Here is a 57,671-nt window from a genome sequence, read left to right as displayed (position 1 = left end):
CCGGTTCGGCGTCCAGCGCAGCGGCTGCTCGGGCTGGGGCTACCTGGCCGACCTGGCCCGCGAGCAACGCCCCGGCGACACCGTGTTCGAGCAGGACGGCGTGCGCATCTACGTCGACGCCGACAGCCTGGCGCAGGTCGACGGCACCCGGATCGATTTCCTCAAGAGCGGGCTGAACGAGCAGTTCGTGTTCGACAACCCCAATGTCGCCGCCGCCTGCGGCTGCGGCGAGTCGTTCACCACCGACCCCGGGCGCGCCGCCTAGGCAGGTCCGGGACGGTTGCCGTCATCCCCGTTTTCGCGGGATGACAATCCCAAGGCGGGGCGCCCAGGTCCCGGGTGGATCCAATGCCGGCGGGTGCCGGCGCGCCGTTCGCGGCAGGCCATTGCCCGCGACCGGGCCGCTGGCTTGCGTGCGACGGTGCCGGGCGACGGTCGCCGCCTTGCCCACAAGTCCTTGAACCTGCCATAATTTCCGGCTTCCCGGCGTCCCTGCCGGGGAGCCCTTGCCCCACCGCGTCCGCCCCGGCCGACGGGGGGCTGCCGGGCCCGGATCCGCGCGATCCCGGGCCGCATCCACAAGGAAACCCACATGCGTCATTACGAAATCGTGTTCCTGGTCCACCCGGACCAGAGCGAGCAGGTGCCGGCGATGATCGAGCGTTACAAGACGCTGATCGAAGGCGGCAACGGCAAGATCCACCGCCTCGAGGACTGGGGCCGCCGCCAGCTGGCCTATCCGATCGACAACCTGGTCAAGGCCCACTACGTGCTGCTGAACATCGAGACCGACCAGACCGTGCTCAATGAGCTGGTCGACGGCTTCCGTTTCAACGACGCGGTGCTGCGCCATCTGGTGATCCGTCGCGACGAGGCGGTCACCGAGCAGTCCCTGATCATGAAGAACAAGGACGAGAAGAACGACAAGCCCGAGCGCAGCGAGCGCCGCCGCCGCGACGAAGACGAGAGCGCCAACGGCACTGCCGAAGCCGCCGACGACGCCGCCGAAGCCGCCTGACCATCGTCCTCTAGGAGCCGCATCCCATGTCCAAGTTCTTCCGCCGCCGCAAGTTCTGCAAGTTCACCGCCGAGGGCGTCAAGGAGATCGATTACAAGGATCTCAACACCCTGCGCCAGAACATCAGCGAGAACGGCAAGATCGTGCCGAGCCGCATCACCGGCACCAAGTCGCGCTACCAGCGCCAGCTGGCTACCGCGGTCAAGCGCGCGCGTTTCCTGGCGCTGATCCCCTACACCGACAACCACAACGTGTGACCCGGTCCCGCCGCACCGGCGGGTCGCGCCACCACACCGTCCATTCGGACAGCCAACAGTTGCGGCGCCCGTGCGGCGCCGCTAACGAATACGGAGCAATGCCATGGAACTGATCCTGCTGCAGAAAGTGACCAACCTCGGCGGCCTGGGCGACAAGGTCAACGTCAAGCCCGGCTACGGCCGCAACTTCCTGGTGCCGCAGGGCAAGGCGGTGCCGGCCACTGCCGCCAACATCGCCGAGTTCGAGGCCAAGCGCGCCGAGTACGAGGCCAAGGCGCAGGCGCTGCTGGGCGACGCCGAGGCCCGCCGCGCCAAGCTCGAGGGCGCCAGCGTCACCATCTACGCCAATGCCTCCACCGAGGGCAAGCTGTACGGTTCGGTCGGCCCGCGTGAGATCGCCGAGGCGCTGACCAAGCTCGGCATGCCGGTCGAGAAGTCGGAAGTGGTGATGGGCGAGGGCGCGATCCGCAATGTCGGCGAAAACGAAGTCGTCGTGCACCTGCATGCCGACGTCACGGTGCCGGTCAAGGTCGTGGTCGAGGCCGAAGCCGCGTAACCGTCGTCGTACCGCAAGACCCCGGACGGGCGCCCATGTGGCGCCCGTCCTGTTTCTGGTTCTGCCCCCGACCGTGCGGATCGGTTTCGGCTGGAGTCACCGCACGGTGGGCGGGGATGCTGTGCCCTCCCGACGATCTTCTGTAAGTCGAGTCGTTCGGGCATCTTCGGCTTCGGACGGAGTCGCCGCCCGACGGGCTGGGGGTGCTGCGCCCTCCTGACGACCTCCTGTCTTTAAGTCGGGTCGTGGACCATCCATGGTCCACTCTCCGCACCCCCAGCCCGCCGGACGGCGACTTGGCGAGCGTGGAGGCTCGCCGCTTCGGCTAGTTTTTTCTGCAAGCGCCAACTTACTTGCTTGGAAGCCGGTGGCCCGGCCTGTGCGGGACCGTCGGCGGCATGGATGCCGCCGAGGAGCCTACAGGGACGTATTCACGGCGTGTCCCGCACAGGCCGGGCCGCCGGCTTCCCCTCGCAGAAGCTTCCACGCTTGAAGGGGGGGTTTACGACGCACCCCGTAGAGGCAGGACCGCCGGCTTCCCCGCAGAGGTTTCCGCACAAAAAAAGTGTGGAGATGCACGCTTGCGATACCCGTGCGGGGGAACGCCCGGGTCAAGGCAGGAGTGCCGGCGACATGGATGTCGCCGCCAGGCCCACATGGATGTGTTTGTGGCGTGTCCTGCCTTGGCCCGGGTTTCTCCGCGCAGGATCTGCAGGAACGCGATGAACCAGTCGCAAGGTGTGCGATTCCCACCGGTTATCCACAGAGTTGTCTGCAACGCTTGCGCGGTGGCGCGACTAGGATGACGACCGCAGGACGACAACAACAGGGCCGCGACGACGGCCCGCCCGGGGGAGTCACCAGTTTGATGAGCGCACGCCAGGGCTTTCGCACCGAGCCGCCGTTGCACGGGCGGGGCGACAACCGCATCGAGCAGCTGCGGGTGCCGCCGCAGTCGGTGGAGGCCGAGCAGGCGGTGCTGGGCGGGCTGATGCTGGCGCCCGATGCGTTCGACCGGGTCGCCGACATCCTGACCGACAGCGACTTCTACCGCCGCGACCACCAGCTGATCTACCGCGCCATCCGCGAGCTGGCGGAAAAGAACCGCCCCTACGACGCGGTCACCCTGGGCGAATGGTTCGAATCGATGGGCCAGGCCGAGCAGGTCGCCGGCGGCGCCTACCTGGTGGAACTGGCCAGCACCACGCCCTCGGCCGCCAACATCGCCGCCTACGCCGAGATCGTGCGCGACAAGGCGGTGCTGCGGCAGCTGATCGAGGTCGGTACCGGGATCGTCAACGACGGCTTCCAGCCCGACGGCCGCGAGACCCGCGAGATCCTCGACGCCGCCGAGTCCAGCGTGCTGGCGATCGCCGAGCACAGCGCCAAGGGGCGGATGGACTACGTCTCCGTGCACAGCGCGCTGGCCGAGGCTTTCGACGTGCTGCAGAAGCGCTACGAGAGCGGCGGCAGCGTCACCGGCCTGCCCACCGGCTACACCGAGTTCGACGAGATGACCGCCGGGCTGCAGCCGACCGACCTGCTGATCCTGGCCGCGCGCCCGTCGATGGGCAAGACCACGCTGGCGCTGAACATGGCCGAGTACGCGGCGATGAAGTCCAAGCAGCCGGTGGCGATCTTCTCGATGGAAATGTCGGCCAGCCAGCTGGCGCTGCGCCTGATCTCCTCGGTCGGCCGCATCAACGCCACCCGCCTGCGCACCGGACAGCTGGAGGACGAGGACTGGAGCCGCGTCACCAGCGCGATCCGGCTGCTGCGCGAGGCCAAGATCTTCATCGACGACGAACCGGCGCTGTCGCCGGAAAAACTGCGTGCCAAGGCCCGCCGGATCAAGAAGGAGCACGGCCTCGGCCTGATCGTCATCGACTACCTGCAGCTGATGGCGGTGCCCGGCAACAGCGAGAACCGGGCGACGGAAATCTCCGAAATTTCGCGCTCGCTCAAGGGCCTGGCCAAGGAGCTCAACGTGCCGGTGATCGCGCTGAGCCAGCTCAACCGCTCGCTGGAGACGCGCACCGACAAGCGCCCGATGATGGCCGACCTGCGCGAATCCGGCGCCATCGAGCAGGACGCCGACGTGATCGTCTTCATCTACCGCGACGAGTACTACAACAAGGACAACTCGCCGGACAAGGGCCTGGCCGAGATCATCATCGGCAAGCAGCGCAACGGCCCGACCGGGGCGATCAAGCTCAAGTTCTTCGGCGAATACACCCGCTTCGACAACCTGGCGCACGACGCGGTCGGCAGCTTCGAGTAGCCGGCGTCGGCCGCGCAGCCGGCTTCGGGTAGGTCGCCGCGCCGGCCCGGGCGCACCTCGCCGCGGGGGCTCCGCGTCCGGCTGCGACGCGCGGCCGCAGGCTCGATTCGCTGCACGGGTCGGGCCGGTCCGACGCGTCGCGGCGGGCGTTCGCCCAGGCCGCGCGGCAGTGCGCGCGCAGACGCGGGCCAGCACGACGGCTTTCGCGACCGTGGCGCTCCCGACTTGGGCGAAGGGCGGGACGAGCGCACTCCCCCTCATGCTCTCGCTAGACTAATGCGATGAGCGCCCCCGCCAGCGAACGCCCGACCCGGATCCTGGTCGACCTCGATGCGATCGCGCACAACCTGCGTGCGATCCGTGCGCACGTGCGGGTGCCGGTGATGGCGATCGTCAAGGCCAATGCCTACGGCCACGGGCTGGTGCCGGTGGCGCGGCACCTGCAGGCGCAGGGCGTCGAGCAGCTCGGGGTGGCGTTCCTGGAGGAGGGCATCGCGCTGCGACAGGCCGGCATCACCGTGCCGATCCTGGTATTGGGCGGGATCTTCGGCCCGCAGGTGGCGCAGTTCATCGCCCACGACCTGGAAGTCACCGTGTCCTCGCTGGACAAGCTGCACCAGGTCGAGGCTGCCGCGCAGGCGCTGGGGCGCAAGGCGACCGTCCACCTGAAGATCGACACCGGGATGGAGCGGATCGGCGTGCACAGCTATTCCTGCGGGCCGTTCATCGCGGCGGCGGTGGCCTCGCGCTGGTGCACGATCAAGGGCATCTATTCGCACCTGGCCTGCGCCGACGATCCCGGATCGGAGATGACCGCACTGCAGGTGCAGCGCTTCGCCGAGGCCTGCGCGCACTTCGAACGCCTCGGTGCGCCGATGCCGCTGCGGCACCTGGCCAATTCCGGCGGTGTGCTGCATTTCCCGCAGACGCACCTGGACATGGTGCGCCCCGGCATCGTGCTGTACGGCGTGCAGCCGGACCCGGCATCAAAGCGCACGCTGGACCTGCGCCCGGCGCTGTCGCTGGTGTCGCAGGTGGTGTACTTCAAGGTGGTCAAGGCCGGGCATCCGGTCAGTTACGGCGCGACCTGGGCGCCGGCGCACGACACCCGCGTGGTCACCGTGCCCCTGGGCTACGGCGACGGCTATCCGCGGGCGCTGTCCGCGCGCGGCGAGGTGCTGATCCGGGGCCACCGCCATCCCATCGTCGGGCGCATCTGCATGGACCAGTTCATGGTCGACATCGGCCAGGACAGTGCCTGGAACGAGGACGAAGTCGTGCTGATCGGCCGCCAGGGCGATGCCGCGATCCCGGTGGAAGCCGTGGCGCAGGCGGCCGGCACCATCCCTTACGAGATCCTGACCGGCCTCAACGCCCGTATCCCGCGCCTGTACCGCGGCGGTTGACGCCGCCCGATGCCGGCGCGCGCGGGGCGCGTCGCAGCCGGCGCTGCCGGCTTGCGCAGCGATTGCGACTGCGTCCGGCCGGACGCCAGCGCCGGCGCGTTCGCGACGACCGGATCGACGCCTGGCCTGTGCGCTGCGTCGAGGATCGCGCCGCGGCCGGCCGCGGCGGCATGTCTGGCGTGGCCGGACAGCGATCCTGCGCACACCCGCTGCGCGGCGTCCTGGGGTATACAGGTGGGCCGCCGCCGCCGGGCGGTCCTGAGGAGCGACGCCGCTGCATGGACGAGGCCAGGGGATCCCGGTTGTCGTTGGCCGCACGCCTGCGTGAGGCTGCGCTGGTCACGGCCGTCTATGCGCTGACGGCATTGCTGGCGCTGTACGCCAGCCCTGCGCTGGGCGGCGACACGATGCTCTGGATCGGCAACGGCGTGCTGCTGGGGTGGATGCTGCACCGCGTCGACCGCCACGTGCTGTGGTGGCTGCTGCCCTGCGCCCTGGTCGATGGCGGCGCGCGTCTGCTGTTCGACGCCACGCCGCCGCTGGCCGCGGGCCTGGCGCTGGTCGACACGCTGGAGGTGGCGCTGGCCTGGGCGGTGCTGCGTCGCTGGCATGCGGGCGGCGGGGCGCTGGACGAAGCCGCAGTCGCGGCCTTGCTGGGCGTCGGCGTGCTGGCGCCGCTGGCCGCTGCGCTGCCGGCGGCGCTGGCCCTGCAGCAGTTCGGTGGCCTGCCGCTGCGCGAGGCGCTGCTGGCGTGGTGGCCGGGACACGCGCTCGGCCTGCTGGCGGTCACGCCGGTGGTCGCGGTCTGGCGCAGTGCGGATCGCGCAGCGCTGCCGCGGGCGTTCTGGGGATTTCTCGCCGTGGTCCTGGCGGTTCCTGCAGTCGCGCTGTCGGGGATGACGCCGGTCCTGGTGGCGCTGCTGCTGTTGCTTGCGGCCGGCCGCGTCGGCGTCTTCGGCAGTGCCGCGCTGGGCACGTGCGCGGTGGCGGCGACCATGGGCTGGGCGGCGTTGTCGGCGGACGTGGCGATTGCGGGGCTGCCGGCGGGCGTGCCACCGGCGCTCGCGTTGGGTCTTGCGCTCGCGCTGCTGGCGCTGGCGCCGCTGCTGGTCGCGGTGCTGGTCGCGCAGCGCGCGGCCGCCCGGACGCAGGCGCAGCTGGCCGGCCAGCGCTTCGCGGTGGTCGCCGAGCATGCCCCCGGGTTGCTGGCGCAACTGGACCGCGACCTGCGCTATCGCTACGCCAACGACAATTTCCTGCAATGGCACGGTCTCACGGCCGCGCAGGTGCTGGGGCGCAGCGTGCACGAAAGCCTCGCCCCGGACGTGGCCGCGCGCCTGGCCAGCCGCATGCGCCGGGCGCTGGCCGGCCAGCCGCAGCAGTTCGACCTGCCCATGCCCGACGGCCGCCAGCTGCAGACGCGGCTGCAGCCGCAGTTCGGCGGCGACGGCAGCGTCGACGGGTTCTACCTGGTCGCCGAGGACGTCAGTTGGCGCGGGCAGGGCGAGCGCCGGTTCGAGGCCCTGCTGACGGCGGCCGAACCGATGCTGCTGCTGGAGGCGTCCGGCCGCATCGCGCAGGCCAACGCCGCGGCGACGCAGCTGCTGGGCGAGACCGCCGACGCGCTGCTGCAGCGGCCGTTCGCGGAGCTGCTGGGCGAGGCGTCGCGGGACGCGCTGCAGGCGACCCTGGAACGCCTGCGGGCAGCCCCTGCGGAGAGCGCACAGGAAACGCTGGCGGTGTGGACGCGGCCCCACGACGGCGCGGCCGCGGCCGGGCAGCCGCTGGAATTGCGGCTGGCGCCGCTGCCCGGCAACGACGGCACGCTCGCGGCGAGCCTGCGCGACCTGGGCACGCAGCTGCAGCTGGAACAGGCGCTGCAGCACGAGCAGGCGCTGGCGCGCGCGGTGCTGGCGACCATCGGCGACGCGGTCATCGCCTGCGACGCCGGGCGCCGGATCGTGCTGCTCAACCCGATCGCCGAGGAACTCAGCGGCTGGTCCCGGGCCGAGGCGCTGGGGCGTCCGCTGGAAGAAGTGGTGCGGCTGTGCGCCCAGGAGTCGGGCGAGGCGTTGCGCTCGCCGCTGCTGCTGGCGCTGGAATCCAACCGCGCGGTCGGCCTGCAGCCGGATTCGGCGCTGCTGCGTCGCGACGGCAGCCGCCGGCCGGTGGAAAGCGCCGCCGCCCCGGTGCAGGACGACGACGGCAATGCGCTGGGCGCGGTGATGGTGTTCCACGACGTCAGCGAAACCCGGGCGATGGCGATGAAGATGTCGCACCTGGCCCAGCACGACTATCTCACCGACCTGCCCAACCGGGTCCTGCTGCACGACCGCCTGTCGCAGGCGCTGGCCGCGGCCGAGCGCGGCGCCAAGGGCGCGCTGCTGTTCGTGGACCTGGATTTCTTCAAGCACATCAACGACACCCTCGGCCACCAGGCCGGCGACAAGGTGCTGCAGGAGGTGGCGCGGCGGCTGGTGGAGGCGGTGCGCGCGGACGACACCGTCAGCCGCCAGGGCGGCGACGAGTTCGTGCTGCTGCTGGTGCGCCTGGCCGACCCGCGCGACGCCGCGCGCGTGGCCGAAAAGCTGATCCTGGCGATCGAGCAGCCATTCCACGTCGAGGGCCAGGTGCTGCACATCTCCGCCAGCGTCGGCATCGCGCTGTTCCCGCAGGACGCGCGCGACATCAAGACCCTGATGAAGCAGGCCGACACCGCGCTGTACCACGCCAAGGAGGCCGGCCGCGGCCGCTACAGCTATTTCACCGGGATCATGAGCGAGCGCGCCGACCAGCGCATGCGCACCGAGCACGACCTGCGCTTCGCCCTGGCCAACGAGGATTTCTTCCTCGCCTACCAGCCCAAGGTGCGGCTGCCGGAAGGCCGCATCACCGGGATGGAAGCGCTGGTGCGCTGGCGCCGCTCCGACACTGGCGAGGTGGTGCCGCCGGGCGAGTTCATCCCGGTGGCCGAGGAGACCGGCCTGATCGTGGCGCTGGACGAGTGGGTGATGCACGAGGCCTGCCGCCAGAACCGCGCCTGGCAGGACGCGGGGCTGCCGCAGGTGCCGGTCTCGGTCAACGTGTCGCTGGCGCGCTTCGACCCGGAGCGGCTGATCGCGCACGTGCGCAAGACCCTGGCCGACACCGGCATGGCGCCGCAGTGGCTGGAGATCGAGTTCACCGAGAGCCAGATGTTCACTCACCTGGAGCGCGCGCAGGAGCTGATCGCGCAGCTCAAGGCGCTGGGCGTGCAGGTGGCGGTCGACGATTTCGGCACCGGCTATTCCAGCCTGGCCTACCTGGTGCGCTACAAGTTCGACGCGCTGAAGATCGACCGCTCCTTCGTGCAGGGCCTGCCGGACGATCCCAAGCACAGCGCGATCGTGCAGGCGATCGTCGGCATGGCGCGGGCGCTGGATTACCGGGTGATCGCCGAAGGGGTGGAGACCTGCGCCCAGGCCGATGCCCTGCAGCGCCACGGCTGCCACGAGATGCAGGGGTTCCTGCACGGCCGCCCGGTGGCGGCCGCGGAGTTCGCCGCGTTGCTGCAGCGCGGCTCGGTGGCGGCGACGACCGCGGCGCGTTCCTCGCGGGAGGCCTGACCGGCGCGCGTTGACGCTGTTCGCCGGCGCATGCTTCACTCGCGGCAATCACCGGAGAGGGTCGATGGCCACGCCCAAGCCGCGCCAGCGCGCCAGCCGCGCCCCCGACGGGCGGCGCGAAGCCATGTCCCGGGTCGACACCGCGTGGCTGCGGATGGAACGGCCGACCAACCCGATGATGATCACCGGCGTGCTGATGTTCGCCGAGCCGATGTCGCTGGCGCGGCTGAAGCGGGTGATCGCGCAACGCTTCCTGGCGTATCCGCGGTTCCGGCAGACGCCGCTGGACAACGGCGCCGGCGCGGTCTGGTGCGAGAGCGGGGATTTCGACCTCGACCGGCACGTGCGCGCGGCGAAGTTGCCCGGGCGTGCCGCCTCGGGTCCGGCGCAGAAGCGCGCGCTGGAGCGCTTCGCCAGCAAGCTCGCCTCCACCCCGCTGGAAAAAGGGCGGCCGCTGTGGCGCTTCGACCTGGTCGCCGACTACCAGGGCGGCTCGGCGCTGGTGGCGCGCATCCACCACTGTTATGCCGACGGCATCGCCCTGGTGCAGGTGCTGCTGTCGCTGACCGATACCACGCGGCAGGCGCTGCGCGGCAGCGAGCTGGACAAGGCCTGGCTCAAGCACGACGGCGCGCGGGTGGCGCGCCGGGTCGGCGCCCTCGACCGCTACCGCGAGCTGGGCGGCAAGGTGCTGGAGCAGGGCATCGCCCTGGCGCGCGATCCGTCGCTGGCGGCGATCCTGGCCTGGGAGGGCGGCGCGATCGCGCGCGAGTTCGTCGGCACGCTGCTGCTGCCGGACGATCCGCCATCGCTGCTGCGCGGGGCGCTGGGCCCCGACAAGCGCGTGGCCTGGGCCGAGCCGCTGGACCTGGAAGAGGTCAAGGCGGTCGGCCGCGCCAGCGGCTGCACCGTCAACGACGTGCTGATGGCCGCGGCCGCGGGCGCGCTGCGCAGCTACATGCTGGCGCGCGGCGAATCCCTGGACGGCACCGTGGTGCGCGCCACCGTGCCGGTCAACCTGCGCCCGCTGGAGCACGCGCGCCAGCTCGGCAACCATTTCGGGCTGGTGTTCCTGGAGCTGCCGGTGGGCGAGGCCAACCCGGTGCGGCGGCTGCGGCACGTGGCCGCGTGCATGGACCAGCTCAAGTCCTCGCGCCAGGCGATCATGGCGTTCGGCGTGCTGGCGGCGCTGGGGATGGCGCCGCCGATGCTCCAGGACGTGGCCCTGGAAATATTCAGCCGCAAGGCGAGCGCGGTTGCGACCAACGTGCCCGGACCGCAGCAGCCGCTGTACATGGCCGGCTGCATGTTGCGCGAGATGATGTTCTGGGTGCCGCAAACCGGCTCGGTCGGCGTCGGCATCTCGATCCTGAGCTACAACGGCCGCGTGCATTTCGGACTGATCGCCGATGCCGGCTTGATTCCCGACCCGGACGCGGTGGCGGGTCGCTTCGGCGCCGAGTTCGACAAGCTGCTGTACCTGGCGCTGATGGGCGACTGGCAGCGGACGCTCGACGCCGCCATGGCCGACGCGCTGGTCCCGGCCGCGCCGATCCCCACCGCTGGCTAAACGCCGGCCGTTGCCGTCACCCGTCGGTGACGCTTCCATGGTTACCTTGATCGCGCATTCAGGTCTGCCGGCGGATCCTTCGGCAGGCCATCCCCCGTGATTCAGGAGATCCTCATGACCAAGCTCGCCACGACCGGACTCTGCGCCGCCCTTGCCGGCGCGATGCTGTTGACCAGTTGCGCCACCTACACCGGCCAGACCAGCGATCCCAACGACCCCAACCGCACCCGCACCGGGGCGCTGATCGGCGCCGGCATCGGCGCGGTCGCCGGCCTGCTCAGCGGCGGCGACGCGGTCGAACGCCGCCAGCGTGCGCTGGTCGGCGCCGGCATCGGCGGCCTCGCCGGCGCCGGCATCGGCGCCTACCAGGATCGCCAGGAAGCCGCGCTGCGGCGCGAACTGGCCGGCAGCGGCGTGGACGTGGTCCGCCAGGGCGACAACATCGTCCTCAACATGCCGGGCAACATCACCTTCGCCTTCGACAGCGCCAACCTGCAGCCGCAGTTCTATCCGGTGCTGGACAACGTTGCCGGCACCCTCAACCAGTACAACCAGACCGTGATCGAGGTCGCCGGCCACACCGACAGCGTCGGCACCGACGCCTACAACCAGGCGCTGTCGCAGCGCCGCGCCAATGCGGTGGCCGGCTATCTGGGCAGCCGCGGCGTGATGCAGCAGCGCATGATCGTGGTCGGCGCCGGCGAGACCCGCCCGATCGCCAGCAACGACACCGAGGCCGGCCGCGCCCAGAACCGCCGGGTCGAGATCACCATCGTGCCGGTGCAGTCGTAACGCAGCGCCCGGTTGCCCGCACCCCGTGGTGCGGAGCCGGGCAAAAGCGGCAGTTTCGCGAACGGGTCGCCCACCGGCGGCCCGTTCGCGTTTCGACAGGACGACCATGCCTTAACCGTCGATCTGGTATGCAGGCCGTGTGTCGTACCCGCGAGGGCGTAGGCAAATCGGCTTTGGCGCCGACTCCCGCGCAAGCGGCAATCCGGGGTTTCAATTCCGGGCCCCGGAGAGGGCAACAACGATTCAAGCCCTCCCGGCGCGCACGCGCCCCCCACGCATGGAGCGAGCGTTGAGCAATCCTCCCGCACAGTCCGATGCCCTGGTGCTGTTCGGCGCCACCGGCGATCTGGCCTACAAGAAGATCTTTCCCGCGCTGCAGGCGCTGGTGCGCGACGGCGAGCTGGACATGCCGGTGGTCGGCGTCGCCCGGGATCGCTGGAACCTGCAGCGACTGCGCGAGCACGTGCGCGACAGCCTGGTGCACGCGGAAGGCGGCATCGACCGGGCCGCGTTCGCCCGGCTGGCCGCGCAGTTGCGCTTCGTCGAGGGCGACTACGGCGATCCGGGCACCTTCCAGCGGCTGCGGCGCGCGCTCGACGGCACCCGGCGGCCGCTGCATTACCTGGCCATCCCGCCGGCGTTGTTCGCCACCGTGGTGCAGGCGCTGGCGCAGTCGGGCTGCGCGGACGGCGCGCGGGTGGTGGTGGAGAAGCCCTTCGGCCGCGACCTGGCTTCGGCGCAGGCGCTCAACCGCACCCTGCACGCGGTGTTCGACGAGGACGCGGTCTTCCGCATCGACCATTTCCTGGGCAAGGAGGCGGTGCGGAACCTGCTGTATTTCCGCTTCGCCAACGCCTTCCTGGAGCCGGTGTGGAACCGCAACTACGTCGACAACGTGCAGATCACCATGGCCGAACGCTTCGGCGTGGAGGGCCGCGGCAGCTTCTACGAAGGCGTCGGCGCGCTGCGCGACGTGGTCCAGAATCACCTGCTGCAAGTGGTGGCGCTGCTGGCGATGGACGCGCCGATCGGCGACGACGCGAGTGCGATCCAGGCCGAGAAGCTGCGCCTGTTCCGGGCGATGAAGCCGCTGCAGCCGGGGCAGGTGGTGCGCGGGCAGTTCCGCGGCTACCGCGACGAGGCCGGCGTTGCCGCCGGTTCCGACGTCGAGACCTTCGCCGCGCTGAAGCTGGAGATCGACACCTGGCGCTGGGCCGGAGTGCCGTTCTACATCCGCGCCGGCAAGCGCCTGCCGATCACCGCCACCGAGGTCGTGGTCGACCTCAAGCGGCCGCCGCTGGCGCTGTTCGACGACGATCGCGCGGGCGCCCTGCCGGCGCCCGGCAACTACTTCCGCTTCCGCCTCGGCCCGGAAGTGGTGATCGCCACCGGCGCGCGGGTCAAGCGCGCGGGCGAGGCGATGCGCGGCGAGGCGGTGGAACTGGTCGCCCGCCACCAGCCCGCCGCCGCCGCGCCGGCGTACGAGCGGCTGCTCGGCGATGCGTTGCATGGCGACGCCAGCCTGTTCACCCGCGACGCCGCGGTGGAAGCGGCCTGGCACGTGGTCGACCCGGTGCTGGCCGCGCCCGCCCCGGTGGAGATCTACGACGCCGGCAGCTGGGGGCCGGCCGCGGCGCGCGCGGTGATCCAGGGCGGAGCGGGCTGGCACGATCCCCGCCCCGAAGGCAGTGCCCCCTGCTGATGCCGGCAGCCGCAGCGGTACCATCGGCGCCATGCCGGAGAAGACGCCGGAGCTCTCCCCGATGCACGACCGGGACATTGCAGGAGCCGCTACGCACGCCATGGATCGCACTTTCCAGCACGATACGAATGCCGGCACGGCACTGACCCGGCGCCCGCAATGGCAGGCGTTGCTGCGGCACGCGCAGGGCACCGGCGACCGCAGCCTGCGCGAGCTGTTCGCCGCCGACCCGCACCGCGGCGAGCGCCTGGCCGCCGAAGCCGCCGGCCTGTACCTGGACTATTCCAAGCAGCGGGTCGGCGACGACACCCTGCGCCTGCTGCGGGAGCTGGCCGACGCCTGCGGCCTGCGCGCGCGGATCGATGCGATGTTCGCCGGCGAACCCATCAACGCCACCGAGGGCCGCGCCGCGCTGCACGTCGCCCTGCGCGCGCCGCCCGGCGAGCGCATCGAAGTGGATGGCCACGACGTGGTGCCGGACGTGCATGCGGTGCTGACGCGCATGGCGGCCTTCGCCGACCAGGTCCGCGACGGCCGCTGGGTCGGCCACACCGGCCAGCGCATCCGCACCGTCGTCAACATCGGCATCGGCGGCTCCGACCTCGGCCCGACGATGGCGTACGAAGCGCTGCGGCACTACAGCCAGCGCGACCTGGCGTTCCGCTTCGTCTCCAACGTCGACCCCGCCGACTTCCTCGAGGCCACCCGCGACCTCGATCCCGCGCAGACGCTGTTCATCGTCTGCTCCAAGACCTTCACCACCCAGGAGACCCTGGCCAACGCCCACGCCGCGCGCGCCTGGTGCCTGGCGGCGCTGCACGACGAGGCCGCGGTCGCCCGGCACTTCGTCGCGGTCTCGACCAATGCCGACGGCGTGCGCGCGTTCGGCATCGACCCGGGCAACATGTTCGGCTTCTGGGACTGGGTCGGCGGCCGCTACTCGATGGACTCGGCGATCGGGCTGTCGACCATGATCGCGATCGGCCCGGCGCGGTTCCGCGAGATGCTGGCCGGCTTCCACGCCATGGACGTGCATTTCCGCGACGCCCCGTTCGACCGCAACCTGCCGGTGCTGATGGGCCTGCTGGGCATCTGGAACAACAACTTCCTCGGCGCGGCCACGGTCGCGGTGCTGCCGTACGCGCAGTACCTCGGGCGCTTTCCGGCCTACCTGCAGCAGCTGGCGATGGAGAGCAACGGCAAGCACGTCACCCTGGACGGCCGCCGCGTCGAGGTCCACACCGGCCCGATCCACTGGGGCGAGCCCGGCACCAACGGCCAGCATTCGTTCTACCAGCTGCTGCACCAGGGCACGCGACTGGTGCCGTGCGATTTCATCGGCTTCTGCCAGCCGCTCGACCCGGGCAACGCGCAGCACGACCTGCTGATGGCCAACCTGTTCGCGCAGGGCGAGGCGCTGGCGTTCGGCAAGAGCGCGCAGCAGGTGCGCGCCGAAGGCACGGCCGAGGCGCTGGTGCCGCATCGCGTGTTCGAAGGCAACCGGCCCAGCAGCACGATCCTCGCCGACCGGCTCACGCCGCACAGCCTCGGTGCGCTGGTGGCGCTGTACGAGCACAGCGTGTTCGTGCAGGGCGCGATCTGGAACATCGACAGCTTCGACCAGTGGGGCGTGGAACTGGGCAAGCAACTGGCGAAAACCACCGAAGCCGAACTTGCCACCGCCGCGCCGCAGCTGCAACACGACAGCTCCACCAACGCGCTGATCCGGCACTACCGCGAACGCCGCGGACCGGGCTGACCCCGCTCCGACCGCCGCTCCGGTTCCGCCCCGGCCCGGCGGGCGTATCGTCGGACCAACCGGCGGGCGGGCGACGTCGCGATCGCCGCTGTCGCCGCCGCGCCCCGAGGAGACGCCATGTCCCGCAAATTCAAGCCCGGCGACCACGTGCGCTGGAATTCCGAAGCCGGCCACGTCGGCGGCACCATTACTCGTGTCCACACCCGCGACTTCCAGTGGCACGGCTACACCCGCCACTGCAGCGAGGACGACCCGCAATACGAAATCAAGAGCGACAAGACCGACCACGTCGCCGTGCACAAGGGCGGCGCGCTGCACAAGGCCTGACGGCGGGAATCCCGCACGGGCCAGCCTTCACGCGCCGTCCCCGCGAAAGCGGCTTGCGGCTGACGCAGGGCGGCCCCGACCGCAGACGCCGGCGGAGCCGCCCTGCGCCAGCGGTCGGCAACGGCTCGAAGGCACCGGATCCCGCGTTCGCGGGGCGGCCACGTCCCGATCCCCCGGCCGCGCTACTCCGGCTTGATCGCGTGTCCGCCGAACTCGTTGCGCATCGCCGCCAGCAGACGGTCGGCGAAGGACGCGCTGTCGCGCGAGCGCAGCCGCGCCATCAGCGACAACGCGATCACCGGCGCCGGCACGTCCAGATCGATCGCCTCGGCCACCGTCCAGCGGCCTTCGCCGGAATCGGCCACCCACGGCGCGATCCCGTCCAGGGTCGGGTTTTTGCCCAGCGCCTCGGCGGTCAGATCCAGCAACCACGAGCGCACCACGCTGCCCTGGCGCCAGATCTGCGCCACCTGGTGCAGGTCCAGCGCGAACTCGCGCTTGTGCTGCAGGATCGAGAAGCCCTCGGCATAGGCCTGCATCAGCCCGTACTCGATGCCGTTGTGGACCATCTTGACGAAGTGGCCGCTGCCGACCGGGCCGACATGCCCCCAGCCCGCATCCGCGGCCGGCGCCAGCGTCGCGAACAGCGGCCGCAACCGCGCCACCACCGCCGCGTCGCCGCCGATCATCAGGCTGTAGCCCTCGGCCAGCCCCCACACCCCGCCGCTGGTGCCGCAATCCACGTAATCGATGCGCTGGCCGGCCAGCGCCTGCGCGTGCCGCAGCGTGTCCTGGTAGTGGGAGTTGCCGCCGTCGATGATCACGTCGCCCGGCGCCAGCAGCCCGGCCAGCGCGTCGACGGTGTCGTCGGTGATCCGGCCGGCCGGCAGCATCAGCCACACCGCGCGCGGCGCGGGCAAGGCCGCGACCAGCGCCGGCAGCGAGTCCGCCACGCCGCCGCCTGCGTCTGCCAGCGCCTTGCGCGCCCCGGCATCCGGGTCGAAACCGACCACCGTGTGCCCGCCGCGCAGCAACCGCCGCGCCATGTTGCCGCCCATCCGGCCCAGCCCGATCATGCCCAGTTCCATGCCACCTCCCGATGTGCGTCGGCCGCATCCATGATGCTCCAGGGCCTGTTGCCGTCATGCGATGTTGCCGATCGGCGCAGGCGATCGACCGGATCAGGCCAGCAGATCGGGGCGGTTGGCTTGCAGCCATGCGACCGTTCGCACGAGCAGGTTGTCCGCTTGCGCGATGCATTCGCGTACCGCGTCCGGTTCCATCAGTTCGCCGGAATAGCCGTTGACGTTGCGCTTCCTGCGCCATCGATCCGGTCCGCCGGCGGCAGCAGCGCCACGCGCAGCACCAGGCCCGCGGTCTTGCGGATCAGACCGGTCAGTTCGGGCAGCACCGGAGAATCCGGATTGGCCTGATAGAACACCTGGCGCCCGACGCCCTCGCGCCGGAGCACGCCGTACGCCACCAGCGCCTTGAGTTCCCGGTGGAGGGAGCCGGGCGACGCGCCGGTCATGCGCACCAGCGCGCGCACATGCAGCGGCCGCTCCGGTCGCAACAGCAGCGCGGCCAGGATCGCCGTCCGGGTTTCGCCCAGGAGGTGGTGGATGAGTAATTTCATGTCTCAATTCGAGAACATTTGTACTCAATTTGAGAACATGGCGCAAAGCAGCCCCAGTGAAGGGGAGAGACAGAGACTGGGGCGAACCGTGAGAGGAGCCACAGTTGGTGCAACTTGGCGACTACGGGCACTATTGCAGGGGGGAGGGGCCACGATGCTGTTTTGGTTGGGCGTTACCGATAACCGCTGGTTTCGCCACGTGGCGCGATCACGTAGCGACGAAGTCAATTTCTGGCAGCCCTCCGCCCGCGCTCCATTCACGGGGCTGCCCGAAGGAACACTGTTCCTGTTCAAGCTCAAGGCGCCACACAACCACGTGGTCGGCGGCGGGCGCTTCGTGCGTTTCACGCGATTGCCTCTGGTTACCGCATGGGAGGTTTTCGAGCAGCAGAACGGCGCGTCGAGCCTGTCCGAACTGTGCTCTTTGATCAGTAGCCACCGCGCCGAGCCAGCCTCCCTGGATACGGAAATCGGCTGCACAGTGCTGACGGATGTGTTCTACCTCAGGCCCGAGCAGTGGTTCGAGGTCGGAGACAGGTTCAACCGCAACATCATGGTGGGAAAGAAGTACGACAGCACGGAGTTGGTCGGCGCGAGTTTGTTGGCCGACTTGCAATCCGCCACCAACGGGCAATGGGTAGCTGACGAAAGTGAAGTAGCTCAAGGCGGATTCGGCAAGCCATTCCTGCAGCGTGCCCGTTTGGGGCAAGGCTCGTTCCGCACCTTGGTCATTGATGCCTACCAGCGTCGCTGCGCCATTACCGGGGAACATACGCTGCCTGTCCTCGAGGCTGCGCACATCAAGCCCTATTCCATCGAGCCGGTTCATCACATCAGCAATGGGATGCTTCTGCGCTCGGATTTCCACAAGCTCTTCGATGCCGGGCTGGTGACTGTCGAACCCGACCTCAAGGTGCGCGTAAGCGGGCGGATCCGCGACCGGTATTTCAATGGCAAGGCGTACTACCGCCTGCATGGCCAGACACTCGCGGCCTTACCGCTGGAAAGCATCGACCATCCGAATGCCGCTTATCTGCGCTGGCACAACGAGAACAGATTCGTGGAGTAGGAATGATCAGCGACAAGCTAAAGACGAAGTTGCTTGAATTCCGTGCGGAGCGGGAGTGGGAACAGTTCCACAACCTGCGGACGCTTTCGACCTCGATCGCCCTAGAAGCTGCCGAGTTGGCCGAGTTCACCCAGTGGGCGCGAGACGACCAGATTCTTGACATTACGCGTGAAAAGAAAATGGATATTGCGCGAGAGATTGCGGATATCGTGATTCTTGTCAGTTATCTCGTCCATGACATGGGAATTGATCTCGAGAAAGCGGTGGCGGACAAGCTTGAATTGAATGGGCAACATTACCCTGTCGAAAAGGCGCGTGGATCTGCCAAAAAGTACGATCAATTTGATTTCTGATCCATCCTTTTCGCTTCGGGAAGACTTTACCGACCACAGTGTTTCCCGCGTCCCATCGAGAGGAAGTGCGGGGTCTCAGGGACATTTTGTCGAAGCACGTGTCGGCGAATGAATCGAAATACCGGCGTAAGCGGATGAAACGGCACGTGTTCCCGGGGCCGCATCCGAGATGTAGCGCTGCGCCTTTCACTGCAGGAGGGTAGGTCCATGAGGCACAACATCCTGAAGTACGGCGTGATCGCGGGGCTGGTGGTGGCCGCCGGCATGTGGGGCACCCTGCTGGCGTTCCGCGGCGACATGCCGCACGGCTGGCTCGGCATGGCGTTGGGCTACCTGAGCATGCTGGTGGCGCTGAGCGCGGTGTTCGTCGGCATCAAGCACCATCGCGACGTGGACCGCGGCGGGGTAGTCGGCTTCTGGCCGGCGTTCGGCCTGGGGCTGGGGATTTCTGCGATCGCGGCGATCTTCTACGTCTTTGCCTGGGAGCTGGCGCAGGCCACGGTGGTGGGCGACTTTGCCGGCCACTACGCCACCGCGGCGATCGCGCAGGCGAAGGCAGACGGTGCGGACGCGGCCGCGCTCGCCAGGCTCACCGCGCAGATGGAGTCGTTCCGGCTGCAGTACGCCGATCCGCTGTTCCGGCTGCCGATGACGTTCGCGGAGATCTTCCCCGTCGGGGTGCTGGTGTCGCTGGTGTCGGCGGCGGTGTTGCGCAATCCGCGGGGGTTGTCGGCGCGGGGGTGAGGCCCATATGGGTGGCCAACAGAGAATGCGGTATCCGACGTATCGATCGCCATGCACCGACGGAGCGACTGCCATGAACAACCCCGACATCGCCACCACCTTCCTGCGGATGTGTGCGCGCGGCGAGGTGCGTGAAGCCTACGACCGCTACGTGGCGGCGGATTTCGTGCACCACAACGCCTGGTTTCCGGGCGACCGCGAGTCGCTGCTGCGGGCGATGGAGGCCAGCGCGGCGGCGGAGCCGAACAAGGCGTTCGAGGTGAAGCAGGTGGTCGATGGCGGCGACCTGGTGGCGGTGCTGTCGCACCTCGTTCGGGCGGGGACCGGTGCCGAGTATGCGGTGGTGCACATCGCGCGGTTCGTGGACGGCCGGATCGCGGAGCTGTGGGACCTGGGGCAGGAGATCCCGAAGGATTCGCCGAACGCGCTGGGGATGTTCTAGGCCGCCCGGGAGCGCCATTCGCCTTCGCGCTCTGGCACACTGCGGTTGCGGCCGGGAGGCGGGTCCATGCCAGCAGATGCCACGCGCGACGTCGTGAATGCAGCCAGTCTTGCGCGCGACCGCAGCGGGTCGATCCTCGCGCAGGTGCCGCCGTCGCTGCAGGACGCCTTCCGCGACTACGGGCGCTGGTACGGCTGGTCGGTGGTCGACGCCGGCGCGCGGGTGGTGCTGGTGGTGTTTCCGCTGCTGCAGCTGGCCGAGTACCTGCTGGATCCCAGCGTCAGCCGCGATGCGTGGATGCACGCGGCCATCCGCGCGCCGGCGGTGCTGCTGGCGCTGACGCTGCTGCTCGTGCGCCATCGCGGCCGGCGGCAATGGCATACGCGCACCGCCGGGGCCGGGCTGGCCCTGGTCACCGTGGTCAGCGCCTGGTGGATGGTGGTCTACCACTTTCCCGACGGCAGCGGCCATCTGCATGCGGCATCGGCTGCGCTCACCATCGCCATCGTCGCGGTGTCGGTGCTGTGCGCCGGCGGGCGCCACGATGCGGCGTGGGTCTACGTCCCGGCGCTGCTGCTGGCGATGGCGCTGCTGGCCCGCAGCGGACAGCCGCTGCGCCTGCTGGTCGACGCCACCCTATACCCGGTGCTGGCGGTGGCGATCGGCATGGTGATCGCGCGCATGCTGCACGACGAGCGCGTGCGCACCTTCCTCAGCGAGCGCCAGCTGGAAGCCCACGCGCTCACCGACGCGCTGACCGGGCTGGACAACCGCCGCGCCCTGGAAGACGCGCTGCAGGGCGAGCACGCCCACGCGCAGCGCCATGCCGGCAGCTATGCGGTGGCGATGGCCGACCTGGACCGCTTCAAGCGGGTCAACGACACCTACGGCCACGACGTCGGCGACGAGGTGCTGCGCGAGGTGGCGCGACGCATGCGGGCGGCGCTGCGCGCCGACGACCGCCTGGGGCGCTGGGGCGGCGAGGAATTCCTGCTGTTGCTGCGCGGGGCGAACGAGACCCAGGCGTTCGAGACCGCCGAGAAACTGCGCGAAGCCATCGCCGGGCAGCCGATCGACACCAGCGCCGGTCCGCTGCCGGTGACCGTGAGCCTGGGGGTGGCGGTGCTGCGCGGGGAGACGCTGCCCGGACGCGTGGTCACCCGCTCCGACCAGGCCCTGTATGCGGCCAAGGCGGCGGGCCGCAACCGGACCCACGTGGCCTGAGCCGCGCGGCCGCGGCAGGCCGGGCGACGGCGCGGCGCAGCGCAAGTGCCGCGCGGCGGCGATGCCAGCTGCCCCGACGGGCCCGGCGGTCGGATGCGTCGGCGTGGGGTGCGGTGTCGGCGGCGCAGGGCCGCGCAGGACCTGCGCTGGCAGTCGCAGGCCCGCCACGCTCATCCGGGCTTCGGGCTGTGCGCAGGCGTGAACAGGCACGCAAACCTTTACACATGCGGATATGGTGATTTGCAGCAGGGCTGCGACAGTGACCCCGTGACCGCAACCTGGGGGACTGTCATGAGACTGCTCGCACCCGCGCCCGTGCCGGCGCTGGACCTGGTGGACATCTACGGCCAGCCGATCCGGATCGGCGGCAATGGCCACCGCACGCTGCTGTCGTTCTTCCGCGACGCGGCGTGCCCGTTCTGCAATTTCCGCGTCTACGAGCTCACCCAGCACCACCAGGCCCTGGCGGCGCTGGGGCTGGACATCGTCGCGGTGTTCGGGTCCTCGCAGGCCGAGGTGCTGCGCTTCGTCGCCCGCCACCCGCGGCCGTTCCGCATCGCCGCCGACCCGACCGGCGCCTCGCACGCGCGGTTCGGCATCCAGAGCTCGCGCTGGCGCAAGTTCAAGGCGGTGCTGCTGCGGCTGCCGACCCTGATCCGCGGGCTGCGCATGGTCGGCCTGGCCGGACTCAAGACCAACAACCTGATGCCGGCGGATTTCCTGATCGACGAGCACGGCCGCATCGTCGAAACCTATTACGGCAGCGACGCCGGCGACCGCATCCCGCTGGAGCGGGTCGAACTGTTCCTCGCCCGCGGGTTGATGCAGCGCGGACTGATGCCGCAGGCGGCCTGAGCGGCGCGGGGCCGGATCTGCAGGATCGGCGCTGCGCGGGCCGCTGCGGCTGGCCGGCCCTGCCTGGATCGAAGCTGGCGACGTCGCCCGGGCAGCCGCCACGCGGGCGGGGCGACGCCAGTTTCGTGAGCCGGCTGGTCGACCTGGCCACGCGCGCCCGACATGATCGCCGGGCAAGAAAAACCCCAACCGGGAACGGCTGGGGTTTTGTTGTTGGTGGAGGTGGGCGGAGTCGAACCGCCGTCCGAAGGCACTCCATGCCCGGCACTACATGCTTAGCCCGTTGTTCGATCTCGGATGGCGGCAACACAACGTGCGAGGCACACCGTCATCCACACCCGCTTTGATTTCGGCATCGGTTGACGGGTCGCCGCCAAAGCCTATCCCTTGATGATGACCCTACATCCACGAGCAAGGGCACAAGTGGGTTCGGGGCTTACGCCTTAAGCGGCGAGAGCGTAGACGTCGTCGTTGGCGTCTGGGTTTTTGCAGCTGGATTAACGAGGAAAGCTACCCCCTCGGCATGCGCCAGACGATTTCGCGACCCCCGTCGAAGCCAGTGCACCCCCGGGAAGCGTCGATGTCGCCGACGCCGCCAGTATAGGGGCGGGCAGGGGGGGCGCAAGGGCGCCGGGGCGGCGGTGCAGGGGCGGTTCACCCGGCGCGGCCGGCCGCCAGCGGCTATGCTCCCGACCATGCGGCAGACTCCGGCCGACGACACCGATCCGCGCATTCCCGCCAGTGCCCGGGGCGGCTACGTGCTGGCCGGGCTGGTGCTGGCGGCTTCCCTGGTGCTGGTGTTCCTGTACTGGCGCAACGCCCATGCCCGCGAAGTGCAGGCCGCCGAAGCCGAATTCGCCGCGCGCGTGGACGAGACCTCGGCCCAGCTGGCCCAGCGCCTGGCCACTTACGAACTGGTGGCCCGCGGCGGGGTCGCGCTGTTCGCCTCGGTGGCGCGCCCCAGCCGCAGGCAATGGCAGGATTACGTCGATGGCCTGAACCTGCGCACGCGCTATCCCGAACTGGTGGGCCTGGGCTTCGCCAACTACGCCACCGCGGTGCAGCTGTCGGCCCTGCAGCAGCTGATGCGCGACAGCGGCGAGGGCCTGTTCAGCGTATGGCCGCATGGCGTGCGCGAGCGCTACGGCGCGGTCCTGTACATGGATCCCAGGACCCGCGAGAACCTCGCCACCATCGGTTACGACATGTATTCCGACCCGGTGCGGCAGGAGGCGATGGCGGCCGCCCGCGACAGCGGCCGGCCGCGCATGAGCGGCCGGGTGCAGCTGGTGCGCGACGACGGCAAGCCGGGGCCGGCGCTGCTGCTGTTCCTGCCGGTCTACCGTGCCGGCGACCATCCTGGCAGCATCGCGGCGCGGCGCGAGTCGATGCAGGGCTGGGTCTACAGCCCGTTGCGGGTGCCCGGCTTCGTCGATGCCACGCTGGACAAGGTCGCCTACCGTCCGGGACTGCGGATCGTCGACGTCACCGCCGGCGAGGAGCTGCTGTACGCCGATCCGCCCCCCGCGGGGGCGCCGGCGTTCGCCAAGAGCACCACGCTGGAGGCCTATGGCCGGCGCTGGCGGCTGGATTTCTCGTCCGAGCCGTGGGCGGCGATCGATGCGCGGATGACCGGGCTGCGCACGACCCTGGCGGTGGGCATGCTGGCTTCGCTGCTGCTGTTCGGGATCGCGCTGGTGCTGGCGCGCACCCAGTTGCGGGCCGAGCGCCTGGCCGCGCGCATGACCGAATCCTACCGCCGCAGCGAGCTGCGCTTCCGCAGCGCGATGGAATACTCGGCCATCGGCAAGGCGCTGCTGGACCATGCCGGCCACATCGTCGATCTCAATCCCTCGCTGGCGCGGATCCTCGGCCGCACCCGCGCGCAATTGCTGGGCACGGCCTTCGACGGCCACTTCGTCGACGGCGCGGACCAGCCTCAGCGCGGCCGCGAGCGCGACCTGGCGGCCGGCGAGGGTGTCTACCGCGGCACCCGCACCCTGCTGCGCGACGACGGCAGCCTGCGCCAGGCGCAGCTGACCTTCTCGCCGGTGCCGGGCAACATCGGCCAGGACATCACCCGCCTGGTGCAGGTCGAGGATGTCACCGACCGCCTGCGCGCCGAAGCCCAGGTGCTGGCGCTCAACCGCACCCTGGAAGCGCGGGTGGCGGCGCGCACCCGCGAGCTGACCCTGGCCAACCGCGAGCTGGAATCCTTCGCCTACGGCGTCTCCCACGACCTGCGTGCGCCGCTGCGCGCGATCGACGGTTTCAGCCGCCTGCTGGAGGAGCGTTACGGCGCCGCGCTCGGCGCGGAGGGGCGCGACTACCTGGCGCGGGTGCGCAACGCCGCCGCGCGCATGGGGTCGCTGATCGAGGCGCTGCTGAAGATGGCGCGGCTGGGCCGCGGCGGGATCAAGCCGGTGCCGCTGGACCTGAGCCGCATGGCCGCGGAGATCCTCGCCGAATTGCGCGCCGGCGAGCCCGGGCGCACGGTCGAAGTCGAGATCGCGCCGGGACTGCAGGCGACCGGGGACGCCAGCCTGGTGCGCAACCTGCTGCAGAACCTGCTCGGCAACGCCTGGAAGTTCACCCGCGACCGCCCCGATGCCCGGATCGAGTTCGGGCGCGAGGCCGACGGCGCGTTCTTCGTGCGCGACAACGGCGCCGGGTTCGCGGCGGAGTACGCCGACAAGCTGTTCCGGCCGTTCCAGCGCCTGCACAGCCAGGAGCAGTTCGCCGGCGACGGCATCGGGCTGGCGACGGTCAAGCGCATCGTCGAGCGCCATGGCGGCGAAGTCCACGCCGAGGGCGCCGTCGATGCGGGCGCCACGTTCCGGTTCACGCTGCCGGCGCAGGCGCCCGACGAGGTGTGAGGGCGGGCGTACCGGCGCTGCAAAAGCGGCACCCCTCATCCGCCCTTCGGGCACCTTCTCCCCGCAGGCGGGGAGAAGGGACGGGCCGGGTTCCGTGGGCGCGGGCAGGGAAGGCCGGCCGCTGCCGCGGCGCGCCTGCGCGCTGTAAAAGCGGCACCCCTCATCCGCCCTTCGGGCACCCTCTCCCCGCAGGCGGGGAGAAGGGACGGGCCGGGTTCCGTGGGCGTGGGCAGGGAAGGCCGGCCGCTGCCGCGGCGCGGCTACGCGTCCTTGTTGTGCCGGCGCAGCACCCGCTGCTTTTCGCGGTTCCAGTCGCGCTCCTTGCTGGCCTCGCGCTTGTCGTGGGTCTGCTTGCCCTTGGCCAGCGCCAGTTCCGCCTTGACCTTGTTGCCCTTCCAGTACAGCGCGGTCGGCACCAGGGTGTAGCCCTCGCGCTGCACGTTCCCGATCAGCCGCTCGATCTCGCGCTTGTGCAGCAGCAGCTTGCGGGTGCGGTGGGCGTCGGCGACGACATGGGTGGAAGCCGAGATCAGCGGTGTCATCTGCGCACCGAACAGGAACAGCTCGCCGTCGCGGATCAGCGCATAGGCCTCGGTGATGTTGGCGCGGCCGGCGCGGATCGACTTCAGCTCCCAGCCCTGCAGCGCGAGGCCGGCCTCGAAGCGCTGCTCCAGGTGGTATTCGTGGCGCGCGCGCTTGTTCAGCGCGATGGTCTTGACCGCCGCGCCGGAACCGCCGGCGTTTGCCTTATCCTTGGTCGACTTCCTGCTCATCGTGCCCATTGTCCCCGAAAGGCGGACGTCCGGGTGGACCACGCCGCCGATGCCGATCATCCAACGCAGCGCCCTTGTCGAGCACTCGGCTGCGCGCATGTTCGCCCTGGTCAACGACATCGCCGCCTATCCGCGCCGCTTCCACTGGTGCGAGGCCGCGCAGGTGCTGGAGGCCGATGCCGCGCACGTGGTCGCGCGCCTGGACCTGGGGCTGGGGGCGCTGCGCACCTGGTTCACGACCTGGAACACGCTGTCGCCGCCGCACCACATCGACATGCAGTTGCGCGACGGCCCGTTCCGCAAGCTGTCCGGCTGCTGGCAGTTCCATGCCCTGGACGAGTCGGCGTGCAAGGTTTCCCTGCTGCTGGAGTTCGAGCCCCAGAGCCGGCTGCTGGCGCCGGCGCTGACGCTGGGTTTCCAGGGGCTGGCCGACCGCATGGTGGACGATTTCGTGCGCGTCGCCGACGCCCGCGAGCCGCGGCCGTGATCCGGGTCGAGGTGGTGCAGGCCTGGCCGCGCCGGCAGCGGTCGGCGGTGCTGCAACTGGCCGACGGCGCCACCGTCGCCGAGGCGCTGGCGGCCTGCGGCTGGTCGCTGGCGGGGATCAGCGGGCAGGCGATCTTCGGCGAGACGGCGACGCCGGCGACGGTGCTGCGCGATGGCGACCGCCTGGAGCTGCTGCGCCCGCTGGTGATCGATCCCAAGGAAGCGCGACGGCGCCGGGCCGGCAGCGGCTGAGGTGCGTCCGCCCGGCGCGAGGCCGGTCCACGGCGGGGACGACGGGGCCGGCTAGCGGCCCTTCTTCTTGTCGTCCTTGGACAGGTTGCCGTATTGGGCCATCCGCACGGCCAGCGCCTGGTCCTGTTCCGGGAAGTACTCGCCCTCCCACCTGCTGACCACGCCGTTGTCGAACCAGACCGTGAAGGTCTTGACTTCGATGTGGCCGAGGCGGTCGGTGCGCTCGCTGGCGGTGTAGTCCCAGCGGTCGTGGTGGAAGGGATCGGCGATCGACGGCGTGCCCAGCAGCGCCTGCACCTGCTGCATGCTCATGCCCGCCTGCAACTGCTCCACGGCCGTTTGTTCCATCAGGTTGCCCTGGTAGATCGGCTGCTTGTACAGGATGCCGCAGCCGGCGGTGGAGAGCGCCACCAGGGCGGCAAGCGTGAGGGGCAGGGGGAGCTGGCGCATGCGGGATTCGCGGAAGTGGGAAATCCGACCGATAATACACGCAAGCCCCGATCCGTAACCGCGCCCAGCCTGCCGGGCACGGCCACGAGAGAACCAGGAGCCACCATGGAACTGCACGAGCTGCGCAAGGCCGGACTCAAGGTCACTCATCCGCGGATGCGGATCCTCGCATTGCTCGACCAGATCAAGCCGCGGCACATGACCGCCGAGGACATCTACCGGCAACTGCTCGAGCAGGGCGACGAGATCGGGCTGGCCACGGTGTACCGGGTGCTGACCCAGTTCGAGGCCGCGGGGCTGGTGCTCAAGCACAACTTCGAGGGCGGACACGCGGTGTACGAGCTGGACCGCGGCGAGCACCACGACCACATGGTCGACGTGGACAGCGGCAAGGTCATCGAATTCCACAGCGAGGAAATCGAGCAGCTGCAGCACAAGATCGCGGCCCAGCACGGCTACCGGATCGAGGACCACGCGCTGGTGCTGTACGTGCGCAAGCAGCGCTGACGCCATTCCCCGCCATGCGGGGAGAGGAACGGCTTCGCGCAGCGAAGCAGGGTGGGGGGTGCGTGTTCAACCCCTGTCGAAAAGCGGCACCCCTCATCCGCCCTTCGGGCACGTTACATCGGCGACATCCCTGTCGCCGACCCCCGCGGGGCGGCTGCGCCGTGCAAATCGGCATCCTGCCGATTTGAGCTCCCCGCAAGCGGGTAGAAGGGAAATCACCCCGCGTCGCGCAGCAGCCGGCGGGCCGCGGCGCGGGCCTCCTTGCCGACCTCCACGCCGCCGAGCATGCGCGCCAGCTCCGCCTCGCGCTGCCGGGCGTCCAGCAGCTGCACCGCGCTCTGGGTCATGCCCGAGCGCTCGGCCTTGCTGACCGCGTAGTGCGTATGGCCCTGCGCCGCGACCTGCGGCAGGTGGGTCACGCACAGCGTCTGGCGGGTGGCCCCCAGCGCGCGCAGCTTCTGTCCGACGATCTGCGCGACCGCGCCGCCGATGCCCGAATCGACCTCGTCGAACACCATCGTCGGCACCGCGTCCAGGCCCAGCGCGGCGACCTCGATCGCCAGGCTGATGCGCGACAGCTCGCCGCCCGACGCCACCTTGCGCAGCGGCCGCGGCGGCTGCCCGGCATTGGCGGCGACCAGGAATTCGACCCGTTCGGCGCCCTGCGGATCGGGGCGGCCTTCGGGGGCCTGCGCATCGGTCGTGGGCTCCAGCGCGACCTCGAAGCGGCCGCCGCCCATGCCCAGCTCGGCGATCAGCGCGGTGGTCGCCTGCGACAGGGCCGCAGCGGCGCGACCGCGGACGGCGCTCAGGGCCTGCGCCGCGGTCCGCCAGTGCGCCGCCGCGGCTGCGATCTCCGCGTCCAGCACGCGCGCGCGCTTGCCGGCGCCCCGCAGCGCGTCGAGTTCGGCGTCGAGGGCATCGCGCTGCGCGGCCAGGCCTTCCGGCGCGGTCCGGTGCTTGCGCGCGAGCTCGTGCAGGCGGGCGAGGCGGCGGTCGAGCGCGTCGAAGGCGGCCGGGTCCAGGTCCAGGTCGGCGCGGACCTGGTCCAGCAGCGCCAGCGCCTCGTCCAGCTGGATCGCGGCCGAATCGAGCATCGCGTCGACCTCGCCCAGCCGCGGTTCGTGCTCGCGCTGGCGCGCCAGCTCGGCGCGGACCTGCTGCAGCTGCCGGCCGAGCGCCGGGCCGTCGTCGTCGCCCAGGCGGGCCAGGGCGCTGTCGCAAGCGCCGATCAGGGCCGCCGAGTGCGCGTGGCGGCGATGCGCGGCGACCAGCTCGGCGATGGCTTCGGGTTCCAGCGCCTCGCGCTGCAGTTCCTCCAGCTGGTGTTCCAGCCAGTCGATGCGCTCGCCGACGTCGCCCTGCCGCGCCAGCGCGTCGCGCTCGCGCAGCAGCACGCTCCAGGCCTGCGCCGCCGCGCGCACGGCGGCCAGTTCGGCGTCGCTGCGGCCGTAGGCGTCCAGCAACGCCAGCTGGCTGGCCCGCGACAGCAGCGCCTGGTGCTCGTGCTGGCCGTGGATCTCGACCAGGCATTGCGCCAGCGCGCCCAGCTGCGCCAGGGTCGCCGGGCGGCCGTTGATCCAGGCGCGCGAGCCGCCGTCGGCACGCAGGGTGCGGCGCAGCTGGCAGTCGTCGCCGTCGTCGAACTCGGCTTCGCGCAGCCAGGCCTGCGCCGCCGGGGCGTCGCCCAGGTCGAAGGCGGCGACCAGCTCGGCGCGTTCGGCGCCGTGGCGGACCACGCCGCTGTCGGCGCGCAGCCCGGAGAGGAAGCCCAGGGCATCCACCAGCAGCGATTTGCCGGCGCCGGTTTCCCCGGAAATGACGGTCAGGCCCGGCCCGAACTCCAGTTCGGCGCTGGCGACCACGGCGAAGTCGCGGATGGCAAGGCGGGTCAGCATCGCAATAGCCTAAGAGATTGCGGTCGCAAACGCTGCGCCGGCCCGGCCGCCGCCGACGACTTGCGCCGGCCGGCGCCCGGGCCTATATCCACCCCATGGCCCGCGTCTTCGCCGACGACAACACCCTGGACCCGCGTGCGCGGCAATTGCTGCGCACGCTGATCGCGCGCTACATCCGCGACGGCGAGCCGGTCGGCTCGCAGACCCTGGCGCGGCATGCGGGGCTGGACGTGAGCCCGGCGACGATCCGCAACATCCTCGCCGACCTGGAGGAGATCGGCCTGCTGAGCTCGCCGCACACCTCGGCCGGGCGGGTGCCCACCGCGCAGGGCTACCGCGTGTTCGTCGACTCGCTGCTGCGGCTGCGGCCGCTGCCCGAGGGCGAGATGGCGCGGCTGCGGCAGGAGCTGCCGGCCGGCGGCGGCACCCAGGCGCTGCTGGGCAACGCCTCGGAACTGCTGTCGGCGATGAGCCGGTTCGTCGGCGTGGTCAGCGTGCCGCGGCGCGAGCAGTTTGCCTTCCGCCACATCGACTTCGTGCCGCTGGACGCGCAGCGGGTGCTGGCGATCCTGGTGTTCGCCGACAACGACGTGCAGAACCGCATCATCCGCACCCGCCGCGCGTTCGACGCGGGCGAGCTGGAGCGGGTGTCCAACTACCTCAACCGGCACTTCGCCGGACACCCGCTGGCGGACATCCGCAGCGCCTTGCTGCACGAGCTCCAGGCCGCGCGCAGCGAGATGGAAACCCTGCTGGCGCACAGCGTCGAGCTGGCCGAGCAGGCCCTGGGCGCGGGCGAGGAGGGCGGCGATGACACGCTCAGCGAAGGCATGGTGCTCGCCGGCCAGACCCGGCTGATGGCGGTGCAGGACCTGTCGGACCTGGAGCGCCTGCGCGAGCTGTTCGAGGCGTTCGCCCGCAAGCGCGAGATCCTGCAGCTGCTGGAGCGGACCATGCGCGCCCCCGGGGTGCGCATCTTCATCGGCGAGGAGACCGGGCTGGCGCCGCTGGAGGGCATGTCGCTGGTGACCGCGCCGTACGCCGCCGGCGACCGCACGCTGGGCGTGCTCGGCGTGATCGGGCCCTCGCGGATGGCCTACGACCGGGTCATCCCGGTGGTCCAGGCCGCAGCCGAGGTACTCGGCGCGGCGCTGAAGACCCCGGCCTGAACGGCGCCGGCAGACTCAGGCGACCGGACGGTCCCGGCGCGGCCCGGGTTGAAACCTGCCGCGGAGGCCCTAATACCTGCCGGATGAGCGCGGCATGGGTGCCGCGGACGGATGCCGAGCATGAGCAATACACCGATGCAGGACGCCGGGGCGGCGGGCGCGGCCGAGGAGGCCGAGGTCGACAACCCGCTGGCCGCCGAATTGGAGGCCCTGCGGGGCGAGGTCGAGCAGCTGCGCGCCGAGTCGCTGCGCGAACGCGCCGACCTGGACAACCAGCGCAAGCGCCTGGCGCGCGAGCTCGAGAACGCGCGCCGCTTCGCCAACGAGCGCCTGCTGAGCGAACTGCTGCCGCTGTTCGACAGCATGGAAGCGGGCCTGGCCGCCGCGGCCCCGGCCGACCCGCTGCGCGAGGGCCTGGAGCTGACCCTGCGCCAGCTGCACCGGATCGCCGCCGGCAACGGCCTCACCGAGGTCGCGCCGGCGCCGGGCGACAGCTTCGACCCCGAACGCCACCAGGCGATGAGCATGATCGAGACCGGCGACGTGCCGCCCGGCAGCATCGCGCAGCTGTTCCAGAAGGGCTACGCGCTGAACGAGCGGCTGCTGCGGCCGGCGCTGGTGGTGGTGGCGCAGCACGGGGATTGACCCGCTTTCGCAGGGGCGGCGCCAGCCGCGACCGACCGCCGGGCCGACCGCGAGCCACAGCGCTCCCGCAGCAAAACCGGCCGCTTGAACTGCATCGACCGGCCCCCAGATAACGACCATCGGCGGTTGCGCCGCCACCCAGACAACGTATCGAGAGGGAGCACCATCATGGGCAAGATCATCGGCATCGACCTCGGCACGACCAACTCGTGCGTGGCGGTCATGGAGGGCGGCAAGGCCCGCGTCATCGAGAACAGCGAAGGCGACCGCACCACGCCGTCGATCGTCGCCTGGACCAAGGACGGCGAGGTCCTGGTCGGCGCCTCGGCCAAGCGCCAGGCGGTCACCAACCCCAAGAACACCTTCTACGCGGTCAAGCGCCTGATCGGCCGCAAGTTCACCGACACCGAGGTGCAGAAGGACCTCGGCCTGGTGCCGTACGCGGTCACCCAGCACGACAACGGCGACGCCTGGGTGGCGCTGGCCGACGGCAAGAAGATGGCGCCGCAGGAAGTCTCGGCCAAGGTGCTGGAGAAGATGAAGAAGACCGCCGAGGCCTACCTCGGCGAGACCGTCACCGAGGCCGTGATCACGGTGCCGGCCTACTTCAACGACTCCCAGCGCCAGGCGACCAAGGACGCCGGCCGCATCGCCGGCCTCGACGTCAAGCGCATCATCAACGAGCCGACCGCGGCCGCGCTGGCCTACGGCATGGACAAGAAGGGCGGCGACCGCAAGATCGCGGTCTACGACCTGGGCGGCGGCACCTTCGACGTGTCGATCATCGAGATCGCCTCGGTCGACGCCGAGATGCAGGTCGAAGTGCTGTCCACCAACGGCGACACCTTCCTCGGCGGCGAGGACTTCGACAAGCGCGTGATCGACTACCTGGTGGAGGAATTCCAGAAGGACCAGGGCATCGACCTGCGCAAGGACCCGCTGGCCCTGCAGCGCCTGAAGGACGCGGCCGAGCGCGCCAAGATCGAGCTCTCCGGCGCGCAGCAGACCGAGGTCAACCTGCCGTATGTGACCGCCGACGCTTCCGGCCCCAAGCACCTGAACATCAAGCTCACCCGGGCCAAGCTCGAAGCGCTGGTGGACGACCTGATCCGCAAGACCATCGAGCCGTGCCGGATCGCGCTCAACGACGCCGGCCTGCGCGCCAGCGACATCAACGAGGTGATCCTGGTCGGCGGCCAGACCCGCATGCCGAAGGTGCAGCAGGCGGTCGGCGAGTTCTTCGGCAAGGACCCGCGCAAGGACGTCAATCCGGACGAGGCGGTGGCGATCGGCGCCGCGATCCAGGGCGGCGTGCTGGCCGGCGACGTCAAGGACGTGCTGCTGCTCGACGTGACCCCGCTGAGCCTGGGCATCGAGACCCTGGGCGGCGTGTTCACCAAGATCATCGAGAAGAACACCACCATCCCGACCAAGGCCTCGCAGACCTTCAGCACCGCCGAGGACAACCAGTCCGCGGTCACCGTGCACGTGCTGCAGGGCGAGCGCGAGCAGGCCCGCTACAACAAGTCGCTGGCCAAGTTCGACCTCGCCGGGATCGAGCCGGCGCCGCGCGGCATGCCGCAGGTGGAGGTGTCCTTCGACATCGACGCCAACGGCATCCTGCACGTGTCGGCCAAGGACAAGAAGACCGGCAAGGAGCAGAAGGTCGAGATCAAGGCCGGCTCCGGCCTGTCGGACGACGAGATCCAGCGCATGGTCGCCGACGCCGAGTCGCACCGTGAGGAGGACAAGAAGTTCCACGAGCTGGTGCAGGCGCGCAACCACGCCGACGCCCTGATCCACACCGCGCGCAGCGCGATCAAGGACAGCGGCGACAAGGTCGGCGGCGAGGTGATCGGCCGCACCGAGGGTGCGATCGCCGAGCTGGAGACCGCGATGAAGGGCGACGACAAGGCGCAGATCGAGGCCAAGTCCAAGGCACTGGAGGAGGCCGCGCAGTCGCTGTTCGCCGCCGCGGCCGCCGCCGCGCAGCCGGCCGGCGGCGAGCAGGCTGCCGGCGGCGAAGGCGCGCCGCGCAACGAGGACGTGGTCGACGCCGAGTTCACCGAAGTCAAGGACGACGACAAGCAGGCCTGACCGGTCGGCCTGCCGCTACCGGCAGGCCGCGTCGAACACTGGACCGGTGTATACCGGTGTATCGACGGGCAGGCGCCGCGCCTGCCCGTCGCCTTTAGGGGAGCGGCTGTCCGCGCATGAGCAAACGCGATTACTACGAGATCCTGGGCGTGGCCCGCACCGCCTCTGCCGAGGAGCTGAAAAAGGCCTACCGGCGCTGCGCGATGAAGTACCACCCTGACCGCAATCCGGGCGACGCGGCAGCGGTGGAGTCGTTCAAGGAGTGCAAGGAAGCCTACGAAGTGCTGTCGGAGCCGGGCAAGCGCCGGCTCTACGACGCCCACGGCCATGCCGCCTTCGAGCAGGGCATGGGCGGCGCCGGCCCGGGACCCGGATTCGGCGACATGGGCGACATCTTCGGCGACATCTTCGGCAATATCTTCGGTGGCGGCGGCCCCGGGCGCGGCCCGCGCCGCGGCGCCGACATCGGCTACGTGATGGAGCTGGACCTGGAGGACGCCGTCGCCGGCGTCGAGAAGCGCATCGAGATCCCCACGCTGGCGGCCTGCGCGCCGTGCAAGGGCACCGGCTCGGCCGACGGCCGGCTCGAGACCTGCGCCACCTGCCACGGCCGCGGCCAGATCCGCATGCAGCGCGGCATCTTCACCATGCAGCAGCCGTGCCCGCATTGCGGCGGCCGTGGCCAGACTATCGCCAACCCCTGTCCCGAATGCCACGGCAACGGCCGGGTCGAGGAGGAGAAGGTGCTGTCGGTGAAGATCCCCGCCGGGGTCGACAACGGCGACCGCATCCGCCTGGCGGGCGAGGGCGAAGCCGGCCCGGCCGGGACCGCGCCCGGCGATCTGTACGTCGAGGTCCGGGTGCGCCCGCACGCGATCTTCGTGCGCGACGGCGACGACCTGCACTGCGACGTGCCGATCCGGATCGCGCAGGCGGCGCTGGGCGACAGCGTGCGCGTGCCCACGCTCGGCGGCGAGGCCGAAATCCGGATCCCGGCCGAGACCCAGACCGGCAAGGTGTTCCGCCTGCGCGACAAGGGCGTCAAGTCGGTGCGCAGCCGCAAGCCCGGCGACCTGTACTGCAAGGTGGTGGTGGAGACGCCGGTCAACCTCACCAACGAGCAGCGCGCGCTGCTGGAGCAGTTCGAGGCCACCTTCGTCGGTGAGGGCGCGCGCCGGCATTCGCCCAAGTCGAGCACGTTCCTCGACGGAGTCAAGGGCTTCTGGGACCGCATGGTGTCGTAGCCGGCTGCGGCGGCCGCGCCCGCCGCCCGCCCGCCCGGCTTGTCGCGCGCCGGCCGCCCGGCTAGCCTGCCGGCCATGAGCGAGCCGATCCGGGTGTTGATCCACGGCGCTTCCGGGCGCATGGGCCGGGCGCTGCTGCGGCTGTGCGCGCAGGCACCGGTGCTGGCGGTGGCCGGCGCGGTGTCGCGCAAGCCTGCGCAGCGGGTGATCGACGGCGTGCCGCAATTCGCCGCCAGCGAACTGTCCGGGGTGCCGGCGTTCGACGTCGCCATCGACTTCAGCCGCCCGGAGGCCTTCGACCGCGTCCTCGCCCTGTGCGTGGAGCGCGGCGTGGCGCTGGTGTCGGGCACCACCGGGCTGGGCGAGGACCAGCGCGACGCGTTGCAGGCCGCCGGCGCGCGCATCCCGGTGCTGTGGGCCGCCAATTTCAGCCTCGGCGTGGCGGTGCTGGCGGAACTGGTCGAACGCGCCGCGCACGCGTTGCAAGGCTGGGACTGCGACATCGTCGAGGCGCACCACGCCGGCAAGCAGGACGCGCCCTCGGGCACCGCGCTGGCGCTGGGCGCCGCCGCCGGCCGGGGCGGGGCGCAGCCGCGCTATGCCTCGCTGCGCGCCGGCGACATCGTCGGCGAGCACACGGTGCAGTTCGCCACCGTCGGCGAGCGCATCGAACTGGTGCATCGCGCGAGCAGCCGCGACATCTTCGCCCGCGGCGCGCTGCATGCGGCCACGCGCCTGGCGGCGCGCGCGCCGGGGCTGTACCGGCTGGCCGACCTGGTCGCCTGAACGCCGCGGCGCTGGCGCCCGGTCGTTCGCGTCGGTAGAATTCCCGCTCGCCCTGATTCCCCGATCTGGCACGTCCCGCCAGCACGGACCGGTTGACCACCGCGTCCGCGCTTTGCTGCAACCTGCGCATTCGCAGGCGCTGGCGGCGACGGATCACCATAGCCAAGGCGACGCCCGTGACCCAGCCCGCAATCCTCGCGCTCGAAGACGGCACCGTGTTCGAGGGCGATTCCGTCGGCGCGCCCGGCCTGGCGGTCGGCGAGGTGGTGTTCAACACCGCCATGACCGGCTACCAGGAGATCCTCACCGACCCGTCCTACGCCCGCCAACTGGTCACGCTGACCTACCCGCACATCGGCAACACCGGCTGCAACGCCGCCGACGACGAATCCACCCGCGCCTGGGCCGCCGGCCTGATCGTGCGCGACGTGCCGCGGCGGCCGTCGAACTGGCGCAACCAGGTCGCGCTGCCGCAGTGGCTGCGCGAGCGCAACGTGGTCGCCATCAGCGGCATCGACACCCGCAAGCTGACCCGCATCCTGCGCGACCGCGGCGCGCAGCACGCCGCGCTGGCGGCCGGCGAGGACATCGACGTCGATGCCGCGATCGAGGCCGCGCGCAAGTTCCCCGGCCTCCAGGGCATGGACCTGGCCAAGGTCGTGTCCACGGCGCAGGCCCACCCGTGGCGCGACGGCCGGCTCGATCTCGATGCCAACGCCTTCGTCCGGGTCGAGCCGAAATACCGCGTCGTGGTCTACGACTTCGGCGTCAAGCACACCATCCTGCGCATGCTCGCCGAGCGCGGCTGCGAGGTGACCGTGGTGCCGGCGCAGACCGGCGCCGCCGAGGCGCTGGCGCTGCGGCCCGACGGCATCTGCCTGTCCAACGGTCCGGGCGACCCGGCCGCCTGCGATTACGCGATCGCCGCCACCCGCGAGTTCGTCGCCAAGCGGATCCCGCTGTACGGCATCTGCCTGGGCCACCAGCTGCTGGGTCTGGCGATCGGCGCCCGCACCGTGAAGATGAAATTTGGCCACCACGGCGCCAACCACCCGGTGATCGACCTCGACACGGGGCGCGTGCTGATCACCAGCCAGAACCACGGCTTCGCGGTCGACGAGGCGAGCCTGCCCGGCAACGCCCGCGTCACCCACCGCTCGCTGTTCGACGGCTCCAACCAGGGCATCGCGCTGACCGACGCTCCGGCGTTCTCGTTCCAGGGCCATCCCGAGGCGAGCCCCGGGCCGCACGACGTGGCCTACCTCTTCGATCGTTTCATTGCGTCCATGGAGGCGCGCTGACATGCCCAAGCGCACCGACATCAAGACCGTGCTGATCATCGGCGCCGGCCCGATCGTGATCGGCCAGGCCTGCGAGTTCGACTACTCCGGCGCGCAGGCCTGCAAGGCGCTGCGCGAGGAAGGTTTCCGCGTGGTGCTGGTCAACTCCAACCCGGCCACGATCATGACCGATCCGGACATGGCCGACGCGGTCTACATCGAGCCGATCAACTGGCAGTCGCTCGAGAAGATCATCGCCAAGGAGAAACCCGACGCGCTGTTGCCGACGATGGGCGGGCAGACCGCGCTCAACTGCGCGCTCGACCTCGCCGACCACGGCGTGCTGGAGCACTACGGGGTCGAGTTGATCGGCGCCTCGCGCGATGCGATCCGGATGGCCGAGGACCGCGAGCTGTTCAAGCAGGCAATGTCGGAGATCGGGCTGGAAAGCCCGAAGTCGGAAGTCGCGCGCAGCTTCGAGCAGGCGCTCGACATCCAGACCCGGCTCGGCTATCCGACCATCATCCGCCCGAGCTTCACCCTCGGCGGCACCGGCGGCGGCATCGCCTACAACAGGGAAGAGTTCGAGGAGATCGTCAAGCGCGGACTCGAGCTCTCGCCCACCCATGAAGTGCTGATCGACGAATCGGTGCTGGGCTGGAAAGAATTCGAGATGGAGGTGGTCCGCGACCACGCGGACAACTGCATCATCGTCTGCTCGATCGAGAACCTGGATCCGATGGGTGTGCACACCGGCGACTCGATCACCGTCGCTCCGGCGCAGACCCTGACCGACAAGGAATACCAGCGCCTGCGCGACGCCTCGATCGCGGTGCTGCGCAAGATCGGCGTCGACACCGGCGGCTCCAACGTGCAGTTCGGCGTGAACGCCGAAACCGGGCGCGTGGTGGTGATCGAGATGAACCCGCGGGTATCGCGTTCCTCGGCGCTGGCCTCCAAGGCCACCGGCTTCCCGATCGCCAAGGTCGCGGCCAAGCTCGCCGTCGGCTACACCCTGGACGAGCTGAAGAACGAGATCACCGGCGGCCTGACCCCGGCCTCGTTCGAGCCGAGCATCGACTACGTCGTCACCAAGATCCCGCGCTTCGCGTTCGAGAAGTTCCCGGCCGCCGACGCGCGCCTGACCACGCAGATGAAATCCGTGGGCGAGGTGATGGCGATCGGCCGCAGCTTCCAGGAATCGCTGCAGAAGGCCCTGCGCGGGCTGGAGATCGGCAAGGTCGGACTCGACCCGACCGGCCTGGACCTGGCCGACGAAGCCGACCTGGCGACCCTGCGCCGCGAGGTCAAGGAAGCCGGCCCGGAGCGGATCTTCTACCTCGCCGACGCGTTCCGCGCGGGCATGTCGGTCGAGGACGTGCACGCGCTGTCGTTCGTCGATCCCTGGTTCCTCGACCAGATCGAGGAACTGGCGGCGGTCGAGGCCGAGGTCGCCGCCGCCGGCCTGGAGGCGCTCGACGCCAGGCGCCTGCGCGCGCTCAAGCGCCGCGGCTTCTCCGACGCCCGCCTGGCCCAGCTCACCGGCACCAGCGAATCGGCGCTGCGCGCGCTGCGCAAGGCTTTCGGCGTGCGTCCGGTGTACAAGCGCGTGGATTCCTGCGCGGGCGAGTTCGCCACCGGCACCGCCTACCTGTATTCGACCTACGAGGACGAGTGCGAGGCGGCGCCGACCGACCGCAGGAAAATCATCGTCCTCGGCGGCGGCCCCAACCGCATCGGCCAGGGCATCGAGTTCGACTACTGCTGCGTGCATGCGGCCCTCGCCCTGCGCGAGGACGGGTACGAGACCATCATGGTCAACTGCAACCCGGAAACCGTCTCCACCGACTACGACACCTCCGACCGCCTGTACTTCGAGCCGCTGACGCTGGAGGACGTGCTGGAGATCGTCGAGCTGGAGAAGCCGGTCGGGGTGATCGTGCAGTACGGCGGCCAGACTCCGCTGAAGCTGGCGCAGGCGCTGCAGGACAACGGCGTGCCGGTGATCGGCACCTCGCCGGACTCGATCGACCTGGCCGAGGACCGCGAGCGCTTCCAGCACCTGGTCGAGCAGCTGGGCCTGCGGCAGCCGCCCAACCGCACCGCGCGCAACCCGGACGAGGCGCTGGCGCTGGCGCGCGAGATCGGCTATCCGCTGGTGGTGCGCCCGAGCTACGTGCTCGGCGGCCGCGCCATGGAAGTGGTGCATTCCGACGCCGACCTGTCGCGCTACATCCGCGACGCGGTCCGGGTGTCCAACGATTCGCCGGTGCTGCTGGACCGCTTCCTCGACAACGCGGTCGAGGTCGACGTCGACGTGATCGCCGACAAGGACGGCAACGTGCTGATCGGCGGCGTCATGGAGCACATCGAGGAGGCCGGCGTGCATTCCGGCGACTCGTCCTGCTCGCTGCCGCCGTATTCGCTGCCGCAAGCGGTGCAGTCGCAGCTGCGCGAGCAGGTGGTGGCGCTGGCCCGCGCGTTGCACGTGGTCGGGCTGATGAACACCCAGTTCGCGGTGCAGGCCAACGGCGAGGGCGAAGCGGTGGTGTTCCTGCTGGAGGTCAATCCGCGCGCCTCGCGCACGGTGCCGTTCGTGTCCAAGGCCACCGGCGTGGCGCTGGCCAAGATCGCGGCGCGCTGCATGGCCGGCAGGACCCTGGCCGAGCAGGGCGCCACGGCCGAAGTCGTGCCGGAGTACTTCTCGGTCAAGGAGGCGATCTTCCCGTTCGCCAAGTTCCAGGGCGTGGACCCGATCCTCGGCCCGGAAATGCGTTCCACCGGCGAGGTGATGGGCGTGGGTCGCAGCTTCGGCGCGGCGTTCGCGCGCGCCGAGGAAGCGGCCGGCATCCGCGCGCCGGCGGCCGGCAAGGCGTTCCTCTCGGTGCGCGACCCGGACAAGACCCGGGTACTGCCGGTCGCGCACGACCTGGTGCGCCGCGGCTACCGGCTGGTGGCGACCCGGGGCACGGCGGCGTTCCTGCGCGAGCAGGGCCTGGAATGCGAGCAGGTCAACAAGGTGATCGAAGGCCGCCCGCACATCGTCGACCTGATCAAGAACGGCGAGATCGTGTACATCGTCAACACCACCGAGGGGCGGCAGGCGATCGCCGACTCGTTCTCGATCCGGCGCGAGGCGCTGCAGCAGCGCGTGACCTATTCGACCACCATCGCCGGGGCCAAGGCGCTGCTGCATTCGCTGGACTACCGCGACAGCGGCCCGGTATGGTCGCTGCAGGAACTCCACGCCGGAATCGGCGCATAGTCGGAACGGGCCGCCGCCCGCGCCCGGAACCCGGGCGTGCGGCGAGGCTTCGGGCAATACAGACGCAAAGGACATCCATTCATGCGGGCACCACTGACCACCAAGGGCGCGCAACGGCTGCGCGCGGAACTCGAGGAACTCAAGTCGGTGAAGCGGCCGGCGGTGATCGCCGCGATCGCCGAGGCGCGCGCCCACGGCGATCTCAAGGAGAACGCCGAGTACCACGCCGCGCGCGAGCAGCAGGGCTTCATCGAGGGCCGGATCAAGCAGCTCGAGGCCGAGCTGTCGCACGCGCAGGTGATCGACGTGTCCACCCTCAACGCCGGTTCCAAGGTCGTGTTCGGCGCCACCGTGGCGTTGGTGGACGCGGAGACCGACGAGGAGAAGACCTATCAGATCGTCGGCGACCTGGAGGCCGACATCAAGCAGGGCTTGATCGCGATTTCCTCGCCGGTGGCGCGCGCGCTGATCGGCAAGTACGAAGGCGACGCCATCACCATCGACGCCCCGGGCGGGCAGCGCGAATACGAGATCGCCAGCGTCCGTTACGAAGGCTGACACGACCTTGGCCTCGGCGACGCTGCTGCTGCCTGCGCGCACGCGTCTTGTCGGCGCGCCGCTGCCGGAGACCATGGCGCGCGCGCTCGGACGCGCCGACCGCCTGTCCGGCGGCGAACCCGGCGAACGCGCGCAGCTGCTGCGCCATTTCCAGTTGCTGCCGCGCGGCTGGCCGGCCGCGGCACTGACCCGCCAGATGGACGTGGGCGACGCCGCCGGGGCGCAATGGCTGCGCGCCGACCCGGCGTGGGTGCGCCCGGACATCAACGGCGCGCGCCTGTTCGCCTGCGCCGAAGGCATGCAGCTGGTCCAGGCCGACGTCGACGCATTGCTGCCGGCGCTGCGGCCGCTGTTCGGCGATCTGGGCTTTCCCATCGATGCGCCGAATCCCGCACGCTGGTACCTGCGGCTGCCGCCGGGGACGCCGTTGCCGGTGTTCGTGGCCCCGGAAGACGCGCTCGGCGCCGATTTGCTGGACTCCCTGGACGCCACCACCACCGGCGCCGATGCCGTGAGCCGGCGCTGGCGCGTGCTGCTGAACGAGGCGCAGGTGGTGCTGCACACCCACCCCTGGAACGAGCGCCGCGTCGCTGCCGGCAAGCCGCCGGTGAACTCGCTGTGGTTCTGGGGCGGCGGCCAGCTGCCCGATCACGTGTCCAGCCCCCACGCCGCGGTGCAGGCCGACGACACGCTGCTGCGGGCGCTGGCGGCGCAAGCGGGGCTGGCGCTGGCGCCGTACGCGCCGCGATTCCGCTTGCCGGCGACGGCCGCCCTGTGCGACCTGCGCGAGCTGCGCGACCCCGACGCACTGTGCGCCGACTGGCTGGCGCCGGCGCTGGACGCGCTGCGGCGCGGGGAGCTTGCGCGGCTGCAGCTGGATTTCGCCGATGGCGAGGGCTATCTGCTGCTGCGTCCGCAGCGCTGGCGGTGGTGGCGACGTCCCGTGCGGGAGTTCGCCGCCGCGCCGGCGCGGCCGACGTCGGCGTGACCGCGAGCCGCACGATCCGCCGCCGTGCGGCGGCGCCCGTCACCGGCGACTGGGGGACGATGCCGCCGCTGCTGCAGCGCCTGCACGCGGCGCGCGGCTCCAGCGATCCGGCGCAGGCGCTGCCGAAGCTGGCGCAGCTGCTGCCGCCGGATACGCTCGGCGGGCTCGACGCCGCGGTGCGGCTGCTGGACGCGGCGATCGCCGCCGACCGCCATATCGTCGTGGTCGGGGATTTCGACTGCGACGGCGCCACCGCCTGCGCGGTCGGCGTGCGCGGGCTGCGCCTGCTCGGCGCGCGCCGCGTCTCGCATGCGGTGCCCAACCGCCTGCGGCATGGCTATGGCCTGTCGCCGGGCCTGGTGGAGGACCTGGCCGCCCTGCAGCCCGAGCTGCTGGTCACCGTCGATCACGGCATCGCCTGCCATGCCGGCATCGCCGCGGCCAGGGCGCGCGGCTGGCAGGTGCTGGTCACCGATCACCACCTGCCGGGCGATGCGCTGCCGCCGGCCGACGCCATCGTCAACCCCAACCTGCGCGGCGACGCCTTCCCCAGCAAGGCGCTGGCCGGGGTCGGGGTGATGTTCTACGTGCTGCTGGCGCTGCGCCGTTACCTTTGCGATCGTCCTGATCGCGAGGATCCGACAGCGGCCATCCATGGTCGCACTGCTCGACAACACCGGCCCGACCTCTCCGCGCTGTTGGACCTGGTCGCCGTCGGCACGGTCGCCGACCTGGTGCCGCTGGACCGCAACAACCGCGCCCTGGTCGGCGCCGGCCTGCGACGTCTGCGCGCCGGGCAGGGCGGTGCCGGCCTGCGCGCCCTGATCGAAGTCGCCGGTCGCGATCCGGCCACGCTGTCGGCGGCCGACATCGGCTTTGCGCTGGCGCCGCGGCTCAACGCCGCCGGCCGCCTGGAGGACATGGCGCTGGGGATCGAATGCCTGCTCAGCGACGACCCCGGCCACGCGCGCGCACTCGCGACGACGCTGGACCGGATCAACGCCGAGCGCCGCGCCGTGCAGCAGCAGATGACCGAGGACGCCGAGCGCGCGCTGGCGCGGATCGCCCTGGACGGGACGTTGCCGCCGGCGCTGTGCCTGTTCGATCCGCAATGGCACCCGGGCGTGGTCGGGCTGGTGGCGTCCCGGCTCAAGGATCGGGTGCAGCGGCCGGTGTTCGCGTTCGCGCCGGCGCAGCCCGGCGGCGACGCGCTGCGCGGCTCGGCGCGCTCGATCCCGGGACTGCACATCCGCGACCTGCTGGCGGCGGTGGACAGCGCGCAGCCGGGCCTGATCGAGCGCTTCGGCGGCCACGCGATGGCCGCCGGCCTGAGCCTGGCCCGCGCCGCGCTGCCGCGCTTCGAGCAGGCCCTGCATCTCCAGGCCGCGCGGCTGCTGGATCCGGCGCTGCTGCAGGCCGAGCTGCTCAGCGACGGCGAGCTGCAGCCGCACGAATTCGACATTGCCCACGCCCGTCTGCTGCGCGACGGCGGCCCCTGGGGGCAGGGCTATCCCGAGCCGCTGTTCGATGGCGAATTCGCGGTCAGCGCCTGGCGCGTGGTCGGCGAGCGCCATCTCAAATTGGAACTTGACCACCACGGCCGCCGCCTCGACGCGATCGAGTTCGGTGGCTGGGACGGCACCCCGCCGCCAGGCCGCGTGCGCCTGGCCTATCGGCTGCAGCCCGACGACTATCGCGGCGGCGACGCCATCCAGCTGGTCGCCGTACACCGCGAGCCGGCTTGATCCGGCCGGAACCGGCCCGACGCATCCGGCCGGCCCGCGCAGCCGGTTCGCGCGGCGCGATTCAGCCGGCGGCCTCGACGCCGGCTTGCGGTGCCGAGGCGCGCGCGCGCAGCGTCTTCAGGCCGAACAATGGCCGCAGCCAGCCGACGCGGCGGATGAGCTCGTAGCCGAGCAGGCACGCCCCGAAGGTGGCGACGACCAGCAGCGGCCCCTCCACGGCCGGGGACAGGCCCAACGGCTGCAGGCGGTGCGCCAGCACCACGATCACCGTCTGGTGCAGGATGTAGAACGGAAACACGGCCAGGGTCAGGTAGCGCAGCAGGCGGCTATCGCGCGGTGCCAGCTGCCGGCCGAAGCCGAGGATGGCGGCGATCGTGCACCACTGGAATGCCGCCCAGATGCCGCGCTGCGCGAAACGCAGCGCGTCGGCGGGCGGATGGGCGTGGTCGAAGCGGCCGAAGTACCAGGCAATGAACGCATAGCTCATGGCCGAAATCGCCAGCGCAGGCCAGCGCAGCCGGCGCAGCCGTTCCCACACCGCATCGGCCTGCGCGATCCAGTAGCCGAGCAGGAACACCGGCAGGTACTGCGCGTGGTTGTACCAATCGTCCACCAGGGCGTGGGTGGATCCGAATCGCGGCGCCAGCGTCACCCGCGCCACGGCGAGCAGCAGCGCCGGCCACAGCAGCACGCCCCAGGCGGACGCCAGACGCGCCGCGACCCAGCCGCCGCCGCGCGCCAGCGTCCCCGGCAGCAGGCGGTGCGCGAACCACAACAGCACGCTGTAGACCCACAAGTAGGCCACGAACCACAGGTGGTTCCAGGTCGGCACGATCAGGCAGCCGTCGGCGTCGCAGAACGTGGCGTCGGCGGCGAGGTAGCGGCCCCAGAACGCCAGATAGCCATCGCCGTAGCACAGCGCCTCGACCACCTCGTAATAGGCCTGCGGCGGCACCACCACCAGCATGCCGAAAACCAGCGGCAGCAGCAGTCGTCCGCTGCGCGGGCCGAGGAAGGGGCGGTCCGGGCGCTGGAGCATGAAGGCCGTGGCCGCGCCGGAGACCAGGAACAGCAGCGCCAGCCGCCAGGGCGAGGTTGCGAGCATCAGCGGCTCGAGGGCGGCGCTGGCGAAGGGGCTTTTGACGTGCCAATCCCAGGTCACGTAGTACATGCCGACGTGGTAGAGGATCAGCAGGCCGAAAGCGAGGACGCGGATCCAGTCGAGGTCGTGGCGGCGGGTGCTGGCGGCGGGGGCGGGCGGAGTCATGGCGGGGCCGTGGATGGAGGACGCGGCCATCCTTCCCGGGCGCTCGCGGACTTGCCACGCCCGGGTGACGGGCTGCGCGGTCCACGGGACGAACCGGGGGCAGGCGGGGACGAATGCCGGAAGGCTGCGACCGCCATCGCTAGAATGCGCGCATGCCGAGCCCCGCCGCGACCGCCTACCGCCGTTTCCTGCCGTGGAAACCATGGCTGGAAGCGGGGTTCTGGCTGGCCGCCACCGCCATCAACGCGTTCGCCAACAGCGCCGTGGCGATACTGGAATACCAGCGCCGGGGCGAACCCATGGCGACCTGGGAGCCGCTGGCCTGGGAATGGTCGAGCAACCTCATGGTGCTGGCGCTGGTCCCGGCGACCGCCTGGTTCACCCGGCGCTGGGCCCTGCATTGGGACACCTGGCGCCGTCGCTGGCCCTTGTACCTGGCCGCCAGCGGTGTCTGGTCGCTGCTCCACATCGGCGGCATGGCGGCGCTGCGTCACGCCGCTTACGCCGCGCACGGCGAGCGCTACGTGTTCGGCTACTGGCCCCGCGAGATCGCGTACGAGTATCTCAAGGATCTGCGCTCGTTCCTGCTGATCGCCGGGATCATGCTCGCCTACCGCTGGTTGCTGCGCAGCTGGCAGGGCGAAGCCCGTCTGCTGGACGCGCCTGATGAAGGCGCGGCGGCGGAGCCCGTCGAGCGCCCCGAGCGCTTCCTGGTGCGCAAACTGGGGCGCGAATTCCTGGTATCGACGGCGGACATCGAATGGCTGCAGGCCGCCGGCAACTACGTCAACCTGCGTGTGCGCGGCCACGACTACCCCTTGCGCAGCACCATCGCCGGCATCCAGATGCGGCTCGACCCGGCGCGCTTCGCGCGCATCCACCGCAGCTACATCGTCAACCTCGATCAACTCGCCGCGATCGAGCCGCTGGACACCGGCGATGCCCGGGTGCACCTGAAGGACGGCACGGCGCTGCCGTGCAGCCGCCGCCACCGCGACGCGCTGCGCGAACGCGCGGGAGCGGGGGAGCCGCTGTCGGCGCGGCCGCCCGCCTAGCCCGTCCGCCGGACGCGGCCCGGGCCGGCGGATTCGCTGTGCGCACCGCGGCGTCGGCGGCCGGGGTTCCCGGTCGCGGCTGCTATCATTCGCACCCTTCCCACGTCGGCGGATCGGCAATGATCGAACTCAATCCCGTGCGCCAGCGCATCGACGACCTCCGCGGCCGGCTGGATGCGCTCAGGGGGTATCTTTGACTACGACAGCAAGGTAGAGCGGCTGGAGGAAGTCAACCGCGAGCTGGAAAGCCCCGACATCTGGAACGATTCCGCACGCGCGCAGGCGCTGGGGCGCGAGCGCTCGCTGCTGGACAAGACCGTCACCGGCATCCGCGAGCTGAGCCAGGGCCTGGTCGGTGCCGAGGAACTGCTGGAGTTGGTGGAGGCCGAGGACGACCAGGACGCCGCCAACGCCGTCGCCGCCGATGTGGAGCGCTATGCGCGCGGCGTCGACCAGCTCGAGTTCCAGCGCATGTTCTCCGGGCCGATGGACGCCAATGCCGCGTTCGTCGACATCCAGGCCGGTGCCGGCGGCACCGAGGCGCAGGACTGGGCCGAGATGCTGCTGCGCATGTACCTGCGCTGGGCCGAATCGCGCGGCTGGAAGACCGAGCTGCTGGAGGTCAGCGGCGGCGACGTCGCCGGGATCAAGTCGGCGACCTTCCGCGTGGAGGGCGACTACGCCTACGGCTGGCTCAAGACCGAGATCGGCGTGCACCGGCTGGTGCGCAAGTCGCCGTTCGACTCCGACAACCGCCGCCACACCAGCTTCACCTCGGTGTTCGTGTCGCCGGAAGTCGACGACGACATCGACATCGACATCAACCCGGCGGACCTGAAGACCGACGTCTACCGCTCTTCCGGCGCCGGCGGCCAGCACGTCAACAAGACCGAGTCCGCGGTGCGCATCACCCACGTGCCCAGCGGCGTGGTCGTGGCCTGCCAGACCGAGCGCAGCCAGCACGCCAACCGCGACCGCGCGATGAAGATGCTGGCGGCCAAGCTGTACGAGCTGGAAGTGCAGAAGCGCAATGCCGAACGCGACGCGGTGGAAGCCACCAAGTCCGACATCGGCTGGGGCAGCCAGATCCGCAACTACGTGCTCGACCAGTCCCGGATCAAGGACCTGCGCACCGGGGTGGAGCGCAGCGACACGCAGAAGGTGCTGGACGGCGACCTCGACGAGTTCATCGAGGCCAGCCTGAAATCCGGCCTGCAAGCCGGATCCAAACGCAGCGACGCCGCCTGAAGCCGTCGTCCCCGCACAAGCGGGGACCCGGCTAATCTATTCCGATCACGAGTGCAGCAAGGTGCCTGCTTTCCGCTTCCGCAGGCACGACGCGCCAGAGCAGAGCGACAAGACATGACCGACGACGCAGCCCAGCCGCCCATCGACGAAAACCACCTGATCGCCGAGCGCCGCGGCAAGCTGGCGGCGCTGCGCGCGCAGGGCGTCGCCTTTCCCAACGATTTCCGTCGCGCCGATTACGCCGGCGACCTGCAGGACGCCTATGCCGATGCACAACGCTGGACCGGCGCGGCGCTGGAAGGCGAGGGCAGGCGGGTGGCGCTGGCCGGGCGCCTGCTGGCCAAGCGGGTGATGGGCAAGGCCGCGTTCGCGCAGGTGCAGGACGTGTCCGGGCGCATCCAGCTGTTCCTGCAGGCCAACGCGCTCGGCGCGGCCTACGAGGCATTCAAGGGCTGGGACATCGGCGACATCGTCGCCGCCACCGGCACCCTGATGCGCACGAAGACCGGGGAGCTGTCGGTCAAGGCCGACGGCCTGCGGCTGCTGGTGAAGTCGTTGCGGCCGCTGCCGGACAAGTGGCACGGGCTGGCCGACGTCGAGCAGCGTTATCGTCACCGCTACGTCGACCTGATCGTGACCCCGGAGGCGCGCGAGGTCTTCGTCAAGCGTTCGCAGGTGATCGCCGCGCTGCGGCGCTGGCTCGATGCGCGCCGCTTCCTCGAGGTCGAGACCCCGATGATGCATTATCTGGCCGGCGGCGCCACCGCGCGGCCGTTCACCACCCACCACAACGCGCTGGACCTGGACCTGTTCCTGCGGGTGGCGCCGGAGCTGTACCTCAAGCGCCTGGTGGTCGGCGGCTTCGAGCGCGTCTACGAGATCAACCGCAACTTCCGCAACGAGGGCGTCAGCACCCGCCACAACCCCGAATTCACCATGCTCGAGCTGTACGAGGCCTACGCCAGCTACGAGGAGATCATGGACCTGACCGAGTCGATGATCCGCGACGTCGCCCTGGAGACGCTCGGCACCACGGCATTGCAGTGGGAAGGCAAGGCGATCGACCTGGGGCCGGGCTTCCGCCGCTGGCGGCTGGAGGAGGCGGTGCGCGAGCTCAACCCGGCCATCGGCGTCGCCGATGGCCGCGACCGCGCGGCCCTGGCCGAGCATTGCCGACGCCTGGGCATCCCGGTCAAGCCCGGCTACGGCTGGGGCAAGCTGCTGCTGGAGATCTTCGAGAAGACGGTCGAGCACAAGCTGGTGCAGCCGACCTTCATCACCCACTATCCGGTGGAAGTCTCGCCGCTGGCGCGCGAGTCCGACCGCGAGCCGGGCATCACCGACCGCTTCGAGCTGTTCATCGGCGGCAAGGAGATGGCCAACGGCTTTTCCGAGCTCAACGATCCGGAGGACCAGGCCGCGCGCTTCCGCGCCCAGGCCGAGGCCAAGGCCGGCGGCGACGACGAGGCGATGCACTACGACGCCGATTACATCCGCGCGCTGGAGGTCGGATTGCCGCCGACCGGCGGCCTCGGCGTCGGCATCGACCGCTTGGTGATGTTGTTCACGGACTCCGCTTCGATCCGGGATGTATTACTGTTCCCGTACATGCGTCCGGAAAGCCCCGCTTGAAGCCGATGCGGCGCATGCGCCGGCCAGGTCGCGGCTGACCTTGGCCCGCGTGCGCCGGTTTCTCCGTATCCAGGGCGACCGGGGCGGCTGCACGGTCCTTCCGCACCACGGCACTTGCCCGAATCCGCGCTCACGGTAAGGATACCGGCATGGCCGCGCACGGATGCCGCATGCCTCAAACCCGGGACGACAACGTGAATATCGTCATCGTCGACGACCAGACTTCAGCACGCTCGATGCTGCGCCACATCCTCGAGGACATCAGTCCGGAGCTGCAGGTGCTCGACTTCGATGCGCCGCAATCGGCGCTGGACTGGTGCGAGGGCAACCGCCCGGACCTGCTGCTGCTCGATTACCGCATGCCGGGCATCGACGGCCTGGAGTTCGCGCGCCGCTTCCGCCGCTCGCTGATGCATCGCGACGTGCCGATCGTGCTGGTCACGGTGGTGGGCGACGAGCCGGTGCGCCAGGCCGCGCTGGACGCCGGGGTCATCGACTTCCTGGTCAAGCCGATCCGCCCGCGCGAGCTGCGGGCGCGCTGCCGCAACCTGCTGCAGCTGCGGCAGCAGTCCGAGTCGGTCAAGCAGCGCGCGCTGTCGCTGGAGCAGCGATTGCTGTCGAGCATGCACGAGGTCGAGGAGCGCGAGCGCGAGACGCTGTCGCGGCTGGCGCGCGCGATCGAGTACCGCGACACCGGCACCAGCGCCTACCTGGAGCGGATGGCCCACATCGCCGGGCTGGTCGCCGAGGACCTGGGCATGTTCGAGGACGAGGTGCGGATGATCGAGCTGGCCGCGCCGCTCCACGACATCGGCAAGATCGCCATCCCCGACGCGGTGCTGATGAAGCCGGGCCCGCTCGACGAGGACGAAATCCTGGTCATGCGCCGGCACCCGCTGATCGGCCACCAGCTGCTCAACGGCAGCCAGAACCGTTTCATCCAGAAGGGCGCGGTGATCGCGCTGCGCCACCACGAGCGCTACGACGGCAGCGGCTATCCGGATGGCCTGGCGGGCGAGGCGATCCCGATCGAGGCGCGGATCGTCGCCGTCGCCGACGTGCTCGACGCATTGCTGTCGCCGCGCCCGTACAAGCCGGCCTGGGTGCTGGACGAGGCGCTGGACTATCTGCGCCGGCAGGGCGGGATCCTGTTCGATCCGCATTGCGTGGAGGCGCTGCTGCGCAGCCGCGAGCGGCTCGGCGACATCTGTCGGCGCTACTCGGCCAGCACGCCGCGGCCGGGTGTGGAATGATGCCGCAGCCATGACCCCGGTCCTGTCCCTGCTGGCTGCGCGCCTGTCCAACCGCCCCGACAGCGAGCATCAGCAGGCGCTGGTGCGGCTGGTGATGCTGGGGGTGGTCCTGGCCTACCTGGCGGGCGTGGTCGAGGGCCGCCCGGGAGTGGCCGCGCCGCTGCGGCTGTCGCTGCTGTTCCTGGCGCTGGAATTCGTGGTGGCGTTCTCGATCCTGGGCTGGATCCTGGCGCGCCCGGGGATCTCGATGCCGCGGCGCGTGCTCGGCATGATCGCCGACTACAGCCTGATGGGCGTCGGCATGGTGCTGCTGGGCGAGCTGCTGGCGCCGATGTACGTGATCCTGATGTGGGTGACGGTCGGCAACGGCCTGCGCTTCGGGTCGCGGTTCCTGCATGCGGCGATCGGGTTCGCGGTGGTCACCTTCCTGATCGTGATCCTGCGCACGCCGTACTGGCAGGCCAATCCATGGCTCGGCTGGGGCCTGCTGGGCGGGCTGGTGGCGGTGCCGCTGTACCTGAGCTCGCTGCTGCGGGCGTTGACCCGCGCCACCGAGGCGGCCAAGGCCGCGAGCGAGGCCAAGAGCCGCTTCCTGGCCAACATGAGCCACGAGTTGCGCACCCCGCTCAACGGCATCGTCGGCATGGCCGAACTGCTGGCGACCACGCCGATGAGCCCCGAGCAGCGCGACAGCGCCGAGGTGATCCGGACCTCGGCGCGGGCGCTGCAGCTGCTGGTCGACGACGTGCTCGATTTCGCCACCATCGAGGCCGGCAAACTCAGGCGCAGCGATACCGATTTCAGCCTGGTCGAATTGACCCGGAGCGTGCACGTGATGCTGCTGCCCAGCGCCCAGGCCAAGGGGCTGACGCTGGAAACCGGCATCGCGCGCGAGGTCCCCGACGCCCTGCACGGCGACAGCGGTCACGTGCGCCAGATCCTGATCAACCTGCTGTCCAACGCGATCAAGTTCACCGAGCACGGCAAGGTCTCGCTCGACGTGCAGTTGCTGCAGGCGGACGCGGCCGGGGCGCGGCTGCGGTTCTGCGTGCGCGACACCGGCATCGGCATTCCGGAGGATTATCTCGGGCGCATCTTCGATGCCTTCGAGCAGGTCGATTCCGGCCGCGGGCGCCGCTTCGGCGGCACCGGCCTGGGGACCACGATCGCCAAGGTGCTGACCGAGCTGCTGGGCGGCAGGATCGGCGTGGAGAGCCGGCTCGGCGCCGGTTCGATGTTCTGGTTCGAGCTTCCGTTCCGGCTGGGTGCGGCCACCGGCGCTGCTGCGACCGAATCCAGCAACGTCATCGCCTTCGACGACCCGTTCGTGCGCCATCGTGCGCGGGTGCGTTCGCTGCGGATCCTGGTGGCCGACGACCAGGCGGCCAACCTGCTGGTGATGCGGCGGCTGCTGGAGAAGGCCGGACACCGGCCGCAGGTGGTCGAGGACGGCAACGACGTGCTCAACGCGCTGGAGGCGCAGCAGTACGACGCCGTCATCATCGACCTGCACATGCCAGGCGTGAGCGGCATCGAGATCATGAAGCAGATGCGCTTCATCGAGGCCGGACGCGCGCGCACGCCCTTCATCGTGCTGACCGCGGACGCCACGCCGGAAGCGCGGCTGGAAAGCGAGCGCGCCGGCGCCTATGCGTTCCTGACCAAGCCGCTGGCGATCGACCGCCTGCTGGAGAAGCTCGCCGCGGTCGGCGAGGGCGTCGCGGCCGCGATCGCGCCCGAGCCCGGGCCCGCCGCCGGAAAAGGCGCGGCTGCGGACACCGCGGGCGGTGCCGCGTTGTCGCAGCACATCCTCGAAGAACTGCGCGAGATGAAGCTCGGTGAGGATTTCGTGCACCGGTTCCTGTCCGAGTGCGCCCGCGACGCGCGCAAGGCGCTGGCCGACATGGAAACCGCCGGCAACGCATCGCAATGGGACGAATTCCGCGACGGCTGCCACGCGCTCAAGGGCGCCGCCGGCAACATGGGCGCGGTGCGCCTGGCCGCGAGCGCCTCGGAAGGCATGACCATGGGCAACGACCGGCTGCGGCAGGAATGGCACGGCTTGCTGCAGCAATTGCGCCAGCTGCTGCAGCAGGCGCTCGCCGCGTTGCGCGAACGCGGCGACCTGACCCGGCAGGAAGCGGATTCCGACGGCGCCTGACGCGCTCGCTCAGCGCGTGCCGGCCGTGGTTTCCGGTGCCTGCGCCTGCGGACGCCGCAACTGCGCCCGGACCAGGCGTTCCATGGTCCGCAGCGACTTGTCGCCGAGTTGCAGCGCGGTGTCGACCCAGATCTCGGTGATCCGCATGAGTTCGTCGAGGGCGACCGGATGCACCAGATCCCGCACCCGGTGCAGCGCCAGCCGCGCGGCCGCGATCCTGCGGTTCTGGCGGATCGCCTCGTGCACCGCGCGCACGCCTTCGCCCTTGGGCACCAGCACGTCGACGATGCCCATGCGGTGCAGCTCGTCGCTGCTGTACATGCGGCCGTTGAGCATCATTTCCTCGGCCAGTTTCGGGCTGACGCGGCTGCACAGCAGGGAGTAGGCGCCCATTCCCGGGAACAGCCCGAACAGCACTTCCGGGAACCCCATCTGCACGCCGCTTTCGGCGACGATCGTCTGGCAGGCCAGGGCCAGCTCGAAGCCGCCGCCGAGCGCGTCGCCCTCGACCAGGCCGATGGTGTGCGCGTTCGGGTGCAGGCGCGTATGCAGCAGATGCACGCTGTCGACGCATTCGCGCGCATAACGCAGCAGCCCGTCGCGATCGCGGTTGCGGATCAGCTGCGAGAACAGCTCCAGATCCCCGCCCAGGTTGAACACGTGGGCGTCGGAGGCGAGCACGATGTGGGCGAGATGGGTATCGTCCTCGGCGGCCGACGCGCCGATCGCGTCGATGGTCTGCTGCGCGAACAGACGCAGTTCGCGCAGCAGCCGCGGCGAAAAGCAGGGCCGGTAGGCGGAGTCCGCGAACGCCTGCTGCGCGTGCATGAAGCACCAGTGGGAAGCGTTGGACGCGTCGTGCTGGATGCGGATCGCGGACAGGGTGTCGCGATGGAGCGGTTCGACGTTACGCATGGTGTCCCCCTCGGGAAACGGGCCGCCAGGCGGGTCGGGCTTCCGGTGTGGCTGGCCATGGAAAAGGCATAGCTGCGCCCGACCGGGCGATTCTATGCCCGCCGACAGGGGAAACCGCAATTGCCTGTCCGAGGCCGGCCCGTCGTCCGTGGAGCGGCGCGGCTAGCGGGCGGCCTCGTCGCGCAGCTCGCGACGCAGGATCTTGCCGACGTTGGTCTTGGGCAGCTCGGTGCGGAACTCGACGTACTTCGGATGCTTGTAGCCGGTGAGGTTCTCGCGCGCGTGCGCCTTGACCTGTTCGACGGTCAGCGCCGGATCCTTCTTCACGATCACCACCTTGACCGCCTCGCCGGACTTGTCGTCGGGAACGCCGACCGCGGCGACTTCGAGCACGCCCGGCATCAGCGCGATCACGTCCTCGATCTCGTTGGGGTACACGTTGAAGCCGGACACCAGGATCATGTCCTTCTTGCGGTCGACGATGTAGAAGAAACCCTGCTTGTCCATCCGCGCCATGTCGCCGGTGTGCAGCCAGCCTTCGGCGTCGATGACGTTGGCGGTTTCCTCCGGGCGGTTCCAGTAGCCCTTCATCACCTGCGGGCCCTTGATGCACAGCTCGCCGACTTCGCCGACCGGCAATTGGCGCCCGTCCTCGTCCTTGACGCAGGCGTCGGTGGACGGTACCGGCAGGCCGATCGCGCCGTTGTATTCGGCCAGGTCCATCGGATTGATGCAGGCGGCCGGCGAGGTCTCGGTCAGGCCGTAGGCCTCCACCAGGGTGCAGCCGGTGGCCTGCTTCCAGCGCTCGGCGACGGCGCGCTGCACGGCCATGCCGCCGCCCAGGGTCAGGCGCAGGTGCGAGAAGTCGATCTTGTCGAAGCCGGGCGTGTTGAGCAGGCCGTTGAACAGCGTGTTGACGCCGGTGATCGCCGTGAACGGGATCTTCGACAGCTCCTTGACGAAGCCGGGCATGTCGCGCGGGTTGGTGATCAGGTAGTTCAGCGCGCCGAACTTCATGAACACCAGACCGTTGGCCGTCAGCGAGAAGATGTGATACAGCGGCAGCGCGGTGATGATGATTTCGTCGCCGGGCTTGATGTTGGCGCGGACCCATGCCGCCGCCTGCTGCATGTTGGCGACCAGGTTGCGGTGCGTCAGCATCGCGCCCTTGGCCACGCCGGTGGTGCCGCCGGTGTACTGCAGGAAGGCGATGTCGCCGGAATCGATCGCCACCTTGGGCAGTTTCTGCAACTGCCCCAGCACCAGCGCGTCGCGGAAGCGGATCGCGCCGGGCAGGTCGTAGTCCGGCACCATCTTCTTGACGTACTTGAGTACGAAATTGACGATCGCGCCCTTGGGGAAGCCGATCAGGTCGCCCAGCCCCGTGGTGATCGCCTGCCGCACCTGGGTCCCGGCGATCGCCTCCTGCACGGTGTGGCCGAAGTTGTCCAGCACCACGATCGCGGCGGCCCCGGAATCCACCAGCTGGTGCCTGAGCTCGCGCGGGGTGTACATCGGGTTGACGTTCACCACCGTCAGCCCGGCGCGCAGGATGCCGAAGGTCGAGATCGGGTACTGCAGGCAGTTGGGCATCATGATCGCGACGCGATCGCCCTTCTTGAGCTGGAGCTCGCCGAGCAGGTAGGCGGCGAACTGTGCGCTGAGCCGGTCGATGTCGGCGTAGGTCAGGACCTTGCCGAGGTTGGCGAAGGCGGGGCGATCGCGATAGCTGGCGATGGCGCTTTCCAGCACGGCGACGATCGAGGGGTATTCGTCGGCGTCGATCTCGGCCGGCACCCCGGCCGGGTACTGGGCAAGCCACGGGCGCTCGGAACTCATCGCAATTCCCCCTGTAAATAGTCGCGATCCGGACCTGCACGCCGCAGTACGGTGCTCACGCGATTGGAGCATAGGCCTGCGGGGGCTGGCAAGGCGAGTGCGGCCGGTGTTACGTCGTACGCTTGCGCCGTGCCGCCCGTTTCGCGCGCGGCCGGGAGGACGTCCATGGCGATGCGGGGGTGGGTCTGGCTGGCCGCGGCGGCACTGCTGCTGGCGCTGGGCGCGTGCGCACGCACGCCGCCGGAGCAGCGGTTGCGCGAAACCGTCGCGACGCTGCAGGCCGCGCTGCAGGCGCGGCAGGCCGGCCCGCTGCGCCAGACGCTGGCCGAGGATTTCGTCGGGCCCGAGGGGCTGGATCGCGACGCCGCGGTGCGGCTGGCGCAGGGGTTGTTCCTGCGCCATCGCCGGATCGGCGCCGACATCCTCGGCCCGCTGCAGGTGCAACTGCAGCCGGGCCACGCCAGCGTCCGTTTCGAACTGGCGTTGACGGGCGGCTCGGGGGGCGTGCTGCCGGAGTCGGCGCGGATCTACAGCGTGGAAACCGGCTGGCGGCTGGAGGACGGCGACTGGCGCCTGACCAGCGCCCGCTGGACGCCGAGGTTGTAGCGGTCCGGTTGGGGCACGCCCGTCACGGCCCGCGACCCCGGCAGGGGCGCGCGCCGGGGCACGGCGGGTATGCATGACCTGCCTGCCGCAGGTGCGGCACGCAGTCCGGGATGCCGCCGTGCGGGCGAGCCGGCATTGCGCGTGCGGAGCATCGCGGTGCCGCCCGCGGTAACGCCCCGCGCGCGCTGCGTCGGGCCGAGCCCGGCCCGGCCCGGAGCGGTTACGCGGCCTGCTTCGCCGCCAGTTGCCGCAGCACGTAGTGCAGGATGCCGCCGTTGCGGTAGTACTCGACTTCCTTCGGCGTCAGCAGCAGCACCTTGACCTGGAAACGCTTCTCGCTGCCGTCCACCTTGCGGGCGACGACGGTCGCGGTCTTGGCGGCGCCGTCCTCCAGGCCGGTGACGGCGATCTCCTCGCTGCCGTCCAGGCCCAGGGTGCCGGCGTTCTCGCCGTCCTTGAACTGCAGCGGCAGCACGCCCATGCCGACCAGGTTGGAGCGGTGGATGCGCTCGAAGCTCTCGGCGATGACCGCCTTGACCCCGAGCAGGATCGTGCCCTTGGCCGCCCAGTCGCGCGAGGAGCCGGTGCCGTATTCCTTGCCGGCCATCACCACCAGCGGGATGCCGGCGGCCTTGTACAGCATCGCCGCGTCGTAGATCGACAGCTTCTTGCCGTGGTCGCCGCCGCCGCCGTAATAGACGGTATTGCCGCCTTCCTCGCCGCCCAGCATCAGGTTCTTGATGCGGATGTTGGCGAAGGTGCCGCGCACCATCACGTCGTCGTTACCGCGACGGCTGCCGTAGCTGTTGAAATTGCGCTGCTCCACGCCACGCTCGATCAGGTAGCGGCCGGCCGGGGAATCCTTCTTGATGGCGCCGGCCGGGGAGATGTGGTCGGTGGTGATCGAATCGCCGAACAGGCCCAGCACGCGGGCGCCGTGGATGTCCTGGATGGCGTCGACGTCCATGGTCATGCCGTCGAAATAGGGCGGATTCTTGATGTAGGTCGAATCCCCGCTCCAGGCGTAGCTCTCGCCGTCCGGCGAATCGATCGCGTTCCAGCGGGCGTCGCCCTTGAACACGTCGGCGTAGTTCTTGGCGAACATCTCCGGGTCCAGGGTCGCGGTGATCAGGTCGCTGATCTCGCGGTTGGACGGCCAGATGTCGCGCAGGTACACGTCCTGGCCGTCGCTGCCCTTGCCCAGCGGCTGGGTGCTCAGGTCGATGTCGACGGTGCCGGCGATCGCGTAGGCGACCACCAGCGGCGGCGAGGCCAGGTAGTTCATCTTGGTCTCGGAATGGATCCGGCCCTCGAAGTTGCGGTTGCCCGACAGCACCGAGGCCACCACCAGGTCGTTTTCGGCGATGCCGCGCGAGACTTCCTCCGGCAGCGGGCCGGAGTTGCCGATGCAGGTGGTGCAGCCGTAGCCGACGATGAAGAAGCCGAGCTTCTCCAGATCGGGCAGCACGCCGGCCTTCTTCAGGTAGTCGGTGACCACCATCGAGCCGGGGCCGACCGAGGTCTTGACCCACGGCGCGGACTTCAGCCCCTTGGCGACCGCGTTGCGCGCCAGCAGCCCGGCGCCGAGCATCACCGCCGGGTTGGAAGTGTTGGTGCAGGAAGTGATCGCGGCGATCACCACCGAACCGTCGGTGAGGTCGTGCTCCTGGTCCTGGATGCGGATCCGCGAGCTTGGCTTGGCGGCCAGGCGCGCGGCCTGGGTCTGCGCGGCACCCTCGGCATCCATGCGCCTGGCGTCGCCGTTGCGCGGCGCGCGGTTGGCGGCAAAGGCCTCGAGGTGGGTGCGGAAGTTTTCGCCCAGGTCCTCCAGCAGCACCCGGTCCTGCGGCCGCTTGGGGCCGGCCAGCGACGGCTTGACGTCGCCCAGGTCCAGTTTCAGCGTGGCGCTGTAGCGCGCGTGCGGAGAATCCGGTTCGTGCCACAGGCCCTGGGCCCTGGCGTAGGCCTCCACCAGCGCGATCTGCTCCTCGCTGCGGCCGGACAGGCGCAGATAGCGCAGCGCCTCGGCGTCGATCGGGAAGATGCCGCAGGTGGCGCCGTATTCGGGCGACATGTTGGCGATGGTGGCGCGGTCGGCCAGCGGCAGGTGCTGCAGGCCGTCGCCGTAGAACTCCACGAACTTGCCGACCACGCCCAGGCCGCGCAGCATCTGGGTGACGGTCAGCACCAGGTCGGTGCCGGTGGCGCCCTCGGGCAGCTTGCCGGTCAGGTGGAAGCCGACCACCTGCGGGATCAGCATCGAGGACGGCTGGCCCAGCATCGCGGCCTCGGCCTCGATCCCGCCCACGCCCCAGCCGAGCACGCCCAGGCCGTTGATCATGGTGGTGTGCGAGTCGGTGCCGAACAGGGTGTCCGGGAACGCCATCAGTTCGCCCACGCCTTCGTCGTTGACGATCTCGCGCTCCATCACCACCCGCGCGAGGTATTCCAGGTTGACCTGGTGGACGATGCCGGTATCCGGCGGCACCACCTTGAAGTTGTCGAACGCCTTCTGGCCCCAGCGCAGGAAGCCGTATCGCTCCTTGTTGCGCTCGAACTCGATCCGCGCGTTGAGTTCCAGCGCGTCGGCGCGGCCGAACACGTCCACCTGCACCGAGTGGTCGATCACCAGCTCGGAGGGAATCAGCGGATTGATCTGGCTGGGCTTGCCGCCGAGCTTGCGCACCGCGTCGCGCATCGCCGCCAGGTCGACCACGCAGGGCACGCCGGTGAAGTCCTGCAGCAGCACCCGCGCCGGCATGAACGCGATTTCGGTATCCGACACGGCGTTCGGATCCCATTGGGCCACCGCCTCGATGTGGCTGGGCAGCACCGTCACGCCGTCCTCGTGGCGCAGCAGGTTCTCCAGCAGGATCTTCATCGAATAGGGCAACCGCGCCAGGTCGAAACGCTTGCCCAGCTCGGGCAGGCTGCAATAGACGTAGGACTTGCCGTTGACGTCGAGACGGGCGCGGGTGGCGAAGGAGTCAGCCATGGTGGGGCTCCGAAGGAGGGAGGGAGGCGGGCAAACACACCGCATTCAGCCCCGCAATTATGCCGGAAACGGCCTGCGGCCGCAC

At 70.3% G+C, this 57,671-nt stretch carries 47 protein-coding genes and 1 other RNA gene (1 of these 48 only partly in view); 38 read left to right on the top strand and 10 right to left on the bottom strand.

Annotation, left to right across the window (positions count from 1 at the left end; translation table 11 throughout):
- From D0Y53_RS06010 to D0Y53_RS05950, 12 genes are all read left to right on the top strand, one after another.
- On the top strand, positions 1-265 hold the 3' portion of the coding sequence (locus D0Y53_RS06010) for a HesB/IscA family protein (protein ID WP_117202296.1). 77 nt of this gene lie to the left of the window's left edge; 265 of the gene's 342 nt are visible here — the last part of the coding sequence; its start codon lies off the left edge, out of view; the stop codon is at positions 263-265.
- A gap of 327 nt (positions 266-592) precedes the next feature.
- Complete coding sequence (gene rpsF / locus D0Y53_RS06005; RefSeq protein WP_117202295.1) at positions 593-1,018, top strand: 30S ribosomal protein S6; 426 nt, start codon at positions 593-595, stop codon at positions 1,016-1,018.
- Positions 1,019-1,044: 26 nt separating this feature from the next.
- Entirely contained in the window at positions 1,045-1,275 is a 231-nt protein-coding gene (gene rpsR / locus D0Y53_RS06000) for a 30S ribosomal protein S18 (RefSeq protein ID WP_117202294.1), read from the top strand.
- Positions 1,276-1,378: 103 nt separating this feature from the next.
- Entirely contained in the window at positions 1,379-1,831 is a 453-nt protein-coding gene (gene rplI, locus D0Y53_RS05995; RefSeq protein WP_117202293.1) for a 50S ribosomal protein L9, read from the top strand.
- Between the two features lie 868 nt (positions 1,832-2,699).
- Positions 2,700-4,112: a replicative DNA helicase gene (locus D0Y53_RS05985; RefSeq protein ID WP_117202291.1), complete on the top strand. Its 1,413-nt coding sequence runs from the start codon at positions 2,700-2,702 to the stop codon at positions 4,110-4,112.
- Between the two features lie 281 nt (positions 4,113-4,393).
- Positions 4,394-5,518 (top strand): alanine racemase, encoded by a 1,125-nt coding sequence (gene alr / locus D0Y53_RS05980; protein ID WP_117202290.1) that lies wholly within the window; start codon positions 4,394-4,396, stop codon positions 5,516-5,518.
- 278 nt (positions 5,519-5,796) lie between these two features.
- Positions 5,797-9,123 carry a bifunctional diguanylate cyclase/phosphodiesterase gene (locus D0Y53_RS13185; protein WP_158550590.1) on the top strand — a complete coding sequence of 1,109 codons (3,327 nt, stop codon included), beginning with the start codon at positions 5,797-5,799 and terminating at the stop codon, positions 9,121-9,123.
- Between the two features lie 64 nt (positions 9,124-9,187).
- Positions 9,188-10,693, top strand: coding sequence for a WS/DGAT/MGAT family O-acyltransferase (locus tag D0Y53_RS05970; RefSeq protein ID WP_117202288.1), 1,506 nt, complete (start codon positions 9,188-9,190; stop codon positions 10,691-10,693).
- Positions 10,694-10,807: 114 nt separating this feature from the next.
- Positions 10,808-11,485 (top strand): YiaD family glycine zipper/OmpA-like lipoprotein, encoded by a 678-nt coding sequence (locus D0Y53_RS13215; protein WP_117202287.1) that lies wholly within the window; start codon positions 10,808-10,810, stop codon positions 11,483-11,485.
- Positions 11,486-11,774: 289 nt separating this feature from the next.
- The gene (zwf, locus tag D0Y53_RS05960; protein ID WP_233511675.1) at positions 11,775-13,187 is read left to right on the top strand and encodes a glucose-6-phosphate dehydrogenase; all 1,413 of its coding nucleotides are present in this window, start codon (positions 11,775-11,777) and stop codon (positions 13,185-13,187) included.
- A 100-nt stretch (positions 13,188-13,287) separates the two neighbouring features.
- A complete protein-coding gene (pgi, locus tag D0Y53_RS05955; protein WP_117202285.1) occupies positions 13,288-14,946 on the top strand; it encodes a glucose-6-phosphate isomerase in 1,659 nt (552 codons plus the stop codon).
- Positions 14,947-15,063: 117 nt separating this feature from the next.
- Positions 15,064-15,273, top strand: a complete 210-nt coding sequence (locus D0Y53_RS05950; protein ID WP_117202284.1) for a hypervirulence associated TUDOR domain-containing protein — start codon at positions 15,064-15,066, stop codon at positions 15,271-15,273.
- Positions 15,274-15,455: 182 nt separating this feature from the next.
- Here the strand turns inward: D0Y53_RS05950 and gnd are convergent, their stop codons facing one another.
- Positions 15,456-16,361, bottom strand: coding sequence for a phosphogluconate dehydrogenase (NAD(+)-dependent, decarboxylating) (gene gnd, locus D0Y53_RS05945; protein WP_117202283.1), 906 nt, complete (start codon positions 16,359-16,361; stop codon positions 15,456-15,458).
- A gap of 194 nt (positions 16,362-16,555) precedes the next feature.
- Positions 16,556-16,909, bottom strand: coding sequence for a winged helix-turn-helix domain-containing protein (locus D0Y53_RS05940; protein ID WP_158550589.1), 354 nt, complete (start codon positions 16,907-16,909; stop codon positions 16,556-16,558).
- Positions 16,910-17,063: 154 nt separating this feature from the next.
- Here D0Y53_RS05940 and D0Y53_RS05935 point away from each other — a divergent pair, with 154 nt between their 5' ends.
- The 6 genes from D0Y53_RS05935 (at position 17,064) to D0Y53_RS05910 (ending at position 21,596) form a co-directional block, all read left to right on the top strand.
- Entirely contained in the window at positions 17,064-17,978 is a 915-nt protein-coding gene (locus D0Y53_RS05935; RefSeq protein ID WP_158550588.1) for an HNH endonuclease, read from the top strand.
- Positions 17,979-17,980: 2 nt separating this feature from the next.
- Positions 17,981-18,331, top strand: coding sequence for a nucleotide pyrophosphohydrolase (locus tag D0Y53_RS05930; protein WP_117202280.1), 351 nt, complete (start codon positions 17,981-17,983; stop codon positions 18,329-18,331).
- Positions 18,332-18,538: 207 nt separating this feature from the next.
- Positions 18,539-19,075, top strand: coding sequence for a DUF4199 domain-containing protein (locus D0Y53_RS05925; RefSeq protein WP_117202279.1), 537 nt, complete (start codon positions 18,539-18,541; stop codon positions 19,073-19,075).
- 73 nt (positions 19,076-19,148) lie between these two features.
- Positions 19,149-19,517 (top strand): nuclear transport factor 2 family protein, encoded by a 369-nt coding sequence (locus D0Y53_RS05920; protein ID WP_117202278.1) that lies wholly within the window; start codon positions 19,149-19,151, stop codon positions 19,515-19,517.
- Positions 19,518-19,583: 66 nt separating this feature from the next.
- The gene (locus D0Y53_RS05915; protein WP_117202277.1) at positions 19,584-20,741 is read left to right on the top strand and encodes a GGDEF domain-containing protein; all 1,158 of its coding nucleotides are present in this window, start codon (positions 19,584-19,586) and stop codon (positions 20,739-20,741) included.
- Positions 20,742-21,032: 291 nt separating this feature from the next.
- Positions 21,033-21,596, top strand: coding sequence for a redoxin family protein (locus D0Y53_RS05910; RefSeq protein ID WP_117202276.1), 564 nt, complete (start codon positions 21,033-21,035; stop codon positions 21,594-21,596).
- 214 nt (positions 21,597-21,810) lie between these two features.
- Here the strand turns inward: D0Y53_RS05910 and ssrA are convergent.
- Positions 21,811-22,165: a transfer-messenger RNA gene (gene ssrA, locus D0Y53_RS05905) on the bottom strand.
- A 126-nt stretch (positions 22,166-22,291) separates the two neighbouring features.
- Between ssrA and D0Y53_RS05900 the strand changes: the two genes are divergently transcribed.
- Entirely contained in the window at positions 22,292-24,472 is a 2,181-nt protein-coding gene (locus D0Y53_RS05900) for a CHASE domain-containing protein (protein WP_158550587.1), read from the top strand.
- Between the two features lie 260 nt (positions 24,473-24,732).
- On the opposite strand, the gene smpB is transcribed toward D0Y53_RS05900, so the two are convergent.
- Positions 24,733-25,245, bottom strand: a complete 513-nt coding sequence (gene smpB / locus D0Y53_RS05895) for an SsrA-binding protein SmpB (RefSeq protein WP_117202334.1) — start codon at positions 25,243-25,245, stop codon at positions 24,733-24,735.
- A 49-nt stretch (positions 25,246-25,294) separates the two neighbouring features.
- Here smpB and D0Y53_RS05890 point away from each other — a divergent pair, with 49 nt between their 5' ends.
- Together D0Y53_RS05890 and D0Y53_RS05885 are read left to right on the top strand one after the other, a co-directional pair.
- Positions 25,295-25,732 carry a type II toxin-antitoxin system RatA family toxin gene (locus D0Y53_RS05890; protein WP_117202274.1) on the top strand — a complete coding sequence of 146 codons (438 nt, stop codon included), beginning with the start codon at positions 25,295-25,297 and terminating at the stop codon, positions 25,730-25,732.
- Positions 25,732-25,983, top strand: coding sequence for an RnfH family protein (locus D0Y53_RS05885; RefSeq protein ID WP_117202333.1), 252 nt, complete (start codon positions 25,732-25,734; stop codon positions 25,981-25,983). Before D0Y53_RS05890 ends, D0Y53_RS05885 begins: the two co-directional genes overlap by 1 nt.
- Positions 25,984-26,034: 51 nt before the next feature.
- Here D0Y53_RS05885 and D0Y53_RS05880 read toward each other — a convergent pair whose 3' ends face one another.
- Positions 26,035-26,433 (bottom strand): outer membrane protein assembly factor BamE, encoded by a 399-nt coding sequence (locus D0Y53_RS05880; RefSeq protein WP_117202273.1) that lies wholly within the window; start codon positions 26,431-26,433, stop codon positions 26,035-26,037.
- A 105-nt stretch (positions 26,434-26,538) separates the two neighbouring features.
- Between D0Y53_RS05880 and fur the strand changes: the two genes are divergently transcribed.
- Positions 26,539-26,940, top strand: coding sequence for a ferric iron uptake transcriptional regulator (gene fur / locus D0Y53_RS05875; protein WP_117202272.1), 402 nt, complete (start codon positions 26,539-26,541; stop codon positions 26,938-26,940).
- A 215-nt stretch (positions 26,941-27,155) separates the two neighbouring features.
- Here the strand turns inward: fur and recN are convergent, their stop codons facing one another.
- On the bottom strand, positions 27,156-28,838 hold the full coding sequence (gene recN, locus D0Y53_RS05870) for a DNA repair protein RecN (RefSeq protein WP_117202271.1): 1,683 nt from the start codon (positions 28,836-28,838) through the stop codon (positions 27,156-27,158).
- Between the two features lie 95 nt (positions 28,839-28,933).
- Here recN and hrcA point away from each other — a divergent pair, with 95 nt between their 5' ends.
- The 10 genes from hrcA (at position 28,934) to recJ (ending at position 42,615) form a co-directional block, all read left to right on the top strand.
- A complete protein-coding gene (hrcA, locus tag D0Y53_RS05865; RefSeq protein ID WP_117202270.1) occupies positions 28,934-30,007 on the top strand; it encodes a heat-inducible transcriptional repressor HrcA in 1,074 nt (357 codons plus the stop codon).
- A gap of 135 nt (positions 30,008-30,142) precedes the next feature.
- The gene (grpE, locus tag D0Y53_RS05860) at positions 30,143-30,652 is read left to right on the top strand and encodes a nucleotide exchange factor GrpE (protein ID WP_117202269.1); all 510 of its coding nucleotides are present in this window, start codon (positions 30,143-30,145) and stop codon (positions 30,650-30,652) included.
- A gap of 168 nt (positions 30,653-30,820) precedes the next feature.
- Positions 30,821-32,749 (top strand): molecular chaperone DnaK, encoded by a 1,929-nt coding sequence (gene dnaK, locus D0Y53_RS05855; RefSeq protein ID WP_117202268.1) that lies wholly within the window; start codon positions 30,821-30,823, stop codon positions 32,747-32,749.
- A gap of 116 nt (positions 32,750-32,865) precedes the next feature.
- Positions 32,866-33,993, top strand: a complete 1,128-nt coding sequence (gene dnaJ, locus D0Y53_RS05850) for a molecular chaperone DnaJ (protein ID WP_117202267.1) — start codon at positions 32,866-32,868, stop codon at positions 33,991-33,993.
- Positions 33,994-34,068: 75 nt separating this feature from the next.
- On the top strand, positions 34,069-34,779 hold the full coding sequence (gene dapB, locus D0Y53_RS05845) for a 4-hydroxy-tetrahydrodipicolinate reductase (RefSeq protein WP_117202266.1): 711 nt from the start codon (positions 34,069-34,071) through the stop codon (positions 34,777-34,779).
- Positions 34,780-34,955: 176 nt separating this feature from the next.
- The gene (gene carA / locus D0Y53_RS05840; protein WP_117202265.1) at positions 34,956-36,080 is read left to right on the top strand and encodes a glutamine-hydrolyzing carbamoyl-phosphate synthase small subunit; all 1,125 of its coding nucleotides are present in this window, start codon (positions 34,956-34,958) and stop codon (positions 36,078-36,080) included.
- 1 nt (position 36,081) lies between these two features.
- Positions 36,082-39,324, top strand: a complete 3,243-nt coding sequence (gene carB / locus D0Y53_RS05835) for a carbamoyl-phosphate synthase large subunit (RefSeq protein WP_117202264.1) — start codon at positions 36,082-36,084, stop codon at positions 39,322-39,324.
- A 93-nt stretch (positions 39,325-39,417) separates the two neighbouring features.
- Positions 39,418-39,882 carry a transcription elongation factor GreA gene (gene greA, locus D0Y53_RS05830; protein ID WP_465252456.1) on the top strand — a complete coding sequence of 155 codons (465 nt, stop codon included), beginning with the start codon at positions 39,418-39,420 and terminating at the stop codon, positions 39,880-39,882.
- A gap of 7 nt (positions 39,883-39,889) precedes the next feature.
- Complete coding sequence (locus D0Y53_RS05825) at positions 39,890-40,870, top strand: phosphoglycerate mutase (protein ID WP_117202262.1); 981 nt, start codon at positions 39,890-39,892, stop codon at positions 40,868-40,870.
- Complete coding sequence (gene recJ, locus D0Y53_RS05820; protein ID WP_386724097.1) at positions 40,867-42,615, top strand: single-stranded-DNA-specific exonuclease RecJ; 1,749 nt, start codon at positions 40,867-40,869, stop codon at positions 42,613-42,615. Before D0Y53_RS05825 ends, recJ begins: the two co-directional genes overlap by 4 nt.
- A 61-nt stretch (positions 42,616-42,676) precedes the next feature.
- Here recJ and D0Y53_RS05815 read toward each other — a convergent pair whose 3' ends face one another.
- Positions 42,677-43,882 (bottom strand): acyltransferase family protein, encoded by a 1,206-nt coding sequence (locus D0Y53_RS05815; RefSeq protein ID WP_117202261.1) that lies wholly within the window; start codon positions 43,880-43,882, stop codon positions 42,677-42,679.
- Between the two features lie 152 nt (positions 43,883-44,034).
- Between D0Y53_RS05815 and D0Y53_RS05810 the strand changes: the two genes are divergently transcribed.
- The 5 genes from D0Y53_RS05810 (at position 44,035) to D0Y53_RS05790 (ending at position 51,231) form a co-directional block, all read left to right on the top strand.
- Positions 44,035-44,937: a LytTR family DNA-binding domain-containing protein gene (locus D0Y53_RS05810; RefSeq protein ID WP_117202260.1), complete on the top strand. Its 903-nt coding sequence runs from the start codon at positions 44,035-44,037 to the stop codon at positions 44,935-44,937.
- A 119-nt stretch (positions 44,938-45,056) separates the two neighbouring features.
- A protein-coding gene (prfB, locus tag D0Y53_RS05805; RefSeq protein ID WP_199492003.1) for a peptide chain release factor 2 occupies positions 45,057-46,185 on the top strand; the annotation gives its coding sequence in 2 pieces (ribosomal slippage) (positions 45,057-45,131 and positions 45,133-46,185; 1,128 coding nt in all).
- 114 nt (positions 46,186-46,299) lie between these two features.
- Positions 46,300-47,817, top strand: a complete 1,518-nt coding sequence (lysS, locus tag D0Y53_RS05800) for a lysine--tRNA ligase (protein WP_117202258.1) — start codon at positions 46,300-46,302, stop codon at positions 47,815-47,817.
- A gap of 149 nt (positions 47,818-47,966) precedes the next feature.
- The gene (locus D0Y53_RS05795) at positions 47,967-49,070 is read left to right on the top strand and encodes a response regulator (protein ID WP_117202257.1); all 1,104 of its coding nucleotides are present in this window, start codon (positions 47,967-47,969) and stop codon (positions 49,068-49,070) included.
- Between the two features lie 10 nt (positions 49,071-49,080).
- Positions 49,081-51,231, top strand: coding sequence for an ATP-binding protein (locus tag D0Y53_RS05790; RefSeq protein WP_117202256.1), 2,151 nt, complete (start codon positions 49,081-49,083; stop codon positions 51,229-51,231).
- A gap of 9 nt (positions 51,232-51,240) precedes the next feature.
- On the opposite strand, the gene D0Y53_RS05785 is transcribed toward D0Y53_RS05790, so the two are convergent.
- Both D0Y53_RS05785 and D0Y53_RS05780 read right to left on the bottom strand, forming a co-directional pair.
- Positions 51,241-52,146, bottom strand: a complete 906-nt coding sequence (locus tag D0Y53_RS05785; protein WP_117202255.1) for a crotonase/enoyl-CoA hydratase family protein — start codon at positions 52,144-52,146, stop codon at positions 51,241-51,243.
- Positions 52,147-52,308: 162 nt separating this feature from the next.
- Positions 52,309-53,985 carry a long-chain fatty acid--CoA ligase gene (locus tag D0Y53_RS05780; protein ID WP_117202254.1) on the bottom strand — a complete coding sequence of 559 codons (1,677 nt, stop codon included), beginning with the start codon at positions 53,983-53,985 and terminating at the stop codon, positions 52,309-52,311.
- A 165-nt stretch (positions 53,986-54,150) separates the two neighbouring features.
- Between D0Y53_RS05780 and D0Y53_RS05775 the strand changes: the two genes are divergently transcribed.
- Complete coding sequence (locus D0Y53_RS05775; RefSeq protein ID WP_117202253.1) at positions 54,151-54,591, top strand: nuclear transport factor 2 family protein; 441 nt, start codon at positions 54,151-54,153, stop codon at positions 54,589-54,591.
- A gap of 220 nt (positions 54,592-54,811) precedes the next feature.
- Here D0Y53_RS05775 and acnA read toward each other — a convergent pair whose 3' ends face one another.
- Complete coding sequence (acnA, locus tag D0Y53_RS05770) at positions 54,812-57,586, bottom strand: aconitate hydratase AcnA (protein WP_117202252.1); 2,775 nt, start codon at positions 57,584-57,586, stop codon at positions 54,812-54,814.
- Between the last annotated feature and the right edge of the window lie 85 nt (positions 57,587-57,671).

It is taken from the genome of Cognatiluteimonas weifangensis, assembly GCF_003416885.1.
Classification (GTDB): domain Bacteria; phylum Pseudomonadota; class Gammaproteobacteria; order Xanthomonadales; family Xanthomonadaceae; genus Cognatiluteimonas; species Cognatiluteimonas weifangensis.
The sequence above is the reverse complement of the archived record's forward strand: the minus strand, read 5'-3'. Positions and strand labels throughout refer to the sequence as shown.

Coding starts and splice junctions, on each gene's coding strand:
- hrcA (WP_117202270.1), top strand. CDS start 28,934: ATGGCCCGCGTCTTCGCCGACGACAACACCCTGGACCCGCGTGCGCGG.
- D0Y53_RS05810 (WP_117202260.1), top strand. CDS start 44,035: ATGCCGAGCCCCGCCGCGACCGCCTACCGCCGTTTCCTGCCGTGGAAA.
- D0Y53_RS05920 (WP_117202278.1), top strand. CDS start 19,149: ATGAACAACCCCGACATCGCCACCACCTTCCTGCGGATGTGTGCGCGC.
- D0Y53_RS05795 (WP_117202257.1), top strand. CDS start 47,967: ATGGCCGCGCACGGATGCCGCATGCCTCAAACCCGGGACGACAACGTG.
- pgi (WP_117202285.1), top strand. CDS start 13,288: ATGGATCGCACTTTCCAGCACGATACGAATGCCGGCACGGCACTGACC.
- D0Y53_RS05780 (WP_117202254.1), bottom strand. CDS start 53,985: ATGAGTTCCGAGCGCCCGTGGCTTGCCCAGTACCCGGCCGGGGTGCCG.
- D0Y53_RS05890 (WP_117202274.1), top strand. CDS start 25,295: ATGCCGATCATCCAACGCAGCGCCCTTGTCGAGCACTCGGCTGCGCGC.
- rpsF (WP_117202295.1), top strand. CDS start 593: ATGCGTCATTACGAAATCGTGTTCCTGGTCCACCCGGACCAGAGCGAG.
- dapB (WP_117202266.1), top strand. CDS start 34,069: ATGAGCGAGCCGATCCGGGTGTTGATCCACGGCGCTTCCGGGCGCATG.
- alr (WP_117202290.1), top strand. CDS start 4,394: ATGAGCGCCCCCGCCAGCGAACGCCCGACCCGGATCCTGGTCGACCTC.
- grpE (WP_117202269.1), top strand. CDS start 30,143: ATGCAGGACGCCGGGGCGGCGGGCGCGGCCGAGGAGGCCGAGGTCGAC.
- fur (WP_117202272.1), top strand. CDS start 26,539: ATGGAACTGCACGAGCTGCGCAAGGCCGGACTCAAGGTCACTCATCCG.
- D0Y53_RS05900 (WP_158550587.1), top strand. CDS start 22,292: ATGCGGCAGACTCCGGCCGACGACACCGATCCGCGCATTCCCGCCAGT.
- D0Y53_RS05785 (WP_117202255.1), bottom strand. CDS start 52,146: ATGCGTAACGTCGAACCGCTCCATCGCGACACCCTGTCCGCGATCCGC.
- D0Y53_RS05935 (WP_158550588.1), top strand. CDS start 17,064: ATGCTGTTTTGGTTGGGCGTTACCGATAACCGCTGGTTTCGCCACGTG.
- D0Y53_RS05925 (WP_117202279.1), top strand. CDS start 18,539: ATGAGGCACAACATCCTGAAGTACGGCGTGATCGCGGGGCTGGTGGTG.
- D0Y53_RS05915 (WP_117202277.1), top strand. CDS start 19,584: ATGCCAGCAGATGCCACGCGCGACGTCGTGAATGCAGCCAGTCTTGCG.
- D0Y53_RS05910 (WP_117202276.1), top strand. CDS start 21,033: ATGAGACTGCTCGCACCCGCGCCCGTGCCGGCGCTGGACCTGGTGGAC.
- D0Y53_RS13215 (WP_117202287.1), top strand. CDS start 10,808: ATGACCAAGCTCGCCACGACCGGACTCTGCGCCGCCCTTGCCGGCGCG.
- dnaK (WP_117202268.1), top strand. CDS start 30,821: ATGGGCAAGATCATCGGCATCGACCTCGGCACGACCAACTCGTGCGTG.
- acnA (WP_117202252.1), bottom strand. CDS start 57,586: ATGGCTGACTCCTTCGCCACCCGCGCCCGTCTCGACGTCAACGGCAAG.
- D0Y53_RS13185 (WP_158550590.1), top strand. CDS start 5,797: ATGGACGAGGCCAGGGGATCCCGGTTGTCGTTGGCCGCACGCCTGCGT.
- D0Y53_RS05775 (WP_117202253.1), top strand. CDS start 54,151: ATGGCGATGCGGGGGTGGGTCTGGCTGGCCGCGGCGGCACTGCTGCTG.
- D0Y53_RS05985 (WP_117202291.1), top strand. CDS start 2,700: ATGAGCGCACGCCAGGGCTTTCGCACCGAGCCGCCGTTGCACGGGCGG.
- D0Y53_RS05880 (WP_117202273.1), bottom strand. CDS start 26,433: ATGCGCCAGCTCCCCCTGCCCCTCACGCTTGCCGCCCTGGTGGCGCTC.
- recN (WP_117202271.1), bottom strand. CDS start 28,838: ATGCTGACCCGCCTTGCCATCCGCGACTTCGCCGTGGTCGCCAGCGCC.
- rplI (WP_117202293.1), top strand. CDS start 1,379: ATGGAACTGATCCTGCTGCAGAAAGTGACCAACCTCGGCGGCCTGGGC.
- D0Y53_RS05815 (WP_117202261.1), bottom strand. CDS start 43,882: ATGACTCCGCCCGCCCCCGCCGCCAGCACCCGCCGCCACGACCTCGAC.
- carB (WP_117202264.1), top strand. CDS start 36,082: ATGCCCAAGCGCACCGACATCAAGACCGTGCTGATCATCGGCGCCGGC.
- D0Y53_RS05790 (WP_117202256.1), top strand. CDS start 49,081: ATGACCCCGGTCCTGTCCCTGCTGGCTGCGCGCCTGTCCAACCGCCCC.
- smpB (WP_117202334.1), bottom strand. CDS start 25,245: ATGAGCAGGAAGTCGACCAAGGATAAGGCAAACGCCGGCGGTTCCGGC.
- rpsR (WP_117202294.1), top strand. CDS start 1,045: ATGTCCAAGTTCTTCCGCCGCCGCAAGTTCTGCAAGTTCACCGCCGAG.
- D0Y53_RS05970 (WP_117202288.1), top strand. CDS start 9,188: ATGGCCACGCCCAAGCCGCGCCAGCGCGCCAGCCGCGCCCCCGACGGG.
- lysS (WP_117202258.1), top strand. CDS start 46,300: ATGACCGACGACGCAGCCCAGCCGCCCATCGACGAAAACCACCTGATC.
- gnd (WP_117202283.1), bottom strand. CDS start 16,361: ATGGAACTGGGCATGATCGGGCTGGGCCGGATGGGCGGCAACATGGCG.
- D0Y53_RS05930 (WP_117202280.1), top strand. CDS start 17,981: ATGATCAGCGACAAGCTAAAGACGAAGTTGCTTGAATTCCGTGCGGAG.
- D0Y53_RS05940 (WP_158550589.1), bottom strand. CDS start 16,909: ATGAAATTACTCATCCACCACCTCCTGGGCGAAACCCGGACGGCGATC.
- dnaJ (WP_117202267.1), top strand. CDS start 32,866: ATGAGCAAACGCGATTACTACGAGATCCTGGGCGTGGCCCGCACCGCC.
- D0Y53_RS05950 (WP_117202284.1), top strand. CDS start 15,064: ATGTCCCGCAAATTCAAGCCCGGCGACCACGTGCGCTGGAATTCCGAA.